This is a genomic window from Pseudarthrobacter sp. YAF2 (assembly GCF_052113345.1).
In the GTDB taxonomy this organism is placed as follows: Bacteria; Actinomycetota; Actinomycetes; order Actinomycetales; family Micrococcaceae; genus Arthrobacter.
Genome location: NZ_JBFRDA010000014.1, coordinates 1 through 55,991 on the forward strand (window position 1 = coordinate 1; position 55,991 = coordinate 55,991).

Consider the following 55,991-nt stretch of genomic DNA (forward strand, 5'->3'; position numbering starts at 1 on the left):
CCGTGTACAACGAACCCATCGTCCAACCCGCCGAACCCGAAAACCTCGACGTCGAAGGCCTCATCAAGGGCATCTACCTGCTGGCCCCGGCAAAGATCGACGGTCCCCGCACCCAGATCCTCGCCTCCGGCGTCTCCGTGCCCTGGGCCMTSGAMGCCCARCGSRTCCTCGCCGACGACTGGAACGTCTCCGCCGACGTCTGGTCCGTCACCTCCTGGAACGAACTGCGCCGCGACGGMCTCGCCGCCGAAGARGAAGCCTTCCTCAAMCCCGGCMARCCCGCCCGCRYCCCSTTCGTCACCCAGCAACTCGAAGGCGCCACCGGCCCCATCGTCGCCGTCACCGACTACATGAAAGCCRTCCCCGACCARATCCGSCAATTCRTCCCCAACGAATWCGCCACCCTCGGCGCCGACGGCTTCGGCTTCTCCGACACCCGCGCAGCAGCCCGCCGCTACTTCAAAAACGACACCCACTCCATCGTGGTCCGCGCCCTTGAAATGCTGGCGCGCCGCGGCGAGGTGGACGTCGACGCCCCGGTCAAGGCGATTGAGAAGTACAAGCTGCTTAACGTCAATGCCGGCACCACCGGCAACGCCGGCGGAGAGGCCTGACAAACCCTCCGGCAGCAGCTACGACGGCGGCCCCCTCCACAACGGAGGGGGCCGCCGTCGTCCTTTGCAAAGGGGCCGGTGCGGCTGTGACGCAGCGCAAGGCGGATTGTAGCCTTCGCACAAATGGAGCTTGCGCGGCAGGGGCCGTATGCTCAAAGAATGCCAGCACCAGCCAGCCCGTCCGCAAAGCGGAAACCAACCCCGCCGAAGGTCACGCCGGAGAAGTCCGAAACCCTCAAGAAGCTGCGGGCCAACGTCGGCCAGCTTTCCACCACCACCATGCGCAAGCTAGAGCAATCGCTGCCTTGGTACAGCCGGCTCAGTGCCGACGAGCGGTCGGCGTTGGGCATGGTGGCGCAGAACGGGATTGCGGCTTTCGTGACATGGTACGAGCGTCCAAGCTCGCCGTCGTGGATCCTGACGGACGTCTTTGGGACTGCGCCCACGGAACTGACCCGCTCCATCAGCCTGCAGAAAGCGTTGCAGCTGATCAGGATCGTGGTGGAGGTGGTTGAGGACCAGGTTCCCGTCATAGCGCCCGAGGCCGATCAACCGTCCCTGCGCGAAGCGGTCCTGCGGTACTCGCGGGAAGTCGCTTTCGCGGCCGCTGATGTCTATGCCCGGGCCGCCGAGTCGCGGGGTTCCTGGGACACCCGGCTGGAAGCCCTGATCGTGGATGCGATCCTTCGGGGCGAAAACACAGATGCGCTGCGCTCCCGCATCGCGGCCCTTGGCTGGAAGGCACAGGAGCGTTTCACGGTCATGGTGGGCAATTCGCCGTCCGAACCCAGCGCCAGCTATGTGAGCGAATTGCGGCGGATGGCCGGGCGTTTTGCAGAGGACGCACTGGTGGGGATCCAGGGTGACCGGTTGATCCTCATCCTCGGCGGCGTCCAGGACCGCGAATCGGCCTATGTGAAGCTGAGCGAAATGTTCGCACCCGGCCCCGTGGTCTATGGCCCGGAGGCGGGTTCACTGCTGGAGGCCAGCGGATCGGCGCAATCGGCGTTTGCCGGGCTCACTGCCGCCCGTGCGTGGCCCTCAGCGCCGCGGCCGGTTGCCGCCGATGACCTGCTGCCGGAAAGGGTAATTTCCGGTGATGACGCCGCACGACGCTCCCTGGTGAAAAATATCTACCGGCCGCTTTTGGCAGCGTCCAACGGCCTGGTGGAAACCCTGGGAACCTACCTGGAGCTGGGCCATTCACTGGAGGCCACGGCTCGGGAACTCTTCGTCCATGCCAACACCGTCCGGTACCGGTTGAAGCGTGTTTGCGACGTCACCGGCTGGGACCCGCTGCTGCCGCGGGAAGCGTTTGTGCTGCAGGCGGCACTCATCGTGGGCCGGCTTTCGGCCCCGCCCAAGCCCGCCACGGAGCGGCAGGCGTCCCGGAACCAGACGTGAGTCATTGTAGACTTCCTACAACCTGACCCCGTGAGCTTGGTGCGGAGAAACACCGCTGGATCACACAGTAATTTGGAAAGCTGGTTACGTGCTTGCAATAGTCTGCCCTGGACAGGGCTCGCAGACCCCGGGTTTTCTGGCCCCTTGGCTGGAACTACCTTCGGTGGCAGGCCAACTGGCCGCCCTGAGCGACATCGCGGGGATCGACCTGATCGCCCACGGGACCACCTCCGACGAGGAAACCATCAAGGATACTGCCGTGGCGCAGCCCCTGATCGTTGCCGCAGGCCTGGTAACGGCGGCCTCCCTCTTCGACGTGGAGCTCAATTCCCTCCCGGTCATCCTGGCCGGCCATTCGGTGGGTGAAATCACCGCTGCCGCCCTCGCCGGTGTGCTGACGGAGCAGGAGGCCATGACGTTTGTCCGCGAGCGGGCCAACAGCATGGCTGCGGCGGCCGCCGTCACCCCGACCGGCATGAGCGCCGTGGTGGGCGGCGACCCGGCCGAGGTCCTGGCAGCCATCGAGGCAGCCGGAGCGGCCCCCGCCAACGTCAACGGCGCCGGCCAGACCGTCGCCGCCGGAACCTTCGATCAGCTAAAGGCCTTGGCCGAGAACCCGCCTGCCAAGGCCCGCGTCATCCCGCTGAAGGTAGCGGGAGCGTTCCACACCAGCCACATGTCCCCCGCGGTCAGCGCGCTTAAGGCGCTGGAACCGCAGCTGAACCCGTTGGCTCCCAAGGTGCCCCTGCTGTCCAACTACGACGGCGGCGAGGTCACCGACGGCGGGGCCGCCGTCGAAAGCCTCATCGCCCAGGTGTCCCGCCCCGTTCGATGGGACCTCTGCATGGAGGCAATGGTCAAGCGCGGCGTCACCGGCGTGATAGAACTCGCTCCTGCCGGCACCCTGGCCGGGCTCGCCAAGCGCGGCATGCCCGGCGTCAAGACGGTCGCCGTCAAGACCCCCGACGACCTTTCCGCCGCCCTGGCACTCTTCGCAGAACTGGAGGGCAACGCATGAGCGTCCCCACGCTGAAGCAGGCTCCCATCCAGGAGCACACCCGCATCCTCGGGCTGGGAGCGTACCGCCCGGACGTCATCGTGACGAACGAGGACGTGTGCCAGTGGATCGACTCCTCTGATGAGTGGATCCGCCAGCGCACCGGCATCGTGACCCGCCACCGTGCCTCCGCCGACGTCAGCGTGATCGACATGGCCGAGGGCGCTGCCCGCGAGGCCCTGGAAAAGGCCGGTATCGAGGCCTCGCAGCTGGGCGCCGTCATCGTGTCCACCGTGACGCACCCCTACGCGACCCCCTCCGCCGCTGCCAGCCTTGCCGACCGCCTCGGCGCAACCCCGGCACCGGCCTTCGATATCTCCGCCGCCTGCGCCGGCTACTGCTACGGCATTGCCCAGGCCGACGCCCTGGTCCGTTCCGGCGCTGCGAAGTACGTCCTGGTGGTGGGTGCGGAAAAACTCTCGGACGTCATCGACAACCGGGAACGCACCATCTCCTTCCTGCTCGGGGACGGCGCCGGCGCCGTCGTGATTGGCCCCTCCGACACCCCCGGCATCGCCCCGTCGGTATGGGGCTCGGACGGCAGCAAATGGGATGCGATCGGGATGACCCGCTCCCTGCTGGACGTCCGCGACCTCGGAATGGCGGCCCGCCAGTCCGATTCCACCGGCGACCTTGCCCTGCTTGAAGAGGCGCAGGAGCTCTACCCCACGCTCCGGCAGGACGGCCAGACGGTCTTCCGCTGGGCCGTATGGGAAATGGCAAAAGTTGCCCAGCAGGCGCTCGACGCTGCCGGCGTCGAGGCTGAAGACCTGGTTGCCTTCATCCCGCACCAGGCGAACATGCGCATCATCGACGAGATGGTGAAGAAGCTGAAGCTGCCCGAGACGGTTACAGTGGCACGGGACATTGCCGAGGCCGGCAACACGTCTGCGGCCTCCATCCCGTTGGCAACGCACCGGCTCCTGCAGGAAAATCCCGGGCTGAGCGGCGGGCTGGCCCTGCAGATCGGTTTCGGCGCCGGACTGGTCTTCGGCGCACAGGTAGTTGTCCTTCCCTAGATACGCCCAAGGGTCGCAACCGCGGCCCGACCGTTTCCGGCAGCCCCTGCCGGCAATACAAGAAAAGGAGCCATCAATGGCTAGCAACGAAGAGATCCTGGCCGGCTTGGCTGAAATCGTCAACGAGGAAACCGGCCTGGCCCCGGAGGCCGTGGAGCTGGACAAGTCCTTCACCGAGGACCTGGACATTGACTCCATCTCCATGATGACCATTGTGGTCAACGCCGAGGAGAAGTTTGGCGTCCGCATTCCGGACGAAGAGGTCAAGAACCTCAAGACCGTCGGCGACGCCGTCAGCTTCATCGCCGGAGCACAGGCCTGATCCAGGCTTCCGCCGTCTCACGGCTTGGCTGGGCTGCCGGTCCGGATTGACCGGATCGGCAGCCCGCCGCATCTAACCGGCACAGTGCCCTGACCGGGACTGGCCGATCATCAAATGTGCGGGACCCTGCGGTTGTCGCAGGCGGATTCCCCACCGACGAAAGAGTGATCCCATGACACGCAAAGTAGTCATTACCGGTCTGGGTGCCACCACGCCCATCGGCGGCGATGTATCCACCATGTGGAACAACGCCCTCAAGGGGGTCTCCGGTGCCCGCACCCTGGAGGACGACTGGGTAGCCAAGTACGAGCTCCCTGTCCATTTCGCTGCCCGCTGCAGCACGCCGGCGTTGGACGTCCTCAGCCGCGTGGAAGCAAAGCGGATGGACCCCTCCACCCAGTTCGGCGTCATCGCCGCCCGCGAGGCCTGGGCCGACTCCGGCATCACCGAATTCGACCAGGACCGTTTGGCTGTTGCGTTCGCCACCGGGATTGGCGGGGTCTGGACTCTGCTGGATGCCTGGGACACCCTCAAGGAGAAGGGCCCGCGCCGGGTCCTGCCCATGACAGTTCCCATGCTGATGCCCAACGGCGTGGCTGCGGCCGTCAGCCTGGACCTCGGTGCCCGCGCCGGTGCCCACACGCCGGTTTCCGCCTGCGCCTCAGGCACGGAGGCCATGCACCTTGGCCTCGAATTGATCCGCTCCGGCAAGGCTGACGTGGTGATGTGCGGCGGCGCAGAAGCAGCAATCCACCCCATGCCTTTGGCGGCATTTGCTTCCATGCAGGCTTTGTCCCGCAGGAACGACGACCCCGAGCGCGCGTCCCGTCCCTACGACATCGACCGTGACGGCTTCGTCATGGGCGAAGGTGCCGGAGCCCTGGTCCTGGAGGCCGAGGAACACGCCCTGGCCCGTGGAGCACGCATTTACGCCGAGTTGGCGGGTACATCCGTGACTGCCGATGCCTACCACATCACCGCCCCGGATCCCCAAGGCCTTGGAGCGACCCGCGCGCTCAAGGCAGCCATGTTCGACGGCCGCATCCAGGCCGAGGACGTGGTGCACGTCAACGCCCACGCCACGTCCACGCCCGTTGGTGACAAGCCGGAATACACGGCCCTGCGTGCCGCCCTGGGCAGCCACGTGGACAACGTGGCGGTCTCCGCCACCAAGTCGCAAATGGGCCACCTCCTGGGTGCGTCCGGCGCTGTTGAGGCGGTGCTGACCGTCCTGGCCGTGCACGAGCGCAAGGCGCCGGTCACCATCAACCTTGAGAACCAGGATCCCGAGATCCCGCTCGACGTCGTTACCTCGGCCCGTGACCTGCCGCAAGGAAGCATCGTGGCACTGAGCAACTCTTTCGGTTTCGGCGGCCACAACGCCGTCGTGGCCATCCGCAGCATCTAGTCGCTGCCAGGAGAACACCTGGAGCATAAGAGGAGGCCCCGCCGTCTGGCGGGGCCTCCTCTTATGCTATGGATGCGTCTTTGCTTGGCCGCCTGGAGCGGACGACGGCGGTCAGCCCACCTGGTGCAGCCAGCGCACGGGGGCGCCTTCGGCAGCGTGGCGGAACGGTTCCAGTTCTTCGTCCCAGGCCTCACCCAAGGCGAGGGAGAGTTCGTGGTAGACGGCGGCGGGATCGCCGGCACCCGATTCGTAGGCGTAGCGGATGCGGTCCTCCGACACCATGATGTTGCCGTGCACGTCGGTGACGGCATGGAAAATCCCCAACTCGGGCGTGTGCGACCACCGGCCGCCGTCCACACCCTGCGTGGGCTCCTCGGTCACCTCATACCGCAGATGGGCCCAGCCACGGAGGCAGGACGCCAGCTTGGATCCCGTCCCGGGGGTACCGGTCCAGGAAAGTTCGGCACGGAACATTCCGGGCGCGGCAGGCTGCGGGGTCCACTCAAGGTCCGTCCGCTTATCCACTACGGCTCCGATTGCCCACTCAACGTGGGGGCACAGCGCCGTAGGGGCTGAGTGAACGAACAGCACACCGCGGGTCATTGCAACAGACATTCCATCCTCCATAGCTCTAGGTACGTCTTCCCCAACGACCTCTGCCCGGATGGAACTGCCGTGCCCTGCACTGCGGCGGTGGTTCCCGATATTCAGATGTATCAGATTAAGTTGAGTCCGGACTTGCCGAGCCTCATGAAGCTCAGGGAGCTTCAAGCGACACTTGAAAGTTGCCGGACGTGACTCTCATTGTGCCGTACGCCGTGGAATTACGCCAGTGCGATTAGCCACACTCTTCACGCCCGGGGGTGGGCCTGCTGGTAGCTCTTGCGCAGGCGGTCAACCGAGACGTGCGTGTAGATCTGGGTGGTGGCGAGGCTGCTGTGGCCCAGGATCTCCTGCACCGCACGGAGGTCCGCGCCGCCGTCGAGCAAGTGCGTTGCAGCGGAGTGCCGGAGTGCGTGGGGACCGGACGCGGAGGTATCACCCAACGCGCCGAAAAGAGCGTTGACCAGGGTACGGACCTGGCGCTGGTCAACGCGGCCACCGCGGGCCCCGAGGAAGAGTGCCGGTCCGCTGGTGTCCTTCACCAACGCAGGACGGCCGCGCCGCAACCAGTCGTCTACTGCAAGGGCGGCCGGCACCCCGTACGGCACGGTGCGCTCCTTGTTGCCTTTACCGATGACCCGCAGCGTCCGGCGGTCCGGGTCCAGGTCGTCGACGTCCAGCCCGGCAAGTTCACCGACCCGAACGCCGGTGGCGTAAAGAAGTTCCACGATGGCACGGTTCCGAACGGCAAGCGGTGCACCGTCCACCGCTGACTTTTCGAGGCCTTCCAGCAGCCGTGCGAGCTGGGAGGCCTGCAGGACTCCCGGCAGCGATCCTTCGCGTTTGGGTGCTTTCAGGCGCAGGGCGGGGTCCGCCTCCAGAAGTTCCTCCCGGAGCGCCCAGGCGGTGAATGCCCTGGCCGTAGCGGAGCGGCGCGCGAGCGTGGAGCGTGAGGCGCCCGCCGCACTCTGGGCGCCAAGCCAACGGCGGAAGGTGCCCAGTTCGAGGTCTTTCAACCCGGCCGCGCCCTCGGATGCCGCGTGCGCCAAGAGGCTTCGCAGGTCGCCAAGGTAGGCGCGCCGGGTGTGTGGCGACACGGCCCGCTCCCCCGACAGGTAACCGGCAAAGGCATCAAGTGCCGTGCCGAGCTCCTTGGGCAGTTCTTCGTTGTCCACTCCAACACTTTCCCAGTTTCCCCGCGTTTGCCGGCGCTGGACACGGTCATACCTTGCCTCGTTTCCAGCCGCCCCGTTCAGAGACTGCAAGTCCGAGCAGCCCCAGCCGGCCCAGGCCTGCCCGAACCGAGTCCTGTCCCAGGCCGGCGACCGTTGAGAGCTTTTCCACAGACGTGGTCGATCGCAGCGGCAGTGCGTCCAGCAGGATCAGGTCTTCCAGCGTCAGCCCGTCCTGCACGGCCGCTTCGCCTGCCCGTTGTTCGGGCATTCCCGCTCCGCTGGGAGCGGCAAGTTCGGCCACTTCCGCGGCATCAGTGACGCAGACAGCGCCGCCGTCCCGAAGCAGCCGGTGGCAGCCCGCTGAATTGGCGCTGTGGACTGATCCGGGGACCGCCCCCACTGCGCGGCCCAGGGTTTCGGCGTGGTGGGCTGTGTTCAGCGCGCCGGAGCGCCACCGCGCTTCCACCACCACTGTCACTGATGAAAGGGCCGCAATCAGCCGGTTCCGCTGCAGGAACCGGTATCGCGTGGGAGCCGACCCTGGCGGCACCTCCGCCAGCACCGCACCTTGGTTGGCCACTGCCCGCAGCAGGTCCTCGTTACCCGAGGGATAGAACCGGTCCACTCCCCCGGCCATTACGGCAATGGTCGGGACGGCGGCGCAACCTCCTGCGAGGGCGGCACGGTGCGCGTGGGCGTCGATCCCATAGGCCCCGCCTGAAACTACCGTGAAGCCCCGCTGCGCCAGCGAGTACGCCAGGTCCCCTGTTACCGCCGCCCCGTAGCTGGTGCTGTCCCGGGAACCTACCAGGGCGATGGACATGGCTGCGCCCGGCAGCGGCTGTTCCTGGCCGCGCCACCACAGGCAAAGGGGCTCCTGGATTCCGAGGTCGGCCAACTGGGACGGCCATAGATCGTCCGCGGGAATGATCAGGCGGCCGCCCAGCCGTGCCATCGTGGCCAGGTCGCGTTCCGGCGCCAGGTCCGGGATTCGCGGCTGCCAACGTCTCAAGGCGGCAGCCATCCCGGCCCAGCTGTTTGCCGCGCCGCTGTCAGCCAGCAGCCCGGTGATCTCACGCTCCAGGTCCGGCCCGGCGGTGACCAGTCCCGTGGCAATGCGAAGCGCATCCGTTGCCCCTGCAATCTGCACGAGGGCCAGGCCTGCGGCGTCCTGCGGCTCCATCAGCCGGGACAGCGCCGCCCGCGCCAACCGTTCCTCATCCGTTGCTGATTCCTTTGCCACACGTGGTACCTTCAGTTCGTTCACCTCAGCCGTCCTCTTCATGCCACCGCCGCCGCAGCCTGCCGCAAGCCAAGGGCCTGTCCGATGTCGTTCGCGTCCGGCAACTCCCTCTCCCCCAGGTCAGCCAGGGTCCAGGCGAGCCGAAGGACCCGGTCGTACCCGCGGGCGGTCAGGACCCCGCGCTCCAGGGCCTGGTCCAGGATCCGGGTGGCCGCCGGAGCGAGCCGCAACTCACCGCGCAGGATACGCCCCGGCACCTGCGAGTTCGTTTCCAGGCCAAAGCAACGCAGCCGCTCGCGTTGCCGGTCACGCGCATCCCTGACCCGGCTGGCAACCGTTGCGGTGTCCTCTTCCCCACCTGCCTGCCCGAACTGGGCCAAGGACACCCGCTCCACCTGCAGCTGGATGTCCACCCTGTCAAGGAGGGGCCCGGACATCCGGGCAAGATACCGGCGGCGCATGATGGGCGTGCACGTACAGTCGAGCCCTTTACCGGAGGCCTTGCCACACGGGCAGGGATTGGCGGCCAGCACCAGTTGGAAGCGGGCCGGGTAAGCGGCAGTGCCGGCAGCCCGGTGGATCACCAGCTCACCGCTCTCCAGGGGCTGACGCAAGGCATCCAGAACCCGGCGTTCGTATTCAGGAGCTTCGTCCAGGAAAAGCACGCCACGGTGCGCGCGGGATGCGGCACCCGGCCGCGGAAGCCCTGAACCACCCCCAATAATGGCCGCCGCGGTGGCCGAGTGGTGCGGGTTTTCGAATGGTGGCCGCCGCAGAAGCTGCACCGCGGACGACGGCAGACCGCACAGCGAGTGGATGGCCGTGACCTCCATGGACTCATGGTCGCCAAGATCCGGCAACAGCCCCGGCAGCCGTTCCGCAAGCATGGTCTTCCCGGCCCCCGGCGGCCCGGTGAGAAGGAGATGGTGTGCCCCTGCGGCAGCCACCTCCAACGCCTGCCGCGCATCGCCCTGGCCGGCAACATCGGCCATGTCGGGACACTGCCCGGTCAGCAGCTGGCCCTCGTCCGCATCTTCGGCGTCATCCGGTTCGAAGTCCAGGGCGAGCTCCTGCGGATCCGCTCCAAAGTCGAATGCCAGGCGGGCCAGGGTGCGGTAGCCGCGGACCCTGGCCCCCGGCACGAGGGAGGCCTCAGCAAGGTTTGCCTGCGCCACCACTACATCCGGGAAGCCGGCCTGCACTGAGGCCATCACGGCCGGCAGGATCCCCCGGACGGGCCGCAGCCGTCCGTCGAGGCCCAGTTCGGCAATGAAGACGGTGCGCCCGGTGGCTTTGACGTCGTTCGATGCCCGGAGCACGGCCATGGTGACCGCAAGGTCAAAGCCCGACCCGCGTTTAGGCAGCGACGCCGGGATAAGGTTGGCGGTAATCTTCCTGCGGCTGAGCGGAATGCCGGAATTCTTCGCGGCAGAACGGATACGCTCCTTCGCTTCGTTCAGGGCCGCATCCGGGAGCCCCAGGATGACGAAGGCCGGGAGGGTCTGGCCGATGTCGGCCTCGACTTCAACCACGTAGCCGTTCAGGCCTACCAGTGCGATGGAGTATGTCCGCCCCAAGGCCATCACCCCACCCCCTTGAGATGCTCCACCACTGGATGGCCGCCGCCGTCGTCTACCACGGCGATAACGTCCACGCGGCGCAAAGGCATCCGCAATTCCCGGTCGCGGCACCAGGCGGCACCGAGCCGGTGCAGGCGTGCCAGCTTTTCCGGGCCCACGGCCTCAAAGGGGTGGCCGAAGTCCAGGGAGCGGCGTGTTTTGACTTCAGCGATGACCAGCGCGTCGCCGTCAAGGGCCACGATATCGATCTCGCCCTCGGCGCACCGCCAGTTGCGCTCCACCACCAGCATGCCCAGCGTTTCAAGATAGCCGGTGGCGAGGTCTTCGCCGCGCCGGCCCAGCGTGTCCTTCGATTTCATTTCTACCTCCGCAACCAGCTTGGAGGCGGGTGGCAGCGGAGCACAGAAAGGCAATGCCGTATGTGGACAGGACCGTTCTGTGGAGGGAAAGTCAGGAAGCTGCTAGTTACCCAGGTCCACGTCCTTGGGCAGGGCCAGTTCCTCGTTGCGCGGCAGTTCCTCGACGTTGACGTCCTTGAAGGTCAGGACCCTGACGCTCTTGACGAAGCGTGCCGAGCGGTAGACGTCCCAGACCCAGGCGTCCTGCAGGGTCAGGTCGAAGTAGACCTCGCCGTCGGCGCTGCGGGCCTGCAGATCAACGTGGTTGGCAAGATAGAAACGCCGCTCGGTCTCGACAACGTAGGTGAACAGGCCGACGACGTCGCGGTATTCACGGTAGAGCTGAAGCTCCATGTCGGTTTCATAGTTCTCAAGATCCTCGGCACTCATGCTTCCATCTTGCACCATGTCCGGCGGGGCTGGCGCCGGGGGCGGGACTCAGTCCTGGTCCTGTGCTTCTTCGTCCGGGGATTCGGCGCCCTGCAGCTCTCCGCCGAGCAGCCGCCAGCTGATCCGGTGGTAGGGGGTGGGTCCTGCTGAACGAAGGACGTCCCGGTGCCCTGCGGTGGCATAACCCTTGTTGATGTCCCAGCCGTAATCCGGGTACTCGAGGTGCAGTTCGCGCATCATCCGGTCACGCTCCACCTTGGCAATGACGCTCGCGGCAGCAACACTCAGGCACTGCATGTCGGCCTTGACCTTAGTGTGGACGGGCGCTTCACAGGCGGCATCCAGCACGGGCTGGTCGAACAGGGAGAGCTGCCCGGCCGGGGAGAGCCAGTTGTGGCTTCCGTCCAGCAGCACCGCCTCCGGAATGACTCCGGCGCCCAGGATGGCCCCCCAGGCCCGGGTTCCTGCCAGCCGCAGGGCTGCGATGATGCCGAGCGAATCGATCTCCGCGGCGGTGGCATGACCCACCGCCGAGGCGACGCTCCAGCGGCGCACCAAGGGTTCCAGCCGCTCCCGCTCGGCCGGGCTGAGCAGCTTGCTGTCACGCACTCCGGCCAGTGACCTCTGGCGCTCAAGGTCCACGACGGCGATTCCCACACTGACCGGCCCGGCCAGGGCTCCGCGGCCCACCTCATCCACGCCGGCCAGGAGCCGCACGCCCTGGGCTTTGAAGGTACGCTCATGCCGCAGGGTGGGCGCCTTGGCCCCGCGCGCCGGATTTGCACCGGCGCGCGTGCGCGGTGTTCCGGCCGGTACGGTGCGGGTGTCGGGTGGCATGGTCAGCGGGCCGCCGGTACGTTGCGAAACACGTCCGGGTAGTTGTCCAGGGTCTTGATCCTGTTCAGCGGCCACGCGATGACCGCGGCCTTGCCCTCCAGGTCCTTAAGGTCGATGAATCCGCCATCATTTTCCATGTGCGACCGGGAATCTGCGGAATGGTTCCGGTTATCGCCCATCACCCACACTTTGCCCTCCGGGACGGTGACGTCAAAGTTGCGGACCTGCGGGACTTCGGCGGGGTTGATGTATGTCTCGTCCACGGCGGTTCCGTTGATGGTCAGTTTACCGCCGGCGTCGCAACACACCACATGGTCGCCAGGCAGCCCGATGACCCGCTTCACCAGGTGCTGGTCCGTGTTGTCGGGCAGCAGCCCCACAAACGTCAGGCCGTCCTGGACCCACGTGAACGGCCCCTGGGTCTTGGCTGCCGTGGGCGGCAGCCAGCCCTTGGTGTCACGGAACACCACAACGTCCCCGCGGCTGAGCGCAAATGGCTCCGGAACCAGGAGATTGACGAAGATCCGGTCGTCGACATCAAGGGTGTTCACCATGGACTCGGAGGGGATGAAGAACGCCCGGAAGAGGAAGGTCTTGATGAGGAACGACAGCACAACGGCGATGACCACGACGGTGGCGATCTCCTTGAGCCACCCGAGCAGGGGGTTGCCCGCGGCCTTGCCGGCCGGCTTGGATCCCGACCGCCCCTTCCGGTGGGAGGGCGCGCCCGAATCGGGATCGTCGCCGGGCTCTTCGGGGGTTGGAACGGCCTGGTTTTCTGCGGCGCCGTCATGGCGCGGTTCAGGATTCCGCGCTGGGTTCTCGGGCATTTACCGTCCGTTCTGTGTTGTCGGCCCCACCACTGGCGGCCGTGCTACTGGAGCAAATCTATCAAGGGGCCACAGGATCTGGACCGGCCGGCCGATCACGCGCTCCAGCGGGACCATTCCGCCCCCGGGAGCACCCAGCAGGCTGCGCGAATCCGCGGAGACCGACCGGTGGTCCCCCATCAGCCACAGCCTGCCCTCGGGGACCACCGAGTTGAATTTTTGCGTGCTGGGGGCATCGCCGGGAAATATGTACGGCTCATCCAGCGGCACCCCGTTCACGGTGACTTTGCCGCCTGCGTCACAGCAGACCACGGTATCGCCCGGAAGCCCGATGACCCGTTTGACGTAGGTGGTATCGCTCCCGGTGAGGCCCAGCCACTGGGTGAGGCCGGTGGCGCCATCCATCAGCGGACCCTTGCCGCTGTTCAGGGGCGAGAATGTTCCGCGTCCGTCAAAGACGACGATGTCCCCGCGCCTGATGGGGTCGGCCTGGAAATCCGTGCGCGAGACCAGGATCCGGTCACCACCTTGGAGGAGCGGCTCCATGGACTCCGAGGGAATGTAGTAGACATCGAGCCACAAGGAGCGCACCACGCCGCTGATGGTGACGGCAAGGACGAGGGCCAGGAACGCAAAACGCCAGCCCATGGTGCGGGGCTGGCGTTTTGTCTGGTGCATGGTCCGTATCCTGGCGCTGGTGGATTGCTCCGGCGCTTGCCGGCTACGGCCGCGTCCCAGCCTGCTGATAAGTCCGACGGGAGCTTACTTGCCGGCGGCGAAGTCGCGCTTTTCCTTGATCTTCGCAGCCTTACCGCGCAGTGCACGCATGTAGTAAAGCTTGGCGCGACGGACGTCACCCTTGGTAACGACCTCGATCTTTTCGATGATCGGGGAGTGTACCGGGAAGGTACGCTCCACGCCGACGCCGAAGGAAACCTTGCGGACGGTGAAGGTTTCGCGGACGCCATCGCCCTGGCGGCCCAGGACGAAGCCCTGGAAGACCTGGACACGGGAGTTCTTGCCTTCGATGATGTTCACGTGAACCTTGAGGGTGTCGCCCGCGCGGAATTCGGGAACATCGTTGCGCAGCGAAGCTGCATCGAGGGAATCGAGAATATGCATGGTTGCACTCCTGGTGAACGCCACAGGTCATTCACTTTGGGTCACGGCACGCAAGTCAGGCCGCCCGAAAGGGGGCCGGATTATTGCCGCCGAAGTAAAGTGGTCCGGCCGCTTCAATGGTTGACGGGGCCGGTTGTCCGGCTGTTGGCCGCGCTACCCCCTGTGGCAGGTGCGGACCCAGCAGACACAAAGGTCAATTTTGCCACAGTGGAAGGACTACGCCAATTCCGCGCCGGCGCGGGAGCTAGTCCTGCTCCCCTGGCGCCGGTTCGGGACGACGGGCCAGCCTGCCGGCGACGACGTCGTATCCCAGGTTGTTCAGTTCGGTGCGGTCGGCACGCGGAAGGTTGCCGGCGTCGAACGCCTCCAGCAGGTCCGGGCGGCGTTCGGCTGTCCGGCGGTACTGCTCGTGCCGGCGCCACTGCGCGATCCTGCCGTGGTTTCCACTGAGAAGGACCGGGGGGACCTCGCGGTCCCGCCACACGGAGGGCTTGGTGTAGACCGGATATTCCAGCAGGCCGTCGGAGTGGGACTCCTCCACCAGGGACTCGGGGTTGCCCACCACACCGGGCAGGAGCCGGCCAATGGCCTCCACCATGGCCAGGACGGCCACTTCCCCACCATTGAGCACGTAGTCGCCAAGGCTTACGGGGCGAACGGTGAAATGGTCCTGCGCCCACTCGATGACGCGCTCGTCGATGCCTTCATAGCGGCCGCAGGCAAAGGCGAGGTGTTGTTCTTCGGCCAACTCATAGGCAAGCGCCTGCGTGAACCGCTCGCCGGCGGGAGACGGAACGATCAGGACGGGTTTGCGCTGCGGGTCGGGCCGGCCCTCTGCCACCGCTGACAGGGCCTGCGCCCACGGTTCGGGCTTCATGACCATCCCTGCACCGCCGCCGTAAGGGGTGTCGTCCACGGAACGGTGCTTGTCGGTGGTGAAGCTGCGGAGGTCATGGACGTGCAGGTCCAGGATGCCGTCCTGGCGGGCCTTGCCTATCAGCGAGAGCTCAAGCGGGGCAAGGTATTCGGGGAAGATGCTGACGACGTCGATCCGCATCTATTCCCTGCCTTCGGGTTCCGGGGACGCGGCTTCGTCGGCGTTCAGTTCGAAGAGGCCGTCCGGCGGGGTGAGCAGGACAAAACCTTCCTCGACGTTGACCTCGGGCACAATCTGCTCCACGAAGGGGATGAGGATCTCCTTGCCCTCCGGGGTGGTGACCGTCAACAGGTCCTGGACGGGCAGGGTGGCCAGGGCTGTTACCTTGCCCACCACCTGTGAGCCGACCCGGGCCTGGAGGCCGACAAGTTCGTGCTCGTACCAGCCCTCGTCGTCATCCTCTTCGAGTTCTTCGGTTTCGATGAAGAGCTTGGCGCCGCGGAGGGTTTCGGCCTGGTTGCGGTCAGTCACTTCCGCAAAGCCCAGCAGCAGGATGTCCTTGTTCCAGCGCGCACTGTCAACCGTCAACGGACCGGAGGCGGCAGGTTCAACGACGAACTCCGTGCCCGGGACAAACCTGTCTTCGGGGGCATCGGTCAGCACCTGGACCGTGACTTCCCCGCGAATGCCGTGCGGCTTGCCGATCCGCGCCACCTGAAGCTGCATCTGTTCCTCTGTTCCGGGTTGTGGTTGGGGTGGGGTGAAAGCACTCCGGCCCCTCCACCTGAGGGTGGAGGGGCCGGAGCAAAACTGAAAGTTGCCGAGCGCTCAGCGGCGGCGGTCGGTATCGACGACGTCGACCCTGACCGGTTCGCCGCCGGCCAGTGCTGCCACAACGGTGCGCAGTGCGCGTGCCGTGCGGCCCTGGCGGCCGATCACCCGTCCGAGGTCATCCTGGTGAACCCGTACCTCGAGGGTGTCCCCGCGGCGGTTGTTCTTCGAACTAACCTTGACGTCGTCCGGGGAATCGACGATTCCGCGGACCAGGTGCTCCAGCGCTTCTGCCAGCAATCTACTCAGCCTCGGTGGTCTCAGCTTCGGCGTCGGCCGGGGCCTCGGCAGCGTCAGACTTCGAGGCCTTCTTGGTGATGGCTTCCGGGATGATGACCGAGCCCTTCTCCGGAGCAACGAAAGCTTCCTTCGCGACCTTGGTCTTGAGGGTGCCTTCCTGGCCCGGGAGGCCCTTGAACTTCTGCCAGTCACCGGTGATCTTCAGGATGGCGGCAACCTGCTCGGACGGCTGGGCGCCGACGGACAGCCAGTACTGGGCACGCTCGGAGTTGACCTCGATGAACGAGGGCTCTTCGGTGGGGTGGTACTTGCCGATCTCTTCGATGGCGCGGCCGTCACGCTTGGTGCGTGAGTCCGCGACGACGATGCGGTAGTACGGGGCGCGCATCTTGCCGAAGCGCTTAAGGCGAATCTTTACGGCCACTTTTGTGGTCACTCCTGTTTCAGAAAAGGGGGTGAACCCGGCGTTCTGCACCCGTGGGGCGGGCCGTACTTGCGGGTTCGAAGGACAGGATCCGGACGCGGAGAGAGGGGCCACGCAGATCGAGTACCTGTCTATTGTGCCAGATCAGCGAGCTTATTTCGACTTGGCGTTGCGCTGCATTTCGCCGCGGCCGGCCGGAGGATGGACCCTGCGGCTCCTGTCAGGCGGACCAGACGTACAGTCCGGTTCGATCGGCGTCGTCCAGCCCGGCCGCGAGCGCGGCGAGCTGCTCCACGTAGGTACGGGCCTGGGCTGCGCCAAATGGCATGTCGTCCTGGGCGGCCCACTGTTCGGCGACGTCCTCGAGGATGTTGCCCTCGCCTTCGGTCTCATAGGACAGCAGGTCGGCCAGCGCGCGGACCATGGCAGGAGGAACGGCGAGGAGGGAGTCGCTGGCCACATCCACCATGGTCAGTTCATAGTCGGCTCCGCCGGCGTGCACGGCCGTCCCGGCGAGATCGCCAAGTTGTTCGATTTCGAAGTCGCTGACTCCATCGATCCGTACGGCATTTCCCCCAAGGGCGCCGTTTGCCGCGGGTTCGCTCCCTGCGTCGAGGAGGCCGGCGCGTTTCAGTGCGGCGTCGTGGGTGGCGACAAAGATCTCGGTGAAGCCCATGGCTGCTTGCCCTTCTTCCGTTGGCGGAACTGCGCGCCGGGAGCTGCCTGCTTCCGGGCCGTACGGAATCAGCCTAGTAGCTGCGGACCGGCAGGAGCACACGCCGGGCCGGTGCGGCAGGGCAGCCGGCGGGCACGGCTGCCGGCGGGGTCGGCAGCCGGCTGGGTCGGTCCGCCGCCGGGGTCGGTCCGCCGCCCGGGAACACCGGTCAGCGGACAGCCACCCGCAGCCGGTTGCGCCACGGGTCCTCGAACCGGAGCTCGGCGCCTGTGTGGTGAGCGGGCACTCCGGCGACCTTGAGGCGGTCAGCCAAGGCGCCGACGTCGTCCCCTGACGGAACTTCGATGAGGACTTCGCCGAGCCCGAGGGTGTCCTTGCGCGGGCCGGCGCCGCGGCTGTTCCAGACGTTCATGGCCATGTGGTGGTGGTAGCGGCCCGCGGATACGAACAGTGCCTGCCCGTGCCAGCCCGCCGTCTTTTCGAAACCGAGGGTGCCCACGTAGAAGTCGCGCGCCGTCTGGACGTCTCCCACCTGAAGGTGGACGTGACCTACGCCGGCGGCCGTCACGCGCTGGCCTTCGAGCGATTCCTCCGTGAGGTGCTGTTCCAGGTAGCGCTGCGGGGGCAGCGCGAGGCTGTCCATCACCACGTCCGTGCCGTTCCAGGACCAGTTGCGGCGCGGGCGGTCCCAGTACAGCTCGATGCCGTTGCCTTCAGGATCGGTGAAGTAGAAGGCCTCGCTGACCAGGTGGTCGGCGCTGCCGGTGAAGGACATCGGCTCGTACTGCGCCGCGGTGGCGATGGTGGCGGCGAGGGAGGCCTGATCCTCAAACAGGAGTGCGGTATGGAACAGGCCGGCCTCTCCCCTGCCGGGCAGGTTCAGCCCGGGCGCCGGGGCCAGATGGACCAGGGGGCGGCCAAGACGGCCCAGGTACAGTCCACCGTCCTGTTCAGCCACCACCTCGAGGCCCAGTGCGCGCTGGTAGTAGTCGGTCATGACCTTCATGTCCCCCACCTTGAGCATCACCGTGCCCATGGCGAGGTCGGCAGGAAGCAGGTCCTGGCTGTTGGCTGCTGCGGTCATTGGAGGCTCCTTGTGTTGGCGGCCGTCCCGATGGCGGCCTGTCACACATTAAAATTACTTGAAGCTTCAATTTATTCCAAGTCCTGTGCCGCACTTTCGATCAGCGGATGATGCGGCCGCCGATCACCACGTGGTCCAGCCTGCTGATGGTCTCCGGGACCGCCCGTGGATCTTCACGGCACACGATGACGTCGGCGCGCGCCCCTTCTTCCAGGCCGTCCGCTCCGAGCCAGCGGCGGGCTGCCCAGCACGCCGCATCCAACGCTGCGGCCATCGGCAGGCCCGCGACGTGCAGGGCGAGGATTTCGTCCGCGATCCGGCCATGGCGGATGACGCTGCCGGCGTCTGTTCCGGCGAAGATGCGCACGCCCGCGGCATGGGCCTGCGCCACGCGCTCCAGCCTCCGCTCCCAGAGGGAGCGCATGTGGGCTGCGTACCGTGGAAACTTTGGTTCCGCCTGCGCGGCAATGTCCGGGAACGTGGCGATATTGATGAGGGTGGGCACGATAGGCACGCCTTGTTCGGCGAACCGGGGCAGGTGGCGCGGCAGCAGCCCGGTGGCGTGCTCGATGCAGTCAACGCCGGCGTCGAGCATCTGGTCCAGGGTGTCCTCGGCGAAGCAGTGGGCCGTCACCCGTGCGCCTTCGTCATGCGCCGCACGGACGGCATCACGGACGACGGCGGCGGGAAAGGAGGGCGCCAGGTCACCGGCGCCCCGGTCGATCCAGTCCCCCACCAGCTTGACCCAGCCGTCCCCGCCCCGGGCCTGCTTGCGCACGGCCTCAACGAGGCCCTCGGGTTCGACTTCGTGCGCGAAGCCGCGCAGGTAGCGGCGGGTCCGGGCGATGTGCCGGCCGGCGCGGATCAGCACCGGGAATTCCTTGCCGCCCTGCATCCAGCGGGTATCGGCGGGCGAGCCCGCATCACGGACCAGGAGGGTCCCGGCGTTGACGTCGGCCAAGGCTTGTTCCTGCGCCACGGCGGCTTCCACCGGCCCGGCGGGGCCCAGGCCTATGTGGCAGTGGGCGTCCGCGAAGCCCGGCAGCACCCAGCCGTCAAGCACCCGGTCAGGCGGTGGAGCGGGCCGGTGGAAGGTGAGCCTGCCGTCCACCGACCAGAGTCCGTGCCGCACCTGGTCCGGCGCAGCCAGGACGGGTCCGCGAAAGTGAATGATTCCTGCCATCCGGGCGTCCTTTCGTTGCCCGGACAGGCTAGCATCATCGATTGTTACAACGGACTTACGGAGGGCTGTGGTAGCTTCGTTGCTGACCACACGGGTGCCCTTGCAGGGGCTGAGATCGGGCTGACGCAGCCTGCGACCGTTGAACCTGTCCGGGTAATGCCGGCGAAGGAAGTGAGTATTCCCTTGAGTACGCAAAACACCCAGTTGAACCCTGCCCGCACGCTGTCCGGTTCCGATTCGGCCAGCGGCCCCGGCACCGGATCCACTCCGCAGGTGACGCAGTCCCTGAAGTCACATTCCCTGGCCTGGATCGACGATGCCGGTTCCGGAATCCGGGTCCCGGTGACCGAAATTGCCCTGGAGCCATCACCCAACGGACGGCCGAACGCACCCTTCCGGACCTACCGGACGGCCGGGCCGGGAAGTGATCCTGTGCGCGGCCTGCAGCCCTTCCGCGCCGAATGGATTGTGGCGCGCGGGGACACGGAAGCCTACAGCGGCAGGGAACGCAACCTGCTCGACGACGGACGCTCGGCCGTGCGCCGCGGTGCAGCCTCTGCGGAGTGGAAGGGCGCCCGGCCGGTGCCCCGCCGCGCCGTCGACGGCAGGACGGTGACCCAGATGCACTACGCCCGGCAGGGCATCATCACGCAGGAAATGCGCTTCGTGGCGCTGCGGGAGAACTGCGACGTGGAACTGGTCAGGAGCGAGGTTGCCGCCGGGCGCGCCATCATCCCGAACAACATCAACCACCCCGAGTCCGAGCCGATGATCATCGGCAAGGCCTTCCTGGTGAAGATCAACGCCAACATCGGCAACTCGGCGGTGACGAGCTCCATCGCCGAGGAGGTGGACAAGCTCCAGTGGGCCACCCAGTGGGGCGCTGACACGGTCATGGATCTGTCCACGGGGGACGACATCCACACCACCAGGGAATGGATCATCCGCAACTCGCCCGTCCCGATCGGGACCGTCCCGATCTACCAGGCGCTGGAAAAAGTCAACGGCGAGGCCAACGCGCTGACCTGGGAAATTTTCCGGGACACCGTCATTGAGCAGTGCGAGCAGGGCGTGGACTACATGACCATCCACGCCGGCGTGCTGCTGCGGTACGTCCCGCTCACGGCCAACCGGGTGACGGGCATCGTCTCGCGCGGCGGCTCCATCATGGCCGGCTGGTGCCTGGCCCACCACCAGGAAAACTTCCTCTACACGCACTTTGACGAACTCTGCGAAATCTTCGCCAAGTACGACGTCGCGTTCTCCCTGGGCGACGGTTTGCGTCCCGGGTCGACGGCGGACGCCAACGACGCTGCCCAGTTCGCCGAACTCGACACCCTCGCCGAACTCACGCAGCGCGCCTGGGAGTTCGACGTGCAGGTCATGGTGGAAGGCCCCGGCCACGTGCCGTTCCACCTGGTCCGGGAAAACGTGGAGCGGCAGCAGGAGCTGTGCAAGGGCGCGCCGTTCTACACGCTGGGACCGTTGGTGACCGATATTGCGCCCGGCTATGACCACATCACCTCGGCGATCGGGGCCACCGAAATCGCCCGGTACGGTACCGCCATGCTCTGCTATGTCACGCCCAAGGAACACCTGGGCCTGCCCAACAAGGACGATGTGAAGACCGGCGTGATCACCTACAAGATCGCAGCCCACGCGGCGGACTTGGCCAAGGGCCACCCGGGAGCCCACGAACGGGACGACGCATTGTCCAAGGCGCGGTTCGAGTTCCGCTGGCGGGACCAGTTCGCGCTCTCGCTGGACCCGGTGACGGCGGAAGAGTTCCACGACGAGACGCTGCCGGCCGAACCTGCCAAGACGGCGCACTTCTGCTCCATGTGCGGACCCAAGTTCTGCTCGATGCGGATCAGCCAGGACATCCGGAACGAATACGGGTCAGCCGACTCGCAGGCGGCCCTGGCGGACATGGCCTCCGGGATGCGGGAGAAGAGCCAGGAATTCCTGGCCGCGGGCGGCAAGGTCTACCTGCCGGAACTGCAGGTGCCTGCCGGCAGCTAGGAGGCCCGGGCCGGTTGGCTCCGGCTGACATCGCTGATGAACTGCCGGATGGCCCGGTCGCCCTCCACGGAGTCATGGGGCCGGTGCCCGCCCGCGGCAACGCGGTGCAGGGCGCCGGTCTCCCGCAGGTAACCGGCAATTTCCTCGTACAGCGGTTCCCAGCCCCCGGTGAGGACGAGCGTGGGGACGCCGGGAACAATGTGCAGGGGCGCTTCCCACGATGGGACCTGGAGCCGCAGCCGGCGTGCGGAGCGTTTCTCCTCCGGGGTGGCCGGCTGTTGGAGATCGGTGGCATAGACCCGCCGGACGAATTCCCGCTGGAAGTCCTCGTCACCGAGCTGGTGGCGGACATCCAGGAGTGGCTTCATCAGGCTGATATGTGCCGCCGTGGCCGGCAGTTCTGCGGTCAGGGAAAGGCACGCCGGTTCAACCAGGGTCAGCGAATAGACGAGGTCGGGGCGTTCGACGGCGGCCATCATGGCAGGGATTGCGCCCTGGGAGTGTGCCACCACATGTCCCCCGGCGGCACCGCGGCCATCATCCGCCAGGGACCGCAGCACGATGGCCGTGTCCTCGGCAAAGGATGATTCCACCGGTTCCGCGACGGCGTCATAGCCCTGCCGGCGAAGGAACAAGGCGTCGAAGGACAGCGCCATGCCGTGCTGCCGGGGCCACGCGGCGGCGCCGAAAGCTCCGGCGCCGTGCACGAAAACTACCCGCTGCTTGAACATGACCCAACCCTATTCCACGGCACCGACATCCCAACGGAAAAGCGCCAGGTGTCGTCTTGGGCGGTCAAAACGGCACCTGGCGCTTCCTGAAGCGGGAGAACTGCTACTTGCCCAGGAACTTGTCGAAGCCCTTGGGGAGGTTCAATTGCGCGGGATCGAAGTCGCCGCCCTGCTGGCCAAACGCGGCACCGGTGGGCAGCGCCTTGCCTGCATTGGCGCGCCGGGCTTCGGCATCCTTGCGCTCCTGCGCAGCCTTGGCCGGGTTGCCCGACTTCGCCTTCTTCTTCGGCGCGTTCTTGGCGTTCTTCCGCGCACCCCCGCCGGCACCGGGCATCCCCGGCATCCCGGGCATTCCCGGCATGCCGCCCTGGGCCATTTTCTTCATCATCTTCTGGGCCTGCGCGAAACGTTCCAGCAGGCCGTTGACCTCGGAGACGTGGACGCCGGAACCGCGGGCGATGCGCGCGCGGCGGGATCCGTTGATGATCTTCGGTGCAAGCCGTTCATGCGGCGTCATGGACCGGACGATGGCCTCGACGCGGTCGATTTCGCGCTCGTCGAACTGCTCCAGCTGCTGCCGGATGTTCTGCGCACCCGGCATCATCATGAGCATCTTCTTCATGGAGCCCATGTTGCGGATCTGCTGCATCTGGGCCAGGAAGTCTTCCAGGGTGAAGTCTTCCTGGTCGGCGAACTTCTTCGCCATCCGGGCCGCTTCGTCCTTGTCCCAGGACTTCTCGGCCTGCTCGATCAGGGTGAGCACGTCGCCCATGTCCAGGATGCGTGAGGCCATCCGGTCCGGGTGGAAGAGTTCGAAGTCGTCCAGGCCTTCGCCTGTGGAGGCGAACATGACGGGCTTGCCGGTGACCGAAGCGACCGACAGCGCGGCACCGCCGCGTGCGTCGCCGTCGAGCTTGGACAGCACGATGCCGGTGAAGTTCACGCCCTCATCGAAGGCGAGGGCCGTGTTGACGGCGTCCTGGCCGATCATGGAGTCGATCACGAAGAGGACTTCGTTGGGAACGATGGCGCGGCGGATCTGGCGGGCCTGCTCCATCATGTCCGCGTCTACGCCGAGGCGGCCGGCGGTGTCAACGATCACGACGTCGTGCAGCTTCTGGCGCGCTTCCTCCACGCCGGCACGGGCGACGGCCACCGGGTCACCGGCAGGGTGGTCCAGTTCGGTGGACGTGGCGCCTGGGTGCGGGGCGAAAACGGGCACGTTGGCGCGCTGGCCCACCACCTGGAGCTGGGTGACGGCGTTGGGGCGCTGAAGGTCGCAGGCCACCAGCATGGGGCTGTGGCCCTGGGCCTTCAGCCACTTGGACAGCTTGCCCGCCAAAGTGGTCTTGCCCGCGCCCTGGAGGCCGGCAAGCATGATGATGGTGGGACCGTTCTTGGCCAGCCGGATCCGGCGGGTTTCGCCGCCAAGGATCTCCACGAGCTCCTCGTTGACGATCTTGACGATCTGCTGGCTGGGATTCAGCGCACCCGAAACCTCGGCACCGAGCGCACGTTCGCGGACCTTCCCGGTGAATTCGCGTACCACCGCAACGGCGACGTCTGCGTCCAGCAGGGCACGGCGGATCTCCCGGACGGTGGCATCGACGTCGGCCTCGGTGAGGCGGCCCTTGCCGCGGAGATTTTTGAAGGTTGCTGTCAACCGGTCAGAGAGTGAATTGAACACGCGCCGTGAACTTCTTTCAAGAGATGATCGGGACTCGACTACCTAGGGTATCAAGTCAGCCACGGTAGATGGCATGCTGGCCAAATGACGAGCCAAACATCTGTGCAGACCCTGCTCATTCTCGGTGCCTCGGGCGACCTGACCGGCCGGCTCCTCCTCCCCGGCCTGGCCCGGCTGGCGGCGGCGGGCCGGGCGGATGGCCTCCGGCTGGTGGGCGCCGGATCGGATCCGTGGACCTCGGAACAGTGGCAGGAGCGGGTCCGGTCCTCGTTCGCCGCGGCAGCCGGCGCAGCGGACGGCCAGGGAAAGGAAGCCCTGGAGTCCTTGCAGAAGGAGACGGCGTACCACCAGGTGGATGTCACGGCCAAGGGTGCCCTTGCGGCCCTGCTGGCAGGGCTCAAGGGCCCCGTTGCCGTCTACTTTGCGCTTCCGCCCCGCATCAGCCAGCAGGCCTGCGAGACGCTCCAGCCAGCGGAGGTTCCGGAGGGCACCCGGCTGGTGATGGAGAAGCCGTTCGGCTCCAGCGAGGAGTCGGCGCGCTCCCTGAACCGTACCCTCGCGCGCCTGGTTCCGGAGGACCACATCCACCGCGTGGACCACTTCCTGGGCAAGGCGACCGTACTGAATATCCTGGGCCTGCGGTTTGCCAACAACTTCCTGGAGCCGGTGTGGAACCGGCAGCACGTGGAAAAAGTGGAGATCTTCTTCGACGAAGACCTGGCCCTTGAGGGCCGCGCCCGCTACTACGACGGTGCCGGCGCACTCCGCGACATGATCCAGAGCCACCTGCTGGAGGTTATGGCCCTCATGGCTATCGAGCCTCCCGCCACCATCGGCGAGCGCGACCTCCGCGACGCGGTCTCCAGCGTCCTTCGGGCCAGCAGCGTCCGCGCCCCGTTCACCGACACAACCCGCAGGGCGCGCTACACGGCGGGGTCGCTGGCAGGGAAGGCCGTCCCCGACTACGCGAAGGAAGAGGGGGTGGATGCCGGCCGGGGAACGGAGACACTTGCCGAGATCCAGGTGGACATCGACAACTGGCGCTGGCAGGGCGTGCCGTTCATCCTGCGCTCCGGGAAGGCGCTGGGCGACAAGCGCAAGGAAGCCGTGGTCACCTTCCTTCCCGTGCCGCACCTGCCCCGGGGCTTCACGGGGGTGGACTCCCCCAACCAGCTGCGGATCGGTTTTGGCCCGGACACGCTGGAGTTCGACGTCGACGTCAACGGCCCCGGGAACATTTTCAGCCTGGGCCGGGTCACCCTGGAGGCGGAATTGAGCGCCTCCGACCTGCTGCCGTACGGCGAAGTGCTGGAGGGCGTGTTGACCGGAGACCCGTTGCTGTCCGTGCGCGGCGACACCGCGGAGGACTGCTGGCGGATCGTCGAGCCGGTGCTCAAGGCGTGGGCAAAGAATGAGGTCCCGCTGGAGGAGTACGACGCCGGTTCGGCCGGCCCGGCGTCCTGGCCCACCAACGGCGGGGCCGGCGCGGGCGACGGGGACTGAGAAGGGCGTGGCACCTGGGGCGTGAACGCAGACGGSGGGCGGGAACCTTTSGGTTCCCSCCCGCCGTGCTGATGCGTTCAGGTGTTCCTGACCGCAGGAACGGTTTGTTCCGCCTAGATGGCGGCTACTCCGCGTTCCCCGGTCCGGACGCGCACTGCTTCGTGGACGTCAATGGTCCAGACCTTGCCGTCCCCGGCCCTGCCGGTGTTGGAGCTGGCGATGATCACGTCCAGGATGTCGTCGGACTGTTCGTCGGTGGCCAGGACTTCAACCCGGATCTTGGGAAGCAGGTCCACGTTGTATTCGGCTCCCCGGTACACCTCGGTGTATCCGCGCTGGCGTCCGTATCCGCTGGCTGCGCTGACGGTGAGTCCCTGTACGCCGTAGGCCTCCAGTCCTTCCCGGATGGCTTCGAGCTTTTCCGGCCTGACGATTGCAGTGATCAGTTTCATGCCCCCACGCTTTCCTTGCCTGTTGCCGGCTGTGCCTTCTGGGCTCCGGTTGCGGATTCCCGGGTTTCCGCTTGGGTCTTGCCAGTCACCATGTCGTGCAGCGGCTGGAAGCTGCCACCGTGGCCGCCGACACCGAACTCGTAGGCAGTCTCCGCGTGCAGGCTGAGGTCTGCGCCGGCGATTTCCTGGTGCTCGGAGATGCGGAAGCCCATGGTCTTGTGGATGGGGAAGGCGATGATCAGGGTCATCACGCCGGTGAAGGCGATGGAGAGCAGTGCTGCCAGGACCTGGGCCACCAGCTGGGTTGTGCCGCCGCCGTAGAACAGGCCGGCAGCACCCTGGTCGGGGGTGGCGAGGAAACCGATGGCCACCGTGCCGATGACACCTGCGACGAGGTGGACACCCACGACATCCAGGGAGTCGTCGTAGCCGAGCTTGAACTTCAGGCCGACCGCCAGGGCCGAGGCGATACCGGCGACGACGCCCAGGGCAATCGCACCGAGCGGTGAGACGTTGGCACAGGCCGGAGTGATGGCGACCAGGCCTGCCACCACACCGGAGGCGGCGCCGAGCGAGGTGGGGTGGCCGTCCCGGATACGTTCGACGGCGAGCCAGCCCAGCATGGCGGCGGCCGGGGCTGCCAGGGTGTTGATCCAGATCAGGCCTGCCTGCTCGACCGTGGCAGCGGCGCCGGCGTTGAAGCCGAACCAGCCGAACCACAGGATGGCTGCGCCGAGCATGACGAACGGAATGTTGTGCGGGCGGTGGTTCGGGTCCTTGCCGAAGCCCTTCCTGTTACCGATGATCAGCACCAGCACCAGGCCGGCAACACCGGCGTTGATGTGCACCACGGTGCCTCCGGCGAAGTCGATGACCGGAGCGAAGGTCTGGCCGAACCAGCCGTCCTTGGAGAACAGTCCGCCACCCCACACCATGAAGGCCAGCGGTGCGTAGACCAGTGTGGCCCAGATGGGCGTGAAGATCACCCAGGCCGAGAATTTTGCGCGGTCCGCGACCGCGCCGGAGATCAGCGCGACGGTGATGATCGCGAAGGTGGCGGCGTAGCCCACCTTGAGCAGGTCCGCCGGGTCCGTGAAGTTGTGCAGGCCAAAGTGGCTGAACGGGTTGGCGAAGATCTGGAAGAAGTTGTCCTCGTTGCTCGTGGACATCGAGGCGCCCCACAGGACCCACGTGATGCCGACTGTTCCGATGGCGACGAAGCTCATCATCATCATGTTCAGTGCCGACTTGGCGCGCGTCATGCCGCCATAAAAGAATGCCAGGCCCGGGGTCATGAACAGCACGAGTGCTGCAGCAACCAGGAGCCAAACGAGCCCTGCGGTGAGTTCCATGGCCTACGTCCTCTCTTGCTTTCGGTGCGGACTTGTCCGCCTGCCAACGCCTTTTGCGTCCTGTAACGAGTGTGTCGTTGGCGTGTTTCGGCCGCGGAGGTTTTAGATTGCGGGCCTGTTACAACAACCTCTAGGAAGTAAATGGTGCATATCCGCCTTGTTACGGTTATGTTTCCGCACCCGCGCAGCCACCCGGCTCCCTTTCCAGCAAGGACTTCAGGACCATGACGGCACCACCCCCGGTAAACGGCGCCAGCGCAAGGATTTTTGGACGTCTGAGGCCGCAACGGGAGAAGCTTCCGCGCGACATCAAGGTGATGCTGGCCGCGGCGTTCCTCATCGCCCTTGGCTTCGGGCTTGTTGCCCCCGTATTGCCGCAATTCGCAACAACCTTTGGGGTGGGAAACACCGAGGCCGCCGTCATCGTGGCGATCTTTGCGTTCATGCGCCTCGCCTTCGCTCCGGCCGGGGGCGCGCTGATCGGCAAACGTGGCGAACGCCCCATCTACGTTGCCGGGCTGTTGATCGTGGCGCTGTCCACAGCTGCGTGCGCATTCGCGCAGGACTACTGGCAGCTCCTGCTGTTCCGGGGCCTGGGCGGCGCGGGCTCGGTGATGTTCACCGTTGCCTCGATGGCCCTGGTGGTCCGGCTGGCGCCGCCGAAGAGCAGGGGCCGGGTCTCGGGCGCCTACGCGTCGGCGTTCCTGATCGGGAACGTCTGCGGCCCGATCGTGGGCGGGCTGCTGGCCGGGCTGGGGCTGCGGGTCCCGTTCCTGGCATACGCCGGCGCCCTGCTCGTGGCCGCGTTCGTGGTGCAGACACAATTGAGCCACCAGCGCCGTGGCGCCGGCGAAACACAGAAGCGCGCCCCGGACATGCGTTTCGGCGATGCCCTGGCGGCCGGAACCTACCGGTCGGCGCTCCTGTCCAGCTTCGCCAACGGCTGGGCCACCTTCGGCGTCCGGATGGCAACGGTGCCGTTGTTCGCCGCGGCCGCCTTTGGGGCGGGGCCGCAGGCGGCAGGCCTGGCGCTGGCGGTATTTGCCGCCGGCAACGCGGCCGCCCTGGCCTTTTCGGGGCGGCTCGCGGACTCCCTTGGACGCAAGCCCATGATGATTTCCGGACTGGTGGTGGCCGGCCTGTCAACCGCGTCGATCGGCATCACCCACGATCTGCCCTGGTTCCTCGCGGCGTCGACGCTGGCCGGCGTCGGATCCGGTCTCTTCGGCCCCGCGCAGCAGGCCGCCGTGGCGGACGTGATCGGCAATGGCCGCTCCGGCGGCAAGGTGCTGGCCGCGTATCAGATGACCTCCGACGTGGGCGCGATCGTGGGACCGGTCGTAGCGGGCCTGCTGGCGGACGGCCTGGGGTTCGGCTGGGCGTTCGCGGTCACCGGCGCCATGCTGCTGCTGGCAGCCGGCGGCTGGCTGCCCACCCGGGAAACCCTCCGCACGGCCGCGGACTGACGCAGGTTAGTTCAGCAGCGCGTCAACAAAGCTTTCGGTATCGAACGGCGCGAGGTCGTCGGCGCCTTCTCCGAGGCCCACGAGTTTGACGGGGACGCCCAGTGACTTCTGGATGGCGACGACGATGCCGCCCTTGGCGGTTCCGTCCAGTTTGGTCAGGACGATGCCGGTGATGTTGACCACCTCGGAGAAGACCCGCGCCTGGTTCAGGCCGTTCTGGCCAGTGGTGGCGTCCAGCACCAGCAGGACCTCGTCCACCTCGGCCAGCTTCTCCACCACGCGCTTGACCTTGCCCAGTTCGTCCATCAGGCCCACCTTGTTCTGCAGGCGGCCGGCGGTGTCGATCATGACGACGTCGACTTCCTGCTCGATGCCTGCCTTCACCGCTTCGTAGGCGACCGACGCCGGGTCCGCGCCGTCAATGTCGGACTTCACGGTGGGAACACCAACGCGCGCCCCCCAGGTTGCCAGCTGCTCCGCGGCGGCGGCCCGGAAGGTGTCCGCTGCGCCCAGCAGGACGTCCTTATCCTCTGCTACCAGCACCCGGGCGAGTTTGCCCACGGTGGTGGTCTTTCCGACGCCGTTGACGCCCACCACCATCATGACGGCGGGCTTGTCCGCGTGCCGCTCAACGTTAAGGCTGCGGTCCATGGTGGGATCGACCAGCTTGATAAGTTCTTCACGGAGCATGGCCTTGACGTGTTCGGGGGTCCTGGTGCCCAGGACCTTGACGCGTTCCCGGAGCGCGTCCACCAGCTGCATGGTGGGCTCGGTGCCCAGGTCCGCGAGCAGGAGTGTTTCCTCCACCTCATCCCAGACGCCTTCGTCGATCCGGTCGCTGGACAGCAGGGCCAGCAGGCCCTTGCCCATGATGTTGTTGGAGCGGACCAGCCGCTCCCGCAGCCGGGAGAGGCGCCCTGCGACAGGCAGCGGGGTTTCGACCGGAATGGTTTCCAACCCGGCAGCATCGTCCGGGACCGCGGTGGTGTCGAGGTCGTCGAGTTCGACGCCGGCGGGGCCCCCGCGCTCGATGGTTCCGGTGCTGTCCTCCACCGCCGTGCCGCCCCCGGAGCGGACCTCGGGATCGTTTGCGTCCCGGGTCTCCGGGTAACGGGTGATGTTCCTCCGCGTCTTGACCAGGACCGGGATCAGCCCGCCGATGACCACCAGGGCAACAAGGATGGACAGGACAATGGGAAGGATGTCATTCACTCCCCTAGCTTCTCACACACGGTCCGCCCGGTTCGGGCGCCGGCAGGGCGCCTGACCTGCCCCGATGCCGGTGGCATGGGGCTGCTACACCTCGGCGCCGAGGCGCTGGCTGATGACGGTGGAAACGCCGTCGCCCCGCATGGTGACGCCGTACAGCGCGTCCGCCACCTCCATGGTCCGCTTTTGGTGGGTGATGACGATCAGCTGGCTGGACTCCCGGAGTTCCTCGAAGATGGTGATGAGGCGGCCCAGGTTGGTGTCGTCCAGGGCAGCCTCCACTTCGTCCATGACGTAGAACGGGGACGGCCGGGCTTTGAAGATGGCCACCAGCAGTGCCACCGCGGTGAGTGAGCGTTCGCCGCCGGAGAGCAGGGAGAGCCGTTTGATCTTCTTGCCCGCGGGGCGGGCCTCCACGTCAATGCCGGTGTTAAGCATGTCGTCGGGCTCGGTCAGGACCAGGCGGCCCTCGCCGCCGGGGAAAAGCCGCTCGAAGACCCTGACGAACTGGGCCTGGGTGTCCTCGAAGGCTTCCGCGAACACGCGCTGGACCCGGTCATCCACCTCTTTGATGATGTCCAGCAGGTCCCGGCGGCTCGCCTTGAGGTCCTCCAGCTGCGTGCTGAGGAACTGGTGCCGCTCCTCCAGCGCCGCGAATTCCTCCAGCGCCAGGGGGTTTACCTTGCCCAGGCTGGCGAGGTCCCGTTCGGCCTTCCGCAGCCGTTTCTCCTGTTCCTGCCGCACGTAGGGTTTGCCTTCCCTGATCTCCTCGCCGCCTGCATCGACGGGAGCGCGCAGGGCCGCCCATTTGTCGCCGGATTCCTCCGCCGGCACCGGAACCGGGACGTGCGGGCCGAACTCCGTGACCAAGGCCTCCGGCGTGATGCCCAGTTCGTCCACGGACCGGGTTTCCACCGCCTCGATCCTGGCCCGCTGCTGCGCCCGGGCAAGTTCGTCGCGGTGCACATTGTCAGTCAGGTCCGCCAGTTCACGGGCCAGGGCGTCGTTCGAGTCCCGGATGTCCCGCAGTCCGCGGTCCCGCAGCTCCCGGTTCTCCTCTGCCAGGTCGCGTTCGTGCCGGGCGAGCTCGACGGAGACGTCCACGTAGCCAAGGGCCACGTCCACCCCAGCGGAAACGGCCGCGGCCCGCCGGGCCTGGCTGCGGCGGCGCCGCGCGCGTTCGGCTGCTTCCTCGCGGGCCCGGCGTTCGGTGGCGGCCGCGCGTTCCAGGGAGACGGCCCGGTTGCCGGTGGCTGCCAGCTGTTCCTCGGCGCTGCGGAGTGACAACCGTGCTTCCACCTCGGCGGCGCGTGCGGCGGACGCGGCACCCGCCAGCTCGTCGCGGTGTTCGGTGGAGGGTTCCTGCTCGACGGGTGCTTCCTGGGCAGCGGCAAGCCGGGCGGTGATGGCCGCGAGCGCTTCTTCCTCGGCAGCGACGTTCTCTTCGGCGCGGGCCAGGGAGGCTGCCAGGCGTTCACTTTCGCCGACGGCGCTGCGCAGCACCGAGTTGAGGTGGCCCAGGCGTTCGGCGACGGCGGCGAGCCGGGCATCGGATTCGTGCAGCCGGTCCAGGGCTGCGTCCGCGTCTTCCTGCGCCGCGGTGCGCCGGGCCTCGGCGGCGGCCAGGGCGAACCTGTTCCGCTCAAGATCCGCGGTGACCGCCGTAAGTTCGCGCCCGGCGTCGTCCACTGCGGCCTGCACCTCCAGGAGGGACGGTGCTTTCGCCGAACCGCCCGTGGCCGAGACGGCGGTAAACACGTCCCCCTCCCTGGTGACGGTCGTGACGCCGGGCAGCGCGGCCACGAGCGCCGCAGCGGCATCCATTCCGGTGACGACGACGGTTCCGGACAGCAGGTGCCGGACCAGTGAAACCTCCACCGCCGGGCCGTCCACCAGCCCGGCAGCCCACCGGGCTTCGTCGGGGAGCTCCACGTCCAGGGCGTCCCGCGGCTGGTCGGCGGCAGCGGAGGCGAGGAGCAGGGCAGCCCGGCCGCCGTCGTCGTCCTTGAGGACCTGCAGGACCGCGGCCGCCGCTTCTCCGTCCTGGACCAGGATGGCCTCCGACGCCTGCCCGAGTGCCGCCGCGATTGCGGCCTCGAAACCGGCCTGCACCGTCAATGCGGCCGCAAGGCTGCCCCGGACTCCCGGCAGCCCGGCATCCAGCGCGTGCCGGGCACCGTCCTTGCGGTCCAGGCCCAGCTTCAGGGCCTCCAGGCGCGCGGCCAGGGCGTCGCGTTTGCGGATGCCCTCGTTGACGGCGTTCTTGAGGCCCGCGATGTCGCCAAGCACCGCATCGAGCACGCCGCTGGCGGCCTCGTAATCGGCGTCGAGGGACTCTTCCCCCTCCTCCACTCCTGCGACCTGGTTTTCCAGGGCCGTGAATTCGGATTGTGCCTTGGCGCGCCGCTCGGTACCGGCGGCAAGGGATTCGCGGAGCCTGCCCAGCTCCGCCTGGGCTGACTCCATCCGGGACCGCGCTGCGGCGACCTGCCCGGCCAGGCGGGCCAGGCCTTCCCTGCGATCAGCGGCCGCCCGCAGCTGGGCGGTGAGCCGCTGGTCTTCGGCGCGCGCAGCCTGCTCGGCGTCGGCCTTCGCGGTGCTTGCGGCGTCCAGGGCGCCGCGCCGGCGCACGATATCCGTTTCGAGCTCGGACAGCTCCTGCCGCACCCGTGCGGCCTGTCGTTCCAGTTGTTCCGGATCCCGCCCGGCAGGCGCCGGGGCGTCGTCGGACCCCAGCAGGCGGCTGCGTTCGGTGGCCAGCGTGCCGAGGGAACGGAGCCGTTCCCGGGCGGTGGACAGCCGGTACCAGGTGTCGCGGGCAGCGTTGAGCCGGGGCGTGGCCGCCGCAGCCAGTTGTTCCAGCGCCGCCTGCTGCCTGCGGCCGGCTTCCAGTTCCTGTTCGACGGCGGTCCGCCTGGCTTTGAGCGCGGCTTCGTCGGCCACATCCTGTTCCAGGGCCTGCTGAAGCTGGACAAGGTCATCGGCCAGGAGGCGCGCCCGGGCGTCCCGGACATCGAACTGGACGCGCTGGGCTCGGCGCGCCACTTCCGCCTGCTTGCCGAGGGGCGTGAGCTGGCGGCGGATCTCCCCGGTGAGATCGGTCAGCCGCTGGAGATTGGCCTGCATCGCCTCCAGTTTGCGGACGGTCCGCTCCTTGCGCCGGCGGTGCTTGAGGATGCCCGCGGCCTCCTCGATGAAGCCGCGCCGGTCCTCCGGGGTGGCGTGCAGGACCCGGTCCAGCTGCCCCTGGCCCACAATGACGTGCATTTCCCGGCCCAGCCCGGAATCCGACAACAGTTCCTGGATATCGAGCAGCCGGCAACCCGCCCCGTTGATGGCGTACTCGGATCCACCCGTCCGGAAGAGGGTCCGTGAGATGGTCACTTCGCTGTACTCGATGGGCAGGGCGCCGTCAGTGTTGTCGATGGTCAGCGAAACATGGGCACGTCCCAGCGGCGGCCGGCCCGATGTCCCGGCGAAGATGACATCCTCCATCTTGCCGCCGCGGAGGGTTTTGGCGCCTTGCTCGCCCATGACCCAGGCCAGTGCATCAACCACGTTGGACTTGCCGGAGCCGTTGGGACCCACGACGGCGGTGACGCCGGGTTCGAAGTCGAAGGTGGTGGCCGACGCAAAGGACTTGAACCCCCGGACGGTGAGGCTTTTGAGGTGCAAGGCTTTCCTGGTCTCCTGGCGGGGTAGGGAACGATGCTGGAACCGGCTCCCTATAATCTACTGCGCAGGAGCGACATTTCCCGTCCAGCACTCCGCGGCCGGCGCCGGCGCCTCCGGCCAATATGCATGTTCGGGCGCTGCAAAGGCATAGTTAAGCTCTTGAGCCTGCGTTTATGTGGGTACAGTCACCGCATGAATGCGGGACGGAAACGAAGAGGGGCTTGAATTGGCAGGTAATGCAACCTTCCGCCACAGCAACACCGCGCTGCTCTCGGTCAGCAGCGTTGAAGCTCCGAGGATTGTGAGCTCCACCGACTTCGACCGCCGGCTGGCGTCCACCCTGCAGCGGCTGAAGTTTCCGCCCCGGTTGCTTGAGCGCGTTGCCGGCATCACGCACCGCCGCTGGTGGGCCCCGGGAACCACGTTCGATGATGCTGCCATCGAGGCCGGCGCCAAAGCCCTGGCCGAGGCGGGCATCGAAGCGTCGGAGGTGGGCCTGTTGATCAACACGTCGGTGACGCGGCGCAACCTGGAACCCTCCGTCGCGGTGAAGATCCATCACGGACTGGGCCTGCCGTCGTCGGCCATGAACTTTGACCTCGCCAATGCCTGCCTGGGGTTCGTGAACGCCCTGACCCTGGCTGCCAACATGATTGATTCCGGGCAGATCCGGTACGCGGTGATCGTCAACGGCGAGGACGCCCAGATGACCCAGGAGGCCACGCTTGCCCGGCTGCAGCGCCCCGAAACAACGCGGGACGATTTCAACCGGGAGTTCGCCACGCTGACGCTCGGCTCCGGGGCTGCCGCCGCCGTCCTCGGCCCGGCGGACCAGCACCCGGGCGCCCACCGGATTGTGGGCGGCGTGATGCGAGCCGGCACCGAGCACCACGACCTCTGCGTGGGCGGCATCGACGGCATGACCACCGATACCAAGGGCCTGCTCGACGGCGGCCTGCAGCTGGTGGTCGATGCCTGGCATGAGGCCCAGCCGGAGTGGGACTGGGCGGAGATGGACCGCTACGTCACGCACCAGGTCAGCAATGCCTACACCCAAGCGATCATCACCGCGATCGATCTTGACCCGGACAAGGTCCCCATCACGTTCCCGCACTGGGGCAACGTGGGCCCGGCGTCTTTGCCGATGACCCTTGCTGCCGAGACCCAGTCCCTGGGAAGCGGTGACAGGGTGCTGTGCATGGGTGTCGGTTCGGGCCTGAACACCGCGATGCTGGAAATCGTTTGGTGATCGCGGCCTGGCCGGGCGTCGACGCCGAATGGTCGCGCCTGATCGATGTTCCGTCCACGGCGGCCGCGGACCCGGCAGGCACGGTGCACCGCTGGCACGTGCTGGACAACGGCAGCCAGCTGGAGCGGCTCGGCCTGGCCCCGGCCGGAACCCTGCTGTGCGTGCACGGCAACCCCACCTGGTCCTACCTGTGGCGGAGCCTGCTTGCCGCCGGAACCGATCCTGCCCGTCCCTGGCGCGTGGTGGCGGTGGACCAACTGGACATGGGCTTCTCCGAACGCACCGGTGTGTTCCGGCGTCTCGCTGACAGGATCAGCGACCTCGGCGACCTCACGGAGGCGCTGGACCTGGCCGGTCCTGTGGTCACCGCAGGCCACGACTGGGGCGGCGTGATCAGCCTCGGCTGGGCCCTGGCCCATCAGCAGCAGCTCGCCGGTGTGGTGCTCACCAACACGGCCGTCCACCAACCCGGCGGGTCCCGGATCCCGCCGGCGCTTCGCCTGGCGCTGCACCCGGCCGTGCACAAGTGGGGAACCAGGACGTCGGACGCTTTCCTCCGGGTGACGCATTCGCTCGCCAACCCGCCGCTCCCGCCGGAGATCCGGGCCGCGTACATGGCCCCCTACCGCGGGGCTTCCCGCCGCGACGGCGTGGGAAACTTTGTGGCAGACATCCCCGTGGACGCATCACACCCCAGCTACCCGGCGCTCAACCATGTGGCTGACGGCCTGCGCGCGCTGAACGTGCCGGCCCTGATGCTGTGGGGCCCGCGGGACCCGATCTTCTCTGACCGGTACCTCAAGGACCTCATCGGCCGGATCCCCGGCGCCAAGGTGCACCGCTACGAGGGCGCCGGGCACCTGCTCGCGGAAGACCGGAACATCGCACCGGCCGTTTTCGACTGGCTGGCGGCGAACGCCGCCGGAAGCGGTTCCGGGACGGAAGGAACGACGGCGGCCGACGGCTTAGGGCCGAAGGACGCCGGACTGGGCCCAGCCGCACCCGCTGCGCAGGGCGAATTCCGCCCCCTCTGGGCGCAGCTGCGTGAACTGGCAGCCGGGCCCTCCGGAAGCGGGACTGCCATTTCGGAAATGGCGCCCGACGGCAGCGTTGCCCGCTCGCTCAGCTGGGAAAGTCTCGAAAAGAGCGTTGCGGACCTGGCAGCCGGGCTCGCCGGCATCGGCATCGGCATCGGCAGCCGTGTGAGCCTGATGGTCCCGCCCGGGGTGGACCTGACCGTAGCCCTCTATGCCTGCCTGCGCCTGGGAGCCGTGGTGGTGGTGGCCGACGCCGGCCTGGGCACCAAGGGCCTTGGCCGTGCGGTGAAGGGTGCCACTCCGGACGTCCTGATCGGGATCGACAAGGCGCTGGCCGCAGCCCGGGCCCTCGGATGGGCCGCCAGGCTTGTCAGCGTGCGCGACCTGCCCGCCGCGCGCCGCCGCATCCTCGGGGTGGAAACATCCCTCGCCGACTTGGCACGGGCGGGTGCCCGGAGTGGACACGGCGCTGTCGGAAGTCCGGCCCCGGACCAGCCCGCAGCCGTGCTGTTCACGTCCGGCTCCACGGGGCCCGCCAAGGGCGTTGTCTATACGCACCGGCAGCTGGCAGCGATGCGGGATACCGTGGTTGAAACCTTCGGGATCCACCCGGGTGACCGCCTGGTGGCGGGCTTCGCGCCGTTCGCCCTGCTGGGGCCGGCCCTGGGTGTCGTCTCGGTGACCCCGGCCATGGACGTCACAGCCCCGCGTACCTTGACGGCGCGTGCCCTCGCGGAGGCGGCGTCGGCCATCAACGCAACCGTGGTCTTCGCCTCCCCTGCGGCGCTGCGCAATGTCCTGGCCACCCGTGGTGGCCTCACCGCTGACGGCGCCGCGGCACTGGCGCGCGTGGAACTGCTGCTCTCCGCCGGGGCTCCCGTGCCGGAAGCGCTCCTCGCCGAGGTGCAGGGGCTGCTGCCCCGGGCCTCGCTGCACACGCCGTACGGGATGACCGAAGCCCTTCCCGTCACCGACATCAGCCTTGAACTAATCCGAGCCGCCGGTGCCGACGCCGGAACGGTCCAGGGAGCAGGCAACGGGGTTTGCGTGGGCCTGCCCGTCCATGGCGCCCGGGTCGCCGTCGTCCCGCTGGCCGCGGATGGCACCGCTCCCGGGGACACCCCTGTGACGGAGCCCGGCGTCACGGGTGAGATCCTGGTCAGCGCTCCACATGTCAAGGACTCCTACGACCGGCTCTGGCTCACCCAGCAGGCAAGCGCCGGCACGGCCGGCTGGCACCGTACCGGGGATGTGGGCCACTTCGACGCCAAGGGACGGCTGTGGGTGGAAGGGCGCCTTGCGCATATCGTCACGGCGCCAGGGGCGGTGGTGACGCCGGTGGGCGCCGAACAAGCCATCGAATCCCTGGACGGCGTCCGCATGGCCGCCGTCGTGGGAGTGGGACCGGCAGGTACCCAGGCCGTCGTCGCGGTGGTGGAAACCGTGCCGCCTGCCCGCAAAGCCGGTCCTGCGGATGCCGGGCTGGCCGGACAGGTGCGTGCGGCGGCTGCCGCGGCCCGCGTGTCCGTGGCAGCGGTCCTGGTGGTGCCCGCCCAGCCCACCGATATCCGCCACAACGCCAAAATCGACCGGACCCGCCTGTCCCGCTGGGCGTCGAAGGTGCTGGCCGGCGGCCGTCCGGGGGCACCATGAAGGTCCTGGTCACCGGCGCAAGCGGGCTGTTGGGCCGGGAAGCAGCCGCGTTGCTGGTGCGCCGGGGCCACACCGTCGCCACCTTCCAGCGGCGCCCTTCCGGGGTCGACGGCGCCACGGACCGTTGCGGGTCCCTCACCGACGATGCAGCGGTCCGGGACGCGGTGCGCGACGTGGAAGCAGTAGTCCACCTTGCCGCCAAGGTTTCCTTCACGGGCCGAGCTGCGGAGTTTGACGAGGTGAACGTCCAGGGAACGCGGCGCCTGCTCCACGCCGCCCGCGAGGCCGGGGTGCGGGACGTGGTGTATGTGTCCTCCCCGTCCGTGGCCAATACGGGAGCCGCCATCGCCGGAGTGGGCGCGGAGCCGGCGGACCCGGACCACGCGCATGGCAACTACTCGCGCACCAAGGCCCGGGCCGAGTTGGTGGCCCTCGCCGCGGACGCCGCGGACTTCCGTGTCACCGCCGTGCGCCCGCACGTCGTATGGGGTCCGGGAGACACCCAGCTGGTGGAACGCGTGCTGGCGCGGGCCGCCCGGGGCGGGCTTCCGCTGCTCGATGCCGGCGCTGCCCTGATCGACACCACGTTCGTTGACAACGCGGCGGCCGCAATCGTCGCGGCATTGGACAGGATCGGGCACGTCCACGGGAGGGCCCTGGTTGTCAGCAATGGAGAACCCCGGCCTGTCGGCGAGCTGTTGGCGGGCATCTGCGCTGCCGGCGGGGTGCCGGCCCCGTCGTGGTCCGTGTCCGGCAAGCTTGCGCGGCTTGCGGGATCGGTGGTGGAGCGGGCCTGGCTCCGGGGCGGCCGGCAGGATGAACCGCCCATGACCGCTTTCCTTGCCGAACAGCTGTCCACGGCGCACTGGTTCGACCAGCGCGAAACCCGGAAGCTCCTGGACTGGGCTCCGGAGGTGTCGCTTGATGAGGGCCTGGCCCGGCTGGCCGAGTACTACCGGGGCGGCTCCACGGCAGGCACACGGCTTCCCTGAGGGCCGCGGAGCCGGAGCGTCAGCGAACGACGGCGGGTGACCAGGCGTGCTCGATGAAGAGCTGGGGTGCCGCGCCGGGTTCAAGGGACAGGGACCAGACGTCGCTGTCCGGACCGGCGCCGTCCCTGGGCATTCCGTACAGGATGGTGCCGTTGTCCAGCCACTCGATTTGATCGTCCAGGTCGCGTTGCTCGCCCAGTACCGTGATAGTCCCGGTGGTGAGGTCCAGGACGGCAGGCTGCCGGGCTCCGGCCAGGGTCCCCGAGGCGCTCTTCTTGAAGGCGATCCGCTGTCCGTCCGGCGAGATGGAGGGGCATTCGACGCCGGACGCGGTGATGGTGAGTGTCCGGGCGGCAATGTCCCCGTGCACCAGCCAGATGTTGCCTTGGGATGAAGCCGTGGCGTAGAAGTCATTGGGTTTTCCGGGGCTGAAGGTCACGCCCCAGATATTCCGGTCGGTGGCCTTGATCCGTGCGCCGTTGTCGATCAGGGCATAGTCTTCCAGGTTGGTGCGCACGCTTCCGTCTGCCGGGCCGATGATCGTTTGCGTGGAAAAACTTGACGAGGCATAGGAATGGCCGGAGACGAAGACGGTGGTGGCCACCAGGGAACCGTCCGGACTGATCCGTGTCCTGTTGGGAATCCCGCCGAGCGCCCACGTTCCCTGCTGCTGAAGGGAGGCGTCATAGGTGGACGCCTCGAAGGTGGTGGGCATTCCGTTCCTGGTCTCCAGGCAGCTGACCAGGTTCCGGGACGCGTACACCCGGTCGCAGGCTTTGCCGAGCAGAGTGCGGCGGCCATTGGGTTCGGAAAGGCTTGCCGTGGCTGCCTGCCCGAATCCTTGGCCTGAAGCCGTGTTCCTGAAGAGCACGAACGGCCCTGCAGGCAAAGCATCAGCGGAGGCGACCTGCACTTCCGGGGCAGCCTGTTGGCTGGCGCTTGACTGCTGGAAAGCGGTGAATGCCTGGGCCCCCGCTGCGCCGAGTGTGGCCACGACAACCACGAGCAGCAGGAGCAACCGGTTCCTCACGGGGCTTGCACCTTGGGTGTGCTGCCCCGGAACAGCAGGACAGCTGAGGCAAGGGCCGCCGCCAGCAGCACGGCAACGATGGCAATGGCGGTGCCCGGACCTGCCGTGTACCAGAGAACGCCGAATCCGGATGCGGCCGCCATGCGGCTGAGGGCAACCACCGTCTGAGCGGTGCCCAGGGCGGTGCCGAGTTTGTCGGGCGTGGCCAGCTGGCTGACCAGAGCTGCCAGGACCCCGTCCGTGGCGGCGTAGAAAAGCCCCAGGAGCAGGAGGCAGCCTATGGTGGCTGCGATTCCGGCCGCCGGCAGCCCGGCCAGCAGGTAGCAGGCCAACAAGGCACCATGGCCGGCGAGGAAGACCGGCACCTTTCCCCACCGGTCCGCTATCGTGCCGATCGGGACGGCGAACAGCAGGAAGGCAGCGTTGGTGCCCACGAACAACAGCGGGAACCACTGGATGGCGAAAGACTCACGGTGCTGGAGCAGGAGGTAGATGAAGCCATCGCCGATGGTGAGGACGCCCAACAAGCCGGCGGCGACCATGAGGCGGGCCAGGCCCGGCTCCCGCAGACGCGACCACCGCAACTGGGCCCAGCGGGCAGCGGGCCTGGACCGGTCGCGGTCCTGGCGCATCAGCCGGAGCCTGTCCGGCACCACCAGGAGAAGTACCGCGACCCCGATCACGGCGAAGGCCAGTGAGACGCCGAAGACAGTGCTGAAGCCATTGGGGATCAGCATCAGGATCAGGAAGGCAATGAGCGGGCCGGCCGCCGCACCGATGTTGTCCAGCATCCGGTGGACGCCGAAGGAACGGGCCAGGTACTCCGGCTGCGCCTCGGCCGAAATCATGGCGTCGCGCGGCGCCGTGCGGATACCCTTGCCGATCCTGTCGCCGGCGACGATGGCTGCGATGGCCCAGAAGCCGCCGGCCACCACGAACCCCACCCTTGCGAGCATGGACAACCCGTAGCCGGCTACGGCCACGTATTTCGGGTGGCCGGTACGGTCGGACACCCAGCCGGCGCCGATCCGGACGATGGCGCTGGCCCCTTGGTTGATTCCGTCGATGACCCCGAACGCGATGGTGGACAGACCCAGGTACCCGGTGACGTAGAGCGGGAGGATGGCGGCAACGGACTCGGATGAAATGTCCGTCATCATGCTGACCACGCCCAGCCAGATGATCACGGGCGATAACCGGAAGGCCGGGTGGACCGTGGCGGGACCTGCCGCGGCCTGGTCCCGTTGGCCGCCTTTGCGGTCCGAGATCGAGATATACAAGGGCTGCCTGTCCTTCCCGGGGCGGGAAGCGGTGCGCATTCAGCGGGCCCCACCCGACGTTCGTGCAAACAGTCTTGCAGCGGGCACGCCGCCGGCGGTACCGAAAAATCCGCAGACCTGTTGTGGAAACCTACCAGCGGCCGTTCCGCGGCCGGGGCTGGCACGTCGGGCACGTGTGGGACGAACGGTTCATGAACTGTTCGCGGCGGATGATCGACTGGATTCCGGCTGCGGCACAGCGTTTGCAGGGCTCGCCCTGGCGCCCGTAGGCGTTAAGGGACCTGTCGAAGTAGCCGGAGGCGCCGTTGACGTTGACATACAGGGAGTCGAAACTCGTGCCCCCGGCCGCCAGGGCGTCCAGCATCACCTCGCGGGAACTGTCCAGGACACGCTGGGCTTCGCCGCGGCGGAGCGTATCGGTGGCACGCGCATAGTGCAGTTTTGCGCGCCACAGGGCTTCGTCAGCGTAGATGTTGCCGATCCCGGAGACCAGCCCCTGGTCCAGGAGTGCCCGTTTGAGCCCGGTTTTGCGTTTCCGGAGGCGCTGGTAGAAGAGGTCGAAGGAGAACGCGGGGTCCAGCGGGTCCCGGGCAATATGGGCTGCTTCCGCCGCGATCAACGGAAGCGGCGATTCGGCGAGACCGCCGGGGCCACCGTCCTCCGTGGGCACCAGTGCAGTAACAAAGAGGCCGCCGAAGATCCGTTGGTCAACGAAACGCAGCTGGTCCGGCATGCCCTCACGCGGACTGAGCCGGAGCCTTACTTTGAGGTGCTTCTCATCGGGAACGCCGGGTCCCTGCATCAGCAGCTGCCCGCTCATTCCCAGGTGCGCCATCAGTGCCACGGCCGGCGCCTGGTGGGCTTCCTGATCTCCCGGTCCGGCAGCGCCGTTGTCCGTCAGCGGCATCCAGAGGAACTTGCCTCGGCGGACGACGTCGGACACCGTGGCGCCTTCGAGGTTGCCGATGAAGTCCCCGGCCCCGAGCCCATGGCGCCGGATGGAGCGCGGATCAAGGACATCGACGCCATGGATAGTCCTGCCACGGACCCAGCGGACCAGGCCGCGGCGCACCACTTCAACCTCGGGCAGTTCCGGCACGGACGCTACTTGGCGGCTGCGGAGCCGGCGGACGTACCGGCGGCCTCCTGGGCTTCAGCCCCGGACAGCACCCGCCAGGCGTCGGCCGCGGCTTCCTGTTCGGCTTCTTTCTTGGAGTGCCCGGAACCCTTGCCGTAGGCGTTGCCGCCGATGTTCAGGACGGCCGTGAACGTGCGGGCATGGTCCGGGCCCGAGCCGTCCACCGCGTAGTGGATGCTTCCGAGCTGCCTGCTGGCCGCAAGTTCCTGGATGCTGGTCTTCCAGTCGGTTCCGGCGCCCAGGGCGGCGGCATCCTTCAGCAGCGGACCGATCAGCCGCATGACCAGCCGGCGCGCGGTCTCGATGTCGTTGGAGACGTAGGTGGCGCCGATCAGGGCTTCCATGGTGTCCGCAAGGATGGAGGCTTTGTTCTTCCCGTGGGTGAGCTTTTCGCCCTGCCCCAGGTAGATGAATTCCCCGACGCCCAGGCTGCGTCCAATACCGGCCAGTGCCCGGGTGCTGACGACGGCGGAGCGGCGCTTGGCGAGCTCGCCTTCGGGCAGGTCCGGGTTGTCCCGGTACAGGGCATCGGTGACGGAGAAGCCCAGGATGGAGTCCCCCAGGAACTCGAGCCGCTCATTGGTGGGTATGCCGCCGTTCTCGTAGGCATACGAACGGTGGGTGAGCGCAAGACGAAGCGTCCCGGCGTCAATAGAGACACCGAGACGCTTCAGAAGCTCTTCAGTTGAAGACATCAGTCAGCCTGTTGGGCCGATTAGACGTCAGCGACCTTGCGGCCCTTGTACTCAAGGAACAGCGCGGTGCCAGCAGAGTCGGTAACGACCTTTGCCTGGTGCGGCAGGCTGTAGGTGATCTGGCCGTTCTCAACGGTCTTCACCAGGTGGGGGGCGGTCGCCTTCCACTGCGAGCGGCGGGCGCGGGTATTCGAGCGAGACATTTTCCGCTTGGGAACAGCCACGGCTAACTCATTTCTCTCTAGACAAACACGTACAAATCAATTTTGCCGGTCAGGCTTAGCCATATCAGCTAGGGCAGCCCAGCGAGGATCCAGGACCTCGTGGTGGTGCCCCGGCTCGTCTTCCAGGCGAGCTCCGCATTCGGAGCAAAGGCCCTGGCAGTCTTCCCGGCACACCGGCTGGAACGGCAGGTTGGTGACAACCGCGTCCCGCAACACCGGTTCAAGATCGATTACATCGTGCTCGACTCGACGTTGCTCTTCATCTTCTTCTCCGTCCGAAAGCTCAAGGCCTTCATAGAAGAAAAGTTCTTGCACATTGACCTCAAGGTCATACGCAAGGGGATCCAGGCATCGGCCGCATTCGCCGGTTACTTCGACGGCAGCGGTTCCTGATACCAGAATTCCTTCGTGTACGGCCTCAAGCCTCAGGTCGAGCTCGACATCCGAGCCTTCCTGAACGCCAATGAGCGCCACACCAAGATCACCTGGTGCGGGTACATGTTCCTTCAGTGTCCGCATGCTTCCCGGGCTGCGCCCGAGGTCCTTGACGTCGAACGCCAGGGGCGAACCAGCATCTCTTTTAATGAGAACTCCTGTTGAACATATGACCGACGTACCATCTTAGCCTGAAGAGCCATGGTGACTCAAACCGGCATGGGGCGGCGCCGAAGTACCCATCCAGCCTACCGTCTTGGCTGCTGTTCCGGGCCAGGCTCGCCGGTAACCAGGCGGCGGTGCACCGAACGCGGCACGTAGTCCGAGACACTGCCGCCCAATGCGGCCACCTCTTTGATCAGGGTGGACGACAAATGGACGTAACTGGCTTCGGCGGGGAGGAACACCGTTTCCACCCCGCTGAGCTGCCGGTTCATCGTTGCCATGGGAAGCTCGTAGTCGAAGTCCGACGACGAGCGCAGCCCCTTGACGATGGCGGACACCCCCCGATGGCGGCAGTATTCGGCGAGCAGCCCGGCGCCGACAGGCTCCACCACGATGCCCTTGAGCGAGGCCAACGTCTCGCGGGCCATGTCCAGCCGCTCTTCCAGGGTGAACATGTACTTCTTGGCGTAGTTGGTGGAGATGGCGACGATGACCTCGTCAAAAAGGCCGGCGGCCCTGGCAATGACTTCGAGATGGCCGTTGTGGATGGGGTCGAAGGAACCGGGGCACACAGCGCGTCTCATGGTCCGAACCTACCGCATGGAAAGGCCGGGATACCATGACTGGATGCATCCTCCACGGGAACTTTCCACGCCCCTGGCACCTGCTCCCTGGCAGCGGACCGCGCTCGGCGCCAACCTGCTGGCACCGGACGGCGGACTGGGCGTCACCATCTTCGAAGAGATGACCACCCTTGCCGTCCAGACCGGTGCCATCAACCTGGGCCAGGGCTTCCCGGACGAAGACGGGCCGCTGGAAATCAGGGAGGCAGCCCGTGCGGCCATCGCAGCCGGAGCCAACCAGTACGCACCCGGCAAGGGCATCCCGGCACTCCGGGAGGCGGTGGCCGCGCACCAGGAACGGTTCTACGGATTGACGCCGGATCCCGCCACGGAGGTCATCATCACCACCGGGGCCACAGAGGGCATCGCGGCTTCGCTGCTGGCTTTCGCGGGGCCCGGCGACGAGGTCCTGACGTTCGAGCCGTTCTATGACTCCTACGGTGCGGTCATCGGCCTCACCGGCGCCACCCATGTGACCGTACCGCTGGCCGCCCCGGATTTCATGCCTGACCTCGCCGCATTGGAGTCGGCCTTCAGCGACCGCACCCGCGTGGTGCTGCTGAATAATCCGCACAATCCCACCGGCGCCGTTTTTCCCAAGGCCGTCCTGCAGCGGGTAGTGGACCTCGCAGCCAAGCATGGCAGCATCATCGTCACTGACGAGGTGTACGAGCACCTCACGTTCGGCGTGGCCCATGTCCCGGTGGCAACGCTGCCCGGAGCCGCCGGGAACACCATCACCATCTCCTCTGCCGGAAAGACGTTCTCCCTGACAGGTTGGAAGGTCGGCTGGCTGACCGGGCCGGAAGACCTGGTGGCTGCGGTACGTACGGTGAAGCAGTTCCTCACATACAGCTCGGGAACGCCCTTCCAGTCGGCAATCGCCATGGGCCTCGGCCAGCCGGACGCCTTCTTCCACGGCATCGCGGCCACCCTGGAGAAGAAAAGGGACATTCTCAGCGCGGGCCTCCGGGACGCCGGCTTCGACGTCTTCACGCCCCGGGGCACCTACTTCGTCAACGTGGACACCGCGCCGCTGGGCATCACGGACGCCTTGGACCTCGCCCGACGCCTGCCGGCACTGGTGGGCGTTGCCGCCATCCCGGTTCCGGTGTTCTGCCACCCCGAGGGTGCGGAACGGACCCGAAGCCTGCTGCGCTTTGCCTTCTGCAAGAAAATCGGCGTCCTGGAGGAAGCTGCCGCCCGGCTGGCCACCCTCCGCGGCAGGCTCTGATGTCCGGCGGCGCCGCGGGGGCTGCCAGCCGGTTCCTGCGCACCACCGGCCAGCACGCCACGATCGAACCCGATGCGTTCACCGACGGCGGCTATGTGCTGACCATCGGCGGAGCGGAACAGTCCCATGTCAACCTCATCAGGCCCCACGAGATCTTCTACGAATACCTGCGCAGGATCGGCCACCTGGTGGATCTCGCCGCGCCCGCAGGGGAACCGGTCAGGGCCCTGCACCTGGGCGCGGGTGCGCTGACTCTGGCACGTTACATCCAGGCCACCCGGCCCGGCTCACCGTAATACGCGGTAGAGCTGGAACGCGAGCTGCTGGACTTTGTCCTCCGGCACCTGCCCCTGCCCGAAGGCACGGACCTGACCACCATGATCGGCGACGCCCGGGAGGCACTTGGCGCGCTGGACCCGGGACTCACTTTCGACGTCGTCATCCTGGACATCTTTTCCGGGCCGGAGGCGCCGGCCCACATCGCGTCCAGTGATTTCTACCGTGAGGCGCGGGACCGGTTGGGCCCTGACGGGGTGCTGATCGTCAATGTGGGCGACGAGCCTGCCCTCACGCTGGTCAGGAGCCAGGTTGCGGCCATGCGGAAGGCCATGGCCGATGTTGCGGCTTTCGGGGAAGCGGGAATGTTCGAGGCGAGGTACCCGGGAAACATCATCCTGGCGGGAACGCAGGCCCCCTGGCCGGAATCGTGGACAACAGAGCTGGCCGCCCGCGGCCCCCACCCTGCCCGGGTCCTTTCGGGTGTGGACCTGGACCCCTTCTCGGCCTAGCGCCCGTGCCCTTAAGTCCCGTCCGGCATGTCGTCGGCGGAAATGGCATCGGGCACGGCCGGCTCGGCGAACCACAACCGGGTCTCGCCGTACTTTTTGTCCGCGAACCGTGCCAGCCCGGCGGCCCACTCCGGCTCCGGAGAACGCGAGGACCGCTCCACTACCACGACGGCCCCGGCTGCCAGGTGGCCGGCGAGTTTCCGGAGCACCGCGGCCAACGCCCCTTCATCCAGCGGATAGGGCGGATCCAGGAACACCAGGTCCCAGGCAGCGGTGCCCGGCGCGCGGTCAAGGAAGGGCTCCACCTTGGAACGGTGCACACTGACGGTCTTGCGGCCAAGCACGCCGTCGACAAGGTCCGCGTTGCGCTGGCACACTGCACTCGCCTTGGCGTCCGACTCCACCAGGTCCACGGCCTGCGCTCCCCTGCTGGCACTTTCCACGCCCAGGGAGCCGGAGCCCGCGTACAGGTCCAGCACCCTGGCGCCGGAGATCACGTCGAAAGCGTCGAGCCGGGAGAACAGCGCTTCCTTGACGCGGTCGGTGGTGGGCCTGGTCAAGGAACCCGGGACCGCGTTCAGCGGTGTACCGCCCGCGGCGCCGGAGATGATCCGGGTCATCGGGGCTTCCGCCGTCCGCCCGCGCCCTGGGGGCCTGCCTTGCTAACCGCGTTCAAGGAACGCCTCCTTCTCGGGGTTGAGGTACTTCTCGATCGCATCGGCGAGTTCGGGGTGGCCTGCCAGCAGCGGGTCCCCGCCGACGATGTGCTGGGCGTCTTCCCTGGCCCTGGCGATGACGTCTTCGTGCTCGAGCACGCGCAGGAGTTTCAGGGTTGAGCGTCCGCCGGACTGGGAAGCGCCCAGGATATCCCCTTCGCGGCGCAGCTTGAGGTCCTCCTGGGAGAGGACGAACCCGTCCGTGGTGGCCACCACGGCTTCCAGCCGGCGCCTGCTGGGGTGCCCCGGCTCCAGGGCGGTGACCAGCAGGCAGGTCCCGGGCAGTCCGCCACGGCCAACCCGCCCCCGGAGCTGGTGCAGCTGCGAGATGCCGAACCTGTCGGCGTCCAGGATGACCATCAAGGTGGCGTTGTGCACATCCACCCCGACTTCGATCACGGTGGTGGAGACGAGCAGCTTGATCCGGTTGGCGGTGAAGCCGGCCATCGTTTCCGTCTTCAGGTCCGGTTCCTGGCGTCCGTGCAGCGGGGCAAGCGGCACCCCCGCCAGCGAAGGCTCGGCCAGCAAGTGGTCCACGACGGCGGTGACGGACGCGAGCTCCCGCCCTTCCTCTCCCTCGGCCCCCGGAGGTGCGGCCTCGCCGGGGCTGAAGTCGCCGTCGTCGTCCGTCCCGATCTTGGGACAGACCACGTACACCTGACGCCCGGCGTCGATCTCCTCGCGTGCACGCGCCCAGATCCGCGCCGCCCAAGCGGGGTTCTCCGCGAGGCCCACGAGGTGGGTAGTGATCGGGGCCCGCCCCTGGGGCAATTCGCTGAGGGTGGACGTCTCCAGGTCCCCAAAAACAGTCATGGCAACGGTCCGCGGGATGGGGGTGGCGGTCATGACCAGCAGGTGCGGGGGCTTGCGCGCTTTGGCCCGCAGGGCATCGCGCTGTTCCACGCCGAAACGGTGTTGTTCGTCCACCACGATGAGTCCGAGGTCATAGAAGGACACATTGTCGCTCAGCAGTGCGTGGGTGCCGATGATGATTCCCGCCGTCCCGGAGGCGGCGTCGAGCATGGCTTGCCTGCGCGCCGCGGTGGGCATGGAGCCCGTCAGCAGCGTGACCTGCACGGAGCCGTTTCCGCCGGCCAGGCCGCCCAGCAGGCCGTCACCGGAGAGCGGCCCAAGGCTTCGCCGAATGGAATCGTAATGCTGGGCCGCAAGCACTTCGGTAGGGGCCAGGAGTGCGGCCTGCCCGCCGGCATCGATCACCTGCAGCATGGCCCGCAGCGCCACGACGGTCTTCCCGGAACCTACTTCGCCCTGCAGCAGCCGGTTCATGGGGGTGTCGCGTGCCAGTTCCGCCGCGAGGGTTTTGCCGACGGCGGATTGGCCGGCCGTGAGCGTGAACGGCAGGTTCTGGTCAAAGGAGGCGAGGACGCCGTCGCCCACCGGCCGCCGGGCCGTGGCTTCCTCGGCTGCGAGCTGGGCCCGGCGCCGTGCCAGCGCCGACTGCAGCACCAGGGCCTCGTGGTAGCGGAGGCGGTCCCGCGCCCTGCGCCAGTCATCGGCGGACTCGGGAGCGTGGATCAACCGGTAGGCCACGGAGACCGGCAGGAACCCTTCGCGGGCGGAAACCTCGGCGGGCACCGGGTCAGGCAGCGCGTCAAGGTCGAGTGTTTCCAGGAGGGTGGCGATGGTCTTCTGGATCTTCCAGCTGGGGAGTTTGGCCGTGGCCGGGTACACCGGAATGGGCATGGCCGCGAGCTTCTCCGGGTCCTGGCCACTGTCGCTGAAGGGATCTTCATCCACCAGCTGGAAGTCCGGGTTGGTCAGGCCCAGCTGTCCCTTGAAACTGGTGACCTTTCCGGAAAACAGGGCCCGTCGCCCCTGCAGGAGTTCGGTTTTGGCTTTGTACCCGTTGAAGAAGCTGATCTTGAGGGTGCCGGGCACCTTGCCGCGGAAGTCACGGCCGCCCACCAGCCGGAGCCCCTGCTGGCCGTCATCGTCGGAAACGATGACATCGGTGATGGTGCCGCGGCGGGCCTGCATGGAGCGGGTACCGCTGGAAAGCACCCTGGCGATCAAGGTGACGTCCTCGTCCAGCGGCAGCTCGCTGATGGGGGTCAACTCACCGCGGCTCATGTAGCGGCGCGGGAAATAGTTCAGGAGCCCGTCCACCGTGGTGATACCGAGGTGTTTCTCAATGACCGATGCGGAACGCTTCCCGATGCGCCGCTCCAGGGCCAGGTCGAGCTCAGCGTTCATGCCCGCCGGTGTTCACTGCGTCCATGTCCGGGTCCCGGGGCAGCGCGAGTTCACTGACACTGATCTGGGACGGTTCGCCCAGCGACCTGATGATGGCCACAGCCTGGTCCGGATGCGGAACATGCACATGCACCCGCCACCGGTAGTTTCCGTCAGGGTCCGCGCCGCTGCCCACCTGGCTCATGATGACGGACTCGCCAATCTCGTCAAGCCGCTGCCGCAGGGTGGCGGCGTTCAACGGGGAAAGACTGATGGTGCACATGACTTCCACGCCATCGGCGTCAGGCATGGCGGTGTGGATGTGGGGATCGGAGACGTCGTAGCCGTGCAGGCCGTCGAGGAGTTCATTCTGCAGTTCTTCACCCAGGACCGCCGAGCGAAGGCAGTCGAGGATGAGCAGCATTCCCACGCCACCGGCGTCCACAACGTGGGCGGACTGCAGGGCATCGAGCTGTTCCTCGGTGTGGATCACTGCAGCCAGGGCCCCCTCCACCGCCGCGTCGAGGGCAAGTCCCAGCGCATGGTTGCTGTCGTCGCCGTCCTGTGCGGCGTCCACGGCGGCAGCTGCACGGGCGGCTGCCTCCATGACGGAAAGCATGGTTCCCGGAACGGGATCACTGAGGGCAGACCAGGCGCGGATCTGGGCGCGGTTCAATGCGGCCGACAGCAGGGTGGACGTCACCCGGGTGTGACCGGCCAGGGGTTCGGCCGCTGCGCACAGGAAAACGGAGAAAAGGGTTCCGGAGTTTCCCCTGGCTTCTTCCATGGCCGCCTGCCCCGCCATGGCGAGGACTTCCCCGACATCCACCGGAGCGGGCTGGTCGTCCGAGAGCACCAGGGAACGGGCAGCGGCGCGGACGGTGAGGTAGAGGTTGGTGCCGGTATCACCGTCAGCCACCGGGAAGATGTTGATGGCGTTAAGCCGGTCGCTGTGGTTTCCCAGGGCAGTTTCCGCCTTGCCCAGCCACCTCTTCATCGCCAGCGCGTTGGCGGCAACCTTAGTGTGCAAAGTGATCCCATCCCCCGGTGTCCGCGGCCCGGCCCGCTATCAGGACGCCCGGGCCTTCGTCGGTTCCGAGTGCATGTACCGAGCCTATCGCAGTGAATCCGGGTGGCAGCTGAATACCGGCCGGGAAAGTGGCCAGCAGCCCGTGGTCCTCGCCGCCGCCGAGCACCCACTGTGCCGGGTCCGCGTCCAGGAGGGTTGCGGCCGGGCGCAGGAGTCCGGCAAGGTGCGCCAGCCGGGCGGGATCGAGGGCGATGGCGACGTTGCTGGCGGCGGCCAGCCGCTTTCCGTCCCGCAGGAGTCCGTCCGAGATATCAAGCATTGCCGTGGCCCCTGCAGCCCGTGCCGCCGGCCCTGCATCCAGGGGCGGACGGGGCCGGCATTGCAGGTCAAGGAAGATCCGTTCGGAAGGGCCAAGGGTGTCCGCGGCGATGCCGGATTCAAGCAGGGCCAGGCCCGCCGCGGCGTGCCCGACGGTTCCAGCCAGTGCCAGGACGTCCCCCGGCCGGGCGCCTGACCGCAGGACTGCCCGGCCGCCGTCGAGCGTTCCCAGGACGGCGACCGTCACCGAAATTTCGCGGCCGCGGCCCAGGTCCCCGCCGGCCACGGAACATTCCGTCGCTCCAAGTGCTTGAATTCCTGCCGTCAGCCCGTCCGCCAGGTCCTCCACCCACGTGACAGGCGTGTCTACCGGCAGGGTGAGGCTGACCACCATCGACGTGGCGGTGGCCCCCATTGCGTTGATATCGCTGAGGTTCTGTGCCGCGGCTTTCCACCCCACGTCGAATCCGGTGGTGCGGTAGCCGTTGGGCCAGAGGAGGCGGAAATCCTGGTCCTGGACCTGGGTGTCGATGCTGACCACGGTCTTGCCGTCCGGGGCCGCGACGATGGCGGCGTCATCCCCTGGTCCCAGGAGCGTGCTTGATGTGTGGGATCCCTCCATCCGGAGGCGCGGGAAGATGCGGGCCAGCAGGTCTGCTTCGGAAAGGCCGGCGACGGTGGGCTGGCGGTCAACGCGGTTTCGGAGGTCTTCGGGCACGCCACTACGCTACCCCGACCGGCCGACATCGTGTCCTGGCGGGGGCACTGGCGGCGATAGGCTGGAAGCATGCACCATCCCCAGCTGCCCCTGTCCGCCCGTGCCACCAGGATGGCAGTTCTTGGGGCAGTCGCCGCCCTGTCCTTGACTGCGTGCTCCCCTGTGGTTGACGTCAGCGCCGCCAAGGACGCCGCCAACCCGGCCTGCGCGCCGATGATGGTGGCTCTTCCGGATGCGCTCGGCGATTCCCGGCTGCGTAAGACCAACAGCCAGGCAACAGCGGCGTGGGGCGATCCCTCGCTGGTCATCCTCCGCTGCGGCGTCAACGTGCCAGGGCCGACGACGGACCGCTGCGTGACCGTCAACGGCGTCGACTGGGTCATCAAGGAAGGCGACCCGGTGTGGACGCTGACCACCTACGGGCGCGAACCGGCAACCGAAATCCTGATGGACCCGGACAAGATCAGCTCCGCGACAGTCCTTGCGGACCTGGCAGGCGCCGCCGCGAAAGTCCCGTCGGTGCGCAACTGCGTTGGCCAGGAAGACCTGCAGAACCTGCCCCAGGGCAAGTAGGTTCCGGCAGGCCCAAACAGCAGAGAACGCCAGCGGCTCAGCGCCGCCAGGGATCAGCGCAGGCCGGTTTTGCGGTTCAGCGCCAGGTGGATGAGTTCATCAATCAGCTCTGCGTAGTCCAGTCCGGAGGCCGCCCACATTTGGGGGTACATGCTCTTGGGCGTGAACCCGGGCATGGTGTTGATCTCGTTGATGATCAGCTCACCGTCGGGGGTGTAGAAGAAGTCGACGCGGCTCAAACCCTCGGCGCCCACGGCATCGAACGCAAGCGCCGCGAGCTCGCGGACCCGCGAGATGGCTTCGGCCGGAATGTCCGCCGGGCAGCTCAGTGCGGCGGCATCATCTTCGACGTACTTGGCGTTGAAATCGTAGAACTCGTGGGTTCCGCCGGAGACGGAGATCTCCCCCGGCATCGAGGTCCGGGGAGCGTCCGTGCCCCTGCCTTCCAGGACCGCACACTCGATTTCGCGTCCTGCGATTCCGGCCTCGATGACGAGTTTGAGGTCGTGCCGGCGTGCTTCCTCAATGGCGGCGTCAAGGTCATCGAGGGAATCCACCTTGGAAATGCCCATGGACGAGCCCGCGCGGGCGGGCTTGACGAAGACGGGGAAGCCCAGGCGGTCCACCTGTTTGCGGACGGATTCGGGGTCCTTGCGCCACTGCCTGTCACTTACCGCCACGTAGGGGCCGACGCGGAGCCCGGCGGCTTCGAAGACCACCTTCATGTAGTGCTTGTCCATGCCGACGGCGGATGCCAGGACGCCGGCCCCGACGTAGCGGGTGTCCGACAATTCCAGGAGTCCCTGGATAGTTCCGTCTTCACCGAAGGGGCCGTGCAGGAGCGGGAAGACGACGTCCACGGCGCCCAGTTCCTGTGGAACCGCGTTAGGGGAAGCGACAATCAGCTGGTGCTCGCCGCCAATTTCGGCCAGCGTCACGGTCTGGGAAGACGGCGATACCTCCGGCAAGGATGAGGCCGCCAGGGACCACTGCGCGGTATCGGCCGGGGCCAGCACCCATTGCCCGGTCTTGGCAATCCCGATCGGGATGACCTCATACTTGTCCCGGTTGATGGCGCCGAGCACGCCCGCTGCCGTCACGCAGCTCACGGCGTGCTCGCTGGAACGGCCGCCGAACAGCACGGCTACCCGCGGTTTCCTGCTGCCGGCCGTTTCCCCTGTGGTGGGTGTGTCTTGGGACATGGTCAGTAATCGCCTTCAGGTTTCAATTCCCGGGACAGCAGAACCGGCCCCAGTTGGTCAACGGACAACTTGCCTGCCAGCACCGCGACGACGGCGGCGGTAATAGGCATTTCGACGCCGAGCTTACCGGCAAGTTCGTGCACGGCCTGGCCGGACTTGATGCCTTCGGCGGTCTGGGTCATCTTGCGGCCCACCTCCTCGAGCGTCAGTCCCTGGCCGAGGAGCCGGCCGGCAGTGTGGTTCCGGGACAGTGCGGACGAGCACGTTGCCACGAGGTCGCCGAGCCCGGCGAGGCCCGCCATGGTCTTCGCCTCGCCGCCGAGCGCCAGGGCGAGGCGGGAGGTTTCGGCAAGGCCCCGGGTAATGACCGAGGCCTTGGTGTTGTCCCCCATTTCCTTGCCCTCACAGATGCCCACGGCCAGGGCGATCACGTTCTTGACGATGCCGCCGATTTCGACGCCGACGACGTCCGACGTGGTGTAGGGACGGAAGTAGGGTGCGGTGCAGGTCCTGGCGAGCCACCCGGCGGTCGCGGAATCCGTGCAGGCCACCACGGAGGCCGTCGGTTCTTCCCGCGCGATTTCCAAGGCCAGGTTTGGTCCGGAGACCACAGCGATGCGTTCGAACGGCAGGTCCAATTCCTGCTTGATGACCTCACTCATGCGGGCGTCCGTACCGAGTTCGAGGCCCTTCATGAGGGACACGACGACGGCCCCGGGCTCGATCATGTCCTTCCATTCACGCAGCTGCGGACGGAGGGACTGTGCAGGCACGGCCACCACCACAAGATCGGCCCCTGCCAGCACCTGCCGGACATCGGTGGACGCGGTGATGCTTGCGGGCAGGACGACGTCCTTGAGGTAGTCGCTGTTGCGGTGGCTCTGGTTGATCTGGTCCACCACTTCGGCGCGCCTGCCCCACACCTTGATCGCGCGCGGGGTTCCTGCGGCGGTAGCTGCGTCCGCAAGGATCTTGGCGAAGGTCGTGCCCCACGAACCGGCGCCGAGGACAGCCACCATACGGGCCGATCCCGGCCTTCGGTCAACGGTCACTGGGCTTCCGTTTCCGGGCCGGACTGCTGTCCGCGTTCGATAAAGCGTCCGTGTTTGGCCTGGTGCTGTTTGGCCGGGTCCCAGCGTTCAGCGGGGGGCTGCTCGCCGCGCAGGCCGGCGAGCAGGCTGGTGATGGCGGCCATGATGACCTCGGTGGCTTCGGCCAGCGTGGCTTTATCCAAGGGGCGGCCGCTGAAGGCGCTCAGGTCCACGGGATCTCCCACCACAACCCGCGAAAGCTTACGCGGGAACACGTGGAACCGCTTGCCGTACCGGGGAAACACTTCATGGGCACCCCAGTGGGCGATCGGCACCACGGGGATGCCGCCCTCAAGGGCCAGCCTGGCAGCACCGGTATGGCCTTTCATGGGCCAGAGCGCAGGGTCACGAGTCAACGTGCCCTCAGGGTAGATGATGATCGCTCCCCCCTCAGCCACAATCTCCTGGGCCACCTGCAGCGAACGGTTCGCTCCCGTCGTCGAACGCTCAACGGGGACCTGCTTGGTGGCGTGCAGGAGCCAGCCCAGGCCGGGGACCTTGAACAGGCCGGCCTTGGCCAGGAAGTGCGGGGCACGCCCCTGGTTGTACAGCATGTGTCCTACGACCAGGGGGTCGATCTCGGTGCAGTGGTTGGGCGCGGCAATGAAGCCGCCGGCAGGCAGTTTGTCGGTGCCTTCCCATTTCTTGGCCATCATGAGGTTCAGCAGCGGGCGGGCGATCCCGGCGATGAACACAAACGTGGCCCTGCTTTTTGCCGATTCCTTCACGGTCCGCCGCTACTTCGTGGTGGCGATGTCGAAATCGGCACCGAGGCCGGCGAGCTTTTCGGTGAAGCGCTCGTAGCCGCGGTTGATGATGTCGATGCCCGTGACCCGGGAGGTTCCGGTGGCTGCCAGGGCGGCAATGAGGTGGCTGAACCCGCCGCGCAGGTCCGGCACATCGATGTCCGTTCCCTTTAGCTGGGTGGGGCCTGAGATGACCGCAGAATGCAGGAAGTTGCGCTGGCCGAACCGGCACGGGACGCTGCCAAGGCACTCGCGGTGGACCTGGATGCTGGCGCCCATCCGGATGAGGGCATCGGTGAAGCCGAACCGGTTCTCGTACACGGTTTCGTGGACGATCGAGACGCCTTCGGCCTGGGTCAATGCGACTACCAGGGGCTGTTGCCAGTCCGTCATGAATCCGGGGTGCACGTCCGTTTCAAGGACCAGCGGGTTGAGCTTGCCGCCCTTGTGGTAGAACCGGATGCCGTCCTCGCCGATGTCCATTCCGCCGCCCACTTTGCGGTAGGTGTTCAGGAAAGTCATCATGTCCCGCTGGGATGCACCCTCAACGAAGATGTCGCCGCGGGTGACCAGGGCGGCCGAGGCCCAGGATGCGGACTCGTTGCGGTCAGACAATGCACGGTGGTTGTAGCCGCCGAGGTCGCGGACGCCCTCGATGCGGATGGTCCGGTCCGTCTGGACGCTGATGATGGCGCCCATCTTCTGCAGCACGGCAATGAGGTCGATGACTTCCGGCTCAGTGGCGGCACCGGACAGCTCCGTGATGCCTTCGGCGCGGGTAGCGCTGAGGAGGACCTGTTCGGTGGCTCCCACGGAAGGGTACGGCAGCGAGATCTTGGCTCCGTGCAGCCCCTTGGGTGCAGAGATGTGGATGCCACCGGGGCGTTTTTCCACGACGGCGCCGAACTGGCGCAGGACGTCCAGGTGGTAGTCGATGGGACGGTCGCCGATCTTGCAGCCGCCCAGGTCGGGAATGAAGGCTTCGCCAATGGCATGGATCAGCGGGCCGCACAGCAGGATGGGGATCCGGGAATCACCGGCGTGCGCGTCGATAGCCGTGCTGGAAGCCGTCTTGGCCGACGTCGGATCGAGGGTGAGGTCTCCGCTGACCGGGTCTTTCTCCACGGTCACGCCGTGCAGCTGCAGCAGGGACGTGACGACCTCCACGTCCTTGATCTCCGGCACGTTGCGCAACACCGAGGGTTCGTTGCCCAGCAGCGCTGCCACCATCGCCTTCGGTACAAGATTCTTTGCCCCGCGGACGCTGACGCGGCCTGTAAGCGGAACTCCGCCGCGGATTGTCAGAACACTACTCATATACCGGTTTCCTCACGATCACTAGCCCACAAATCCTTGCAAAGGCTCCAACCAAGCATAGGAGGTCGTGTTACCGAACCGAAATAACCGGGCGCCGGCGGCAGTCCGTGGCGGGTGTTTCCTGCCGCCG

The 55,991-nt window shown here is 67.2% G+C and carries 52 protein-coding genes, 1 pseudogene and 1 riboswitch; of the genes and pseudogenes, 15 read left to right on the forward strand and 38 right to left on the reverse strand.

From position 1 onward, the window contains the following. The 6 genes from AB4Y79_RS14805 to fabF all read left to right on the forward strand — a co-directional run. On the forward strand, positions 1–614 hold a 614-nt coding region (locus tag AB4Y79_RS14805; protein ID WP_441863245.1), incomplete at its 5' end, for a transketolase-like TK C-terminal-containing protein. Between the two features lie 159 nt (positions 615–773). Beyond that, positions 774–2,018 (forward strand): PucR family transcriptional regulator, encoded by a 1,245-nt coding sequence (locus AB4Y79_RS14810; protein WP_441863247.1) that lies wholly within the window; start codon positions 774–776, stop codon positions 2,016–2,018. Between the two features lie 88 nt (positions 2,019–2,106). Then, entirely contained in the window at positions 2,107–3,036 is a 930-nt protein-coding gene (locus AB4Y79_RS14815; protein WP_441863249.1) for an ACP S-malonyltransferase, read from the forward strand. Continuing rightward, positions 3,033–4,094 (forward strand): beta-ketoacyl-ACP synthase III, encoded by a 1,062-nt coding sequence (locus AB4Y79_RS14820; protein WP_441863252.1) that lies wholly within the window; start codon positions 3,033–3,035, stop codon positions 4,092–4,094. Before AB4Y79_RS14815 ends, AB4Y79_RS14820 begins: the two co-directional genes overlap by 4 nt. Positions 4,095–4,170: 76 nt before the next feature. Next, entirely contained in the window at positions 4,171–4,416 is a 246-nt protein-coding gene (locus AB4Y79_RS14825; protein WP_009359314.1) for an acyl carrier protein, read from the forward strand. 172 nt (positions 4,417–4,588) lie between these two features. Beyond that, entirely contained in the window at positions 4,589–5,824 is a 1,236-nt protein-coding gene (gene fabF, locus AB4Y79_RS14830) for a beta-ketoacyl-ACP synthase II (protein WP_441863254.1), read from the forward strand. A gap of 111 nt (positions 5,825–5,935) precedes the next feature. Here fabF and AB4Y79_RS14835 read toward each other — a convergent pair whose 3' ends face one another. The 17 genes from AB4Y79_RS14835 to AB4Y79_RS14915 form a co-directional block, all read right to left on the reverse strand. Then, on the reverse strand, positions 5,936–6,439 hold the full coding sequence (locus AB4Y79_RS14835; protein ID WP_026264214.1) for a DUF3145 domain-containing protein: 504 nt from the start codon (positions 6,437–6,439) through the stop codon (positions 5,936–5,938). A 236-nt stretch (positions 6,440–6,675) separates the two neighbouring features. Beyond that, positions 6,676–7,602, reverse strand: coding sequence for a tyrosine recombinase XerC (locus AB4Y79_RS14840; protein ID WP_441863256.1), 927 nt, complete (start codon positions 7,600–7,602; stop codon positions 6,676–6,678). Between the two features lie 46 nt (positions 7,603–7,648). Continuing rightward, positions 7,649–8,785: a DNA-processing protein DprA gene (gene dprA, locus AB4Y79_RS14845; protein ID WP_441863668.1), complete on the reverse strand. Its 1,137-nt coding sequence runs from the start codon at positions 8,783–8,785 to the stop codon at positions 7,649–7,651. A gap of 98 nt (positions 8,786–8,883) precedes the next feature. Beyond that, entirely contained in the window at positions 8,884–10,428 is a 1,545-nt protein-coding gene (locus AB4Y79_RS14850; protein WP_441863670.1) for a YifB family Mg chelatase-like AAA ATPase, read from the reverse strand. Then, a complete protein-coding gene (locus AB4Y79_RS14855) occupies positions 10,428–10,784 on the reverse strand; it encodes a YraN family protein (RefSeq protein ID WP_441863259.1) in 357 nt (118 codons plus the stop codon). Before AB4Y79_RS14855 ends, AB4Y79_RS14850 begins: the two co-directional genes overlap by 1 nt. 102 nt (positions 10,785–10,886) lie before the next feature. Continuing rightward, the gene (locus AB4Y79_RS14860; RefSeq protein WP_018759992.1) at positions 10,887–11,213 is read right to left on the reverse strand and encodes a DUF2469 domain-containing protein; all 327 of its coding nucleotides are present in this window, start codon (positions 11,211–11,213) and stop codon (positions 10,887–10,889) included. Positions 11,214–11,261: 48 nt separating this feature from the next. After that, a complete protein-coding gene (locus tag AB4Y79_RS14865; RefSeq protein WP_441863262.1) occupies positions 11,262–12,050 on the reverse strand; it encodes a ribonuclease HII in 789 nt (262 codons plus the stop codon). Positions 12,051–12,052: 2 nt separating this feature from the next. Continuing rightward, a complete protein-coding gene (gene lepB, locus AB4Y79_RS14870; protein WP_441863264.1) occupies positions 12,053–12,880 on the reverse strand; it encodes a signal peptidase I in 828 nt (275 codons plus the stop codon). After that, the gene (lepB, locus tag AB4Y79_RS14875) at positions 12,881–13,558 is read right to left on the reverse strand and encodes a signal peptidase I (protein ID WP_441863267.1); all 678 of its coding nucleotides are present in this window, start codon (positions 13,556–13,558) and stop codon (positions 12,881–12,883) included. An 84-nt stretch (positions 13,559–13,642) separates the two neighbouring features. Continuing rightward, entirely contained in the window at positions 13,643–14,002 is a 360-nt protein-coding gene (rplS, locus tag AB4Y79_RS14880) for a 50S ribosomal protein L19 (protein ID WP_441863270.1), read from the reverse strand. A 244-nt stretch (positions 14,003–14,246) separates the two neighbouring features. Beyond that, positions 14,247–15,059 (reverse strand): tRNA (guanosine(37)-N1)-methyltransferase TrmD, encoded by an 813-nt coding sequence (trmD, locus tag AB4Y79_RS14885; RefSeq protein ID WP_441863273.1) that lies wholly within the window; start codon positions 15,057–15,059, stop codon positions 14,247–14,249. Beyond that, the gene (gene rimM / locus AB4Y79_RS14890) at positions 15,060–15,605 is read right to left on the reverse strand and encodes a ribosome maturation factor RimM (protein ID WP_441863276.1); all 546 of its coding nucleotides are present in this window, start codon (positions 15,603–15,605) and stop codon (positions 15,060–15,062) included. A gap of 102 nt (positions 15,606–15,707) precedes the next feature. Then, positions 15,708–15,950, reverse strand: a complete 243-nt coding sequence (locus AB4Y79_RS14895; RefSeq protein WP_018759999.1) for an RNA-binding protein — start codon at positions 15,948–15,950, stop codon at positions 15,708–15,710. A 1-nt stretch (position 15,951) separates the two neighbouring features. Next, positions 15,952–16,374 carry a 30S ribosomal protein S16 gene (gene rpsP / locus AB4Y79_RS14900; protein WP_018768286.1) on the reverse strand — a complete coding sequence of 141 codons (423 nt, stop codon included), beginning with the start codon at positions 16,372–16,374 and terminating at the stop codon, positions 15,952–15,954. A 220-nt stretch (positions 16,375–16,594) separates the two neighbouring features. Next, positions 16,595–17,050 carry a hypothetical protein gene (locus AB4Y79_RS14905; RefSeq protein ID WP_441863280.1) on the reverse strand — a complete coding sequence of 152 codons (456 nt, stop codon included), beginning with the start codon at positions 17,048–17,050 and terminating at the stop codon, positions 16,595–16,597. 208 nt (positions 17,051–17,258) lie between these two features. Continuing rightward, positions 17,259–18,134 (reverse strand): VOC family protein, encoded by an 876-nt coding sequence (locus AB4Y79_RS14910; protein WP_441863283.1) that lies wholly within the window; start codon positions 18,132–18,134, stop codon positions 17,259–17,261. A gap of 100 nt (positions 18,135–18,234) precedes the next feature. Further along, positions 18,235–19,317 carry an amidohydrolase family protein gene (locus tag AB4Y79_RS14915; RefSeq protein WP_441863286.1) on the reverse strand — a complete coding sequence of 361 codons (1,083 nt, stop codon included), beginning with the start codon at positions 19,315–19,317 and terminating at the stop codon, positions 18,235–18,237. 80 nt (positions 19,318–19,397) lie between these two features. Then, positions 19,398–19,505: riboswitch (TPP riboswitch) on the forward strand. Here AB4Y79_RS14915 and thiC point away from each other — a divergent pair. Then, positions 19,501–21,339 (forward strand): phosphomethylpyrimidine synthase ThiC, encoded by a 1,839-nt coding sequence (gene thiC, locus AB4Y79_RS14920; RefSeq protein ID WP_441863288.1) that lies wholly within the window; start codon positions 19,501–19,503, stop codon positions 21,337–21,339. (Overlaps the previous riboswitch by 5 nt.) Here the strand turns inward: thiC and AB4Y79_RS14925 are convergent. Together AB4Y79_RS14925 and ffh are read right to left on the reverse strand one after the other, a co-directional pair. Beyond that, positions 21,336–22,070: an alpha/beta fold hydrolase gene (locus AB4Y79_RS14925; RefSeq protein ID WP_441863291.1), complete on the reverse strand. Its 735-nt coding sequence runs from the start codon at positions 22,068–22,070 to the stop codon at positions 21,336–21,338. The two genes, thiC and AB4Y79_RS14925, sit on opposite strands and share 4 nt — an antisense overlap. A 103-nt stretch (positions 22,071–22,173) precedes the next feature. Further along, a complete protein-coding gene (gene ffh, locus AB4Y79_RS14930; RefSeq protein ID WP_441863294.1) occupies positions 22,174–23,757 on the reverse strand; it encodes a signal recognition particle protein in 1,584 nt (527 codons plus the stop codon). A gap of 84 nt (positions 23,758–23,841) precedes the next feature. On the opposite strand from ffh, the gene AB4Y79_RS14935 reads away from it, so the two are divergent. Further along, the gene (locus AB4Y79_RS14935) at positions 23,842–25,260 is read left to right on the forward strand and encodes a glucose-6-phosphate dehydrogenase (protein ID WP_441863297.1); all 1,419 of its coding nucleotides are present in this window, start codon (positions 23,842–23,844) and stop codon (positions 25,258–25,260) included. Positions 25,261–25,373: 113 nt separating this feature from the next. Here AB4Y79_RS14935 and AB4Y79_RS14940 read toward each other — a convergent pair whose 3' ends face one another. Both AB4Y79_RS14940 and AB4Y79_RS14945 read right to left on the reverse strand, forming a co-directional pair. Next, positions 25,374–25,712 (reverse strand): P-II family nitrogen regulator, encoded by a 339-nt coding sequence (locus AB4Y79_RS14940; protein ID WP_285243988.1) that lies wholly within the window; start codon positions 25,710–25,712, stop codon positions 25,374–25,376. After that, the gene (locus tag AB4Y79_RS14945) at positions 25,709–27,064 is read right to left on the reverse strand and encodes an ammonium transporter (RefSeq protein ID WP_441863300.1); all 1,356 of its coding nucleotides are present in this window, start codon (positions 27,062–27,064) and stop codon (positions 25,709–25,711) included. Before AB4Y79_RS14945 ends, AB4Y79_RS14940 begins: the two co-directional genes overlap by 4 nt. A 224-nt stretch (positions 27,065–27,288) precedes the next feature. Between AB4Y79_RS14945 and AB4Y79_RS14950 the strand changes: the two genes are divergently transcribed. Next, positions 27,289–28,530, forward strand: coding sequence for an MFS transporter (locus AB4Y79_RS14950; protein WP_441863303.1), 1,242 nt, complete (start codon positions 27,289–27,291; stop codon positions 28,528–28,530). Positions 28,531–28,536: 6 nt separating this feature from the next. Here AB4Y79_RS14950 and ftsY read toward each other — a convergent pair whose 3' ends face one another. Beyond that, positions 28,537–29,742: a signal recognition particle-docking protein FtsY gene (ftsY, locus tag AB4Y79_RS14955; RefSeq protein WP_441863305.1), complete on the reverse strand. Its 1,206-nt coding sequence runs from the start codon at positions 29,740–29,742 to the stop codon at positions 28,537–28,539. A gap of 84 nt (positions 29,743–29,826) precedes the next feature. Further along, positions 29,827–33,414 carry a chromosome segregation protein SMC gene (gene smc / locus AB4Y79_RS14960; RefSeq protein ID WP_441863307.1) on the reverse strand — a complete coding sequence of 1,196 codons (3,588 nt, stop codon included), beginning with the start codon at positions 33,412–33,414 and terminating at the stop codon, positions 29,827–29,829. 196 nt (positions 33,415–33,610) lie between these two features. Between smc and AB4Y79_RS14965 the strand changes: the two genes are divergently transcribed. The 3 genes from AB4Y79_RS14965 to AB4Y79_RS14975 are packed head-to-tail and all read left to right on the forward strand — an operon-like array spanning position 33,611 to position 38,345. After that, entirely contained in the window at positions 33,611–34,663 is a 1,053-nt protein-coding gene (locus tag AB4Y79_RS14965) for a 3-oxoacyl-ACP synthase III (protein WP_441863309.1), read from the forward strand. Continuing rightward, positions 34,657–37,353 carry an alpha/beta fold hydrolase gene (locus AB4Y79_RS14970; protein ID WP_441863311.1) on the forward strand — a complete coding sequence of 899 codons (2,697 nt, stop codon included), beginning with the start codon at positions 34,657–34,659 and terminating at the stop codon, positions 37,351–37,353. The genes AB4Y79_RS14965 and AB4Y79_RS14970 overlap by 7 nt, the downstream gene beginning before the upstream one ends. Continuing rightward, positions 37,350–38,345 carry an NAD-dependent epimerase/dehydratase family protein gene (locus AB4Y79_RS14975; protein WP_441863313.1) on the forward strand — a complete coding sequence of 332 codons (996 nt, stop codon included), beginning with the start codon at positions 37,350–37,352 and terminating at the stop codon, positions 38,343–38,345. Before AB4Y79_RS14970 ends, AB4Y79_RS14975 begins: the two co-directional genes overlap by 4 nt. A gap of 19 nt (positions 38,346–38,364) precedes the next feature. On the opposite strand, the gene AB4Y79_RS14980 is transcribed toward AB4Y79_RS14975, so the two are convergent. The 7 genes from AB4Y79_RS14980 to coaD all read right to left on the reverse strand — a co-directional run bounded on the left by AB4Y79_RS14980 (position 38,365) and on the right by coaD (position 43,896). Then, positions 38,365–39,375, reverse strand: a complete 1,011-nt coding sequence (locus AB4Y79_RS14980) for a hypothetical protein (protein ID WP_441863315.1) — start codon at positions 39,373–39,375, stop codon at positions 38,365–38,367. Continuing rightward, a complete protein-coding gene (locus AB4Y79_RS14985) occupies positions 39,372–40,655 on the reverse strand; it encodes an MFS transporter (protein ID WP_441863318.1) in 1,284 nt (427 codons plus the stop codon). The genes AB4Y79_RS14980 and AB4Y79_RS14985 overlap by 4 nt, the downstream gene beginning before the upstream one ends. 130 nt (positions 40,656–40,785) lie before the next feature. Beyond that, the gene (gene mutM / locus AB4Y79_RS14990) at positions 40,786–41,754 is read right to left on the reverse strand and encodes a bifunctional DNA-formamidopyrimidine glycosylase/DNA-(apurinic or apyrimidinic site) lyase (protein WP_441863321.1); all 969 of its coding nucleotides are present in this window, start codon (positions 41,752–41,754) and stop codon (positions 40,786–40,788) included. A gap of 5 nt (positions 41,755–41,759) precedes the next feature. Then, entirely contained in the window at positions 41,760–42,488 is a 729-nt protein-coding gene (gene rnc, locus AB4Y79_RS14995) for a ribonuclease III (RefSeq protein ID WP_441863324.1), read from the reverse strand. A gap of 20 nt (positions 42,489–42,508) precedes the next feature. Beyond that, positions 42,509–42,712, reverse strand: coding sequence for a 50S ribosomal protein L32 (gene rpmF / locus AB4Y79_RS15000; protein ID WP_308930650.1), 204 nt, complete (start codon positions 42,710–42,712; stop codon positions 42,509–42,511). A gap of 36 nt (positions 42,713–42,748) precedes the next feature. Then, entirely contained in the window at positions 42,749–43,273 is a 525-nt protein-coding gene (locus tag AB4Y79_RS15005; protein ID WP_441863672.1) for a YceD family protein, read from the reverse strand. 122 nt (positions 43,274–43,395) lie between these two features. Continuing rightward, entirely contained in the window at positions 43,396–43,896 is a 501-nt protein-coding gene (coaD, locus tag AB4Y79_RS15010) for a pantetheine-phosphate adenylyltransferase (RefSeq protein ID WP_441863328.1), read from the reverse strand. 43 nt (positions 43,897–43,939) lie between these two features. On the opposite strand from coaD, the gene AB4Y79_RS15015 reads away from it, so the two are divergent. Together AB4Y79_RS15015 and AB4Y79_RS15020 are read left to right on the forward strand one after the other, a co-directional pair. Continuing rightward, positions 43,940–45,169, forward strand: coding sequence for an aminotransferase class I/II-fold pyridoxal phosphate-dependent enzyme (locus tag AB4Y79_RS15015; RefSeq protein ID WP_441863331.1), 1,230 nt, complete (start codon positions 43,940–43,942; stop codon positions 45,167–45,169). Next, a pseudogene (locus AB4Y79_RS15020) lies at positions 45,169–45,957 on the forward strand (spermidine synthase). Before AB4Y79_RS15015 ends, AB4Y79_RS15020 begins: the two are co-directional and overlap by 1 nt. A gap of 11 nt (positions 45,958–45,968) precedes the next feature. On the opposite strand, the gene rsmD reads toward AB4Y79_RS15020, so the two are convergent. Genes rsmD through thiL form a run of 4 tightly spaced genes read right to left on the reverse strand, consistent with a single transcriptional unit; the run spans position 45,969 to position 50,932 of the window. Further along, on the reverse strand, positions 45,969–46,577 hold the full coding sequence (gene rsmD / locus AB4Y79_RS15025) for a 16S rRNA (guanine(966)-N(2))-methyltransferase RsmD (protein WP_441863334.1): 609 nt from the start codon (positions 46,575–46,577) through the stop codon (positions 45,969–45,971). 42 nt (positions 46,578–46,619) lie between these two features. Continuing rightward, the gene (locus AB4Y79_RS15030; protein ID WP_441863337.1) at positions 46,620–48,887 is read right to left on the reverse strand and encodes an ATP-dependent DNA helicase RecG; all 2,268 of its coding nucleotides are present in this window, start codon (positions 48,885–48,887) and stop codon (positions 46,620–46,622) included. Then, complete coding sequence (locus AB4Y79_RS15035; RefSeq protein ID WP_441863674.1) at positions 48,877–49,863, reverse strand: DAK2 domain-containing protein; 987 nt, start codon at positions 49,861–49,863, stop codon at positions 48,877–48,879. Before AB4Y79_RS15035 ends, AB4Y79_RS15030 begins: the two co-directional genes overlap by 11 nt. Before the next feature lie 22 nt (positions 49,864–49,885). After that, entirely contained in the window at positions 49,886–50,932 is a 1,047-nt protein-coding gene (gene thiL, locus AB4Y79_RS15040; protein ID WP_441863339.1) for a thiamine-phosphate kinase, read from the reverse strand. A gap of 69 nt (positions 50,933–51,001) precedes the next feature. Here thiL and AB4Y79_RS15045 point away from each other — a divergent pair, with 69 nt between their 5' ends. Further along, a complete protein-coding gene (locus AB4Y79_RS15045; RefSeq protein ID WP_441863342.1) occupies positions 51,002–51,505 on the forward strand; it encodes a DUF3515 domain-containing protein in 504 nt (167 codons plus the stop codon). Positions 51,506–51,558: 53 nt separating this feature from the next. On the opposite strand, the gene AB4Y79_RS15050 is transcribed toward AB4Y79_RS15045, so the two are convergent. From AB4Y79_RS15050 to murA, 4 genes are read right to left on the reverse strand one after another with little or no spacing between them, the layout of a single operon-like run. Then, positions 51,559–52,707 (reverse strand): D-alanine--D-alanine ligase family protein, encoded by a 1,149-nt coding sequence (locus AB4Y79_RS15050; protein ID WP_441863344.1) that lies wholly within the window; start codon positions 52,705–52,707, stop codon positions 51,559–51,561. A gap of 2 nt (positions 52,708–52,709) precedes the next feature. Beyond that, complete coding sequence (locus AB4Y79_RS15055) at positions 52,710–53,726, reverse strand: NAD(P)H-dependent glycerol-3-phosphate dehydrogenase (RefSeq protein ID WP_441863677.1); 1,017 nt, start codon at positions 53,724–53,726, stop codon at positions 52,710–52,712. Positions 53,727–53,755: 29 nt separating this feature from the next. Beyond that, entirely contained in the window at positions 53,756–54,526 is a 771-nt protein-coding gene (locus AB4Y79_RS15060) for a lysophospholipid acyltransferase family protein (protein ID WP_441863347.1), read from the reverse strand. A 9-nt stretch (positions 54,527–54,535) separates the two neighbouring features. Continuing rightward, on the reverse strand, positions 54,536–55,861 hold the full coding sequence (gene murA / locus AB4Y79_RS15065; protein ID WP_441863350.1) for a UDP-N-acetylglucosamine 1-carboxyvinyltransferase: 1,326 nt from the start codon (positions 55,859–55,861) through the stop codon (positions 54,536–54,538). Between the last annotated feature and the right edge of the window lie 130 nt (positions 55,862–55,991).

Excerpts from the sequence above, each read along its gene's own strand:
- lepB (WP_441863264.1), bottom strand. The coding sequence starts at position 12,880 with ATGCCCGAGAACCCAGCGCGGAATCCTGAACCGCGCCATGACGGCGCC.
- AB4Y79_RS14950 (WP_441863303.1), top strand. The coding sequence starts at position 27,289 with ATGACGGCACCACCCCCGGTAAACGGCGCCAGCGCAAGGATTTTTGGA.
- AB4Y79_RS15035 (WP_441863674.1), bottom strand. The coding sequence starts at position 49,863 with ATGAAGAGGTGGCTGGGCAAGGCGGAAACTGCCCTGGGAAACCACAGC.
- AB4Y79_RS15045 (WP_441863342.1), top strand. The coding sequence starts at position 51,002 with ATGCACCATCCCCAGCTGCCCCTGTCCGCCCGTGCCACCAGGATGGCA.
- AB4Y79_RS14975 (WP_441863313.1), top strand. The coding sequence starts at position 37,350 with ATGAAGGTCCTGGTCACCGGCGCAAGCGGGCTGTTGGGCCGGGAAGCA.
- AB4Y79_RS15050 (WP_441863344.1), bottom strand. The coding sequence starts at position 52,707 with ATGTCCCAAGACACACCCACCACAGGGGAAACGGCCGGCAGCAGGAAA.
- AB4Y79_RS15030 (WP_441863337.1), bottom strand. The coding sequence starts at position 48,887 with ATGAACGCTGAGCTCGACCTGGCCCTGGAGCGGCGCATCGGGAAGCGT.
- AB4Y79_RS14940 (WP_285243988.1), bottom strand. The coding sequence starts at position 25,712 with ATGAAACTGATCACTGCAATCGTCAGGCCGGAAAAGCTCGAAGCCATC.
- trmD (WP_441863273.1), bottom strand. The coding sequence starts at position 15,059 with ATGCGGATCGACGTCGTCAGCATCTTCCCCGAATACCTTGCCCCGCTT.
- AB4Y79_RS14810 (WP_441863247.1), top strand. The coding sequence starts at position 774 with ATGCCAGCACCAGCCAGCCCGTCCGCAAAGCGGAAACCAACCCCGCCG.
- AB4Y79_RS14825 (WP_009359314.1), top strand. The coding sequence starts at position 4,171 with ATGGCTAGCAACGAAGAGATCCTGGCCGGCTTGGCTGAAATCGTCAAC.
- AB4Y79_RS15055 (WP_441863677.1), bottom strand. The coding sequence starts at position 53,726 with ATGGTGGCTGTCCTCGGCGCCGGTTCGTGGGGCACGACCTTCGCCAAG.
- fabF (WP_441863254.1), top strand. The coding sequence starts at position 4,589 with ATGACACGCAAAGTAGTCATTACCGGTCTGGGTGCCACCACGCCCATC.
- AB4Y79_RS14910 (WP_441863283.1), bottom strand. The coding sequence starts at position 18,134 with ATGACCGCAGCAGCCAACAGCCAGGACCTGCTTCCTGCCGACCTCGCC.
- AB4Y79_RS14965 (WP_441863309.1), top strand. The coding sequence starts at position 33,611 with ATGCGGGACGGAAACGAAGAGGGGCTTGAATTGGCAGGTAATGCAACC.
- AB4Y79_RS14865 (WP_441863262.1), bottom strand. The coding sequence starts at position 12,050 with ATGCCACCCGACACCCGCACCGTACCGGCCGGAACACCGCGCACGCGC.
- AB4Y79_RS14905 (WP_441863280.1), bottom strand. The coding sequence starts at position 17,050 with ATGGGCTTCACCGAGATCTTTGTCGCCACCCACGACGCCGCACTGAAA.
- dprA (WP_441863668.1), bottom strand. The coding sequence starts at position 8,785 with ATGGAGCCGCAGGACGCCGCAGGCCTGGCCCTCGTGCAGATTGCAGGG.
- AB4Y79_RS15015 (WP_441863331.1), top strand. The coding sequence starts at position 43,940 with ATGCATCCTCCACGGGAACTTTCCACGCCCCTGGCACCTGCTCCCTGG.
- AB4Y79_RS14915 (WP_441863286.1), bottom strand. The coding sequence starts at position 19,317 with ATGGCAGGAATCATTCACTTTCGCGGACCCGTCCTGGCTGCGCCGGAC.
- AB4Y79_RS14850 (WP_441863670.1), bottom strand. The coding sequence starts at position 10,428 with ATGGCCTTGGGGCGGACATACTCCATCGCACTGGTAGGCCTGAACGGC.
- rsmD (WP_441863334.1), bottom strand. The coding sequence starts at position 46,577 with ATGACCCGGATCATCTCCGGCGCCGCGGGCGGTACACCGCTGAACGCG.
- AB4Y79_RS14855 (WP_441863259.1), bottom strand. The coding sequence starts at position 10,784 with ATGAAATCGAAGGACACGCTGGGCCGGCGCGGCGAAGACCTCGCCACC.
- coaD (WP_441863328.1), bottom strand. The coding sequence starts at position 43,896 with ATGAGACGCGCTGTGTGCCCCGGTTCCTTCGACCCCATCCACAACGGC.
- AB4Y79_RS14835 (WP_026264214.1), bottom strand. The coding sequence starts at position 6,439 with ATGTCTGTTGCAATGACCCGCGGTGTGCTGTTCGTTCACTCAGCCCCT.
- AB4Y79_RS14860 (WP_018759992.1), bottom strand. The coding sequence starts at position 11,213 with ATGAGTGCCGAGGATCTTGAGAACTATGAAACCGACATGGAGCTTCAG.
- AB4Y79_RS14945 (WP_441863300.1), bottom strand. The coding sequence starts at position 27,064 with ATGGAACTCACCGCAGGGCTCGTTTGGCTCCTGGTTGCTGCAGCACTC.
- rnc (WP_441863324.1), bottom strand. The coding sequence starts at position 42,488 with ATGTCTTCAACTGAAGAGCTTCTGAAGCGTCTCGGTGTCTCTATTGAC.
- rplS (WP_441863270.1), bottom strand. The coding sequence starts at position 14,002 with ATGCATATTCTCGATTCCCTCGATGCAGCTTCGCTGCGCAACGATGTT.
- AB4Y79_RS14935 (WP_441863297.1), top strand. The coding sequence starts at position 23,842 with ATGACGAGCCAAACATCTGTGCAGACCCTGCTCATTCTCGGTGCCTCG.
- AB4Y79_RS14820 (WP_441863252.1), top strand. The coding sequence starts at position 3,033 with ATGAGCGTCCCCACGCTGAAGCAGGCTCCCATCCAGGAGCACACCCGC.
- AB4Y79_RS14925 (WP_441863291.1), bottom strand. The coding sequence starts at position 22,070 with ATGTTCAAGCAGCGGGTAGTTTTCGTGCACGGCGCCGGAGCTTTCGGC.
- rimM (WP_441863276.1), bottom strand. The coding sequence starts at position 15,605 with ATGCAGCTTCAGGTGGCGCGGATCGGCAAGCCGCACGGCATTCGCGGG.
- lepB (WP_441863267.1), bottom strand. The coding sequence starts at position 13,558 with ATGCACCAGACAAAACGCCAGCCCCGCACCATGGGCTGGCGTTTTGCG.
- murA (WP_441863350.1), bottom strand. The coding sequence starts at position 55,861 with ATGAGTAGTGTTCTGACAATCCGCGGCGGAGTTCCGCTTACAGGCCGC.